Source organism: Roseateles rivi (assembly GCF_043555845.1).
GTDB lineage: Bacteria > Pseudomonadota > Gammaproteobacteria > Burkholderiales > Burkholderiaceae_C > Roseateles > Roseateles rivi.
The window spans coordinates 113,117-168,076 of sequence record NZ_JBIGHZ010000003.1; the positions used below are offsets into that span (position 1 = coordinate 113,117).

Genomic DNA, 54,960 nt, shown 5'->3' on the forward strand with positions numbered 1-54,960 from the left:
AGCCGCGCACCCGCACCGTCTTTTGGCCTCAGTACCCCGAATGGGGGCCTCCGAGCACGCGCCAAATCCCTCTGGACGTTGACAACGCCAATGGCGATATCTTGTACTCCACCATCGCCCTGTACGGGGCCGACAGCGATTCGGTGATGACCACCTTGTCGACTATTGCCAAAAACGAGGGCCTACCCTATCTGACCCTCAATGGGCAGTGGCACAAGGTGGCCAGTGGCCGCTCAGACTCGCACCTGGTCTTCTTTGATTTGGGCCAGTCCACCATGGACACGGCAGTGCGAGTCGCCAAAGACATGGGGCTGAGCCGCGTTTACTCACTCAACGGTGCCAGCGGCCCATGGCAGAGCAATGGCAGTTACGAATTCAATTCGCAGTTTGGCAGCAGTGACAGCGCGGCGGCCACCATCATTGCCGGCGCCAATGCCCAAGGTGTGAGTGTTGGCATGCACACGCTGTCCAACTTTATCGACAACCATGACCCGCTGGTCACCTCCTCACCACCCAGCCCTGACCTGGCCATCGGCCCGCGCGCCAGCCTGACGCGGCCGCTGAATGCCAGCAGCACCACGCTGTACGTCACCGACAACAATTTGCTTGATCCAAATTTCCGCGGCAAGCGCCTGCGCGTCGGCAATGAGTTGCTGGACGTCACCGGCAGCACACTGAAACTGGGCAACGAGATTCAGATCTCAGGCGTCACCCGAGGGGCCTTCGGCTCCACGGCCGCCAGCCATGCGGCGAACACCCAAGTCTCGCGACTGCTGGTGAACGAGTACGGCGGCTTCTCGGGCCAGCTGGCATTGAATGAATCGATCGGGCGGCGCATTGCCAACCTCTACAACCAGGCCAAGGTCGGCTACCACAGCTTTGACGGCCTGGAAGAAGCCGGCGCGACCGGCTATGGCGCGCGGGGCTTTGCCTACCACGTGAACCGTGGCTTTGTGGGCAATCTCGCCAGCAAGGACGGCGTGCTCACCGAGGCCAGCCAGCTCAATACCGGCATTTGGGACGCCATCACCCGCATCAGCTGGGGTGAGGTGGGCAAAACCTCCCCCGAGCAGCGCGTGCGCAACCGGCTCTTCTACACCGCCAACCTCATGCCCAATATGCTGGGTTGGATCTCGTTTGACAGAAACCTGACCCTGCCCACGCTGGAGCAAGTCCAGGCCGAGGCGGCTGGTGCCGATGCCGGCATCGGCTACCAAACCTGGGTGGCCAATGTGGGCGACAGCAGCTGGAGCAACTGGCCGGTATTTTTTGCCGCGGTGAAAGAGTGGGAAGCCGCCCGCCATAGCAATGCCTTCAGCCCCTGGCAAAAGGCCGAGTTCCTGGACCTGAACAAGTTCTGGAAGCTGAGCAAGATCACCTCAGGCAGCCAATGGAAGCTGCGGCAAATTCAAGCCAATGGCACGGCCGCAGGCGCTGAAGTGACGGTCTCTGCCCCCGCCGCCATGGTCAGCAACAGCCCACTGCCCAGCGCCAAGGTGGGTGCGTTTTACCAAACCACCCTGCGGGCCAACACGCCGCTGATCTCCGCATGGGCCGTCAGCGCGGGATCGCTGCCCCCTGGGCTGAGCTTGAACAAAGACACCGGCGGCCTGATGGGCACCCCCAGCACGGCGGGCAGCTACAGCTTCACGGTGACGGCCACCCTGCCCAACGCCACCACACAGCCCACGCGCAACTTGACCCTTGTGGTGCAGTGACAAGCCTCCCCCCCTGCAAGCAGGGGGCCTTTGATGAACTTCAGTGTTGAAACTCGGCGCAATGTCTTTGCCTATTCTTTCTCGAACCGCCGCGCAGTGGCAGGCTGCACAAGGCAAGCACACGGCCCAAGAAATACATCAACAGCCACACTTGTGGCGCGAACTCAGCCTGACGCTAGAGCAAGCCTGGTCAGCCATCGAGCAGTTTTTGACGCCTTGGCTGAGCACCCGCCAGGCCCTGGTGTTGCTCACCGGCGCGGGCAGCTCGGCTTTCATCGGCGAGGTCTTGGCCGATGAGGCAAACCGCAACTGGCCCTGCGAGGTGCGCGCCGTGGCCACCACCAGCTTGCTCACGCACCCGCACGCTCACCTGCAGGCCGATCGACCCACGCTCTTGTTGTCCTTCGCCCGCAGCGGCAACAGCCCGGAGAGCAGCGCGGCCGTGGCCCTGGTGCGCGCGCTGGTGCGCCAAAGCGGCTTTGTCAATATCACCTGCAACCCCGAGGGCGCGCTGTACCGCGAGGGCCTGGGGCGCGACGACACGCTGAACCTGTTGATGCCGAAGGGGAGCTGCGACCAGGGCTTTGCCATGACCAGCAGCTTCAGCTGCATGCTGCTGGCCGCGCAGCTGATCCTGAGTCCGCTGCCGTGGACCGATCAACAACAAGCCTTGGCCATGGCAGCAACGCAAGCGGCGTCGGTGTTGAGTACCACCGCGCAGGCGGTGGCTCATTTGGCCCACTGGGCCCAAAGCAGCTCACCGCGCCTGGTGGTGCTGGGTGACGGGCCGATGCTGGGGCTGGCACGGGAGGCAGCACTCAAGATGTTGGAGCTCACCGCCGGGGGCGTGGTGGCGCTGTGCGACACCACCCTGGGCTTTCGCCACGGCCCCAAAGCGGTGCTCCATGCCAACACCCTGGTGTTGGTTCTCAGCAGTGGGCAGCCCGACGTGCGGCGCTACCAGCAAGACCTGGTCAATGAATTGAGGCGCGATGGCGTCGCCGGCAAGGTGATAGTGGTGGGGCCGCAGCTGGCCGACCACCCGCCCGTGGACATCCCTTTGCCCGGCCTCCCCCACGGCGAGCTCTGGCAGGGTCTGCTGGCCTTGTTGGTGGCCCAAGCCCTGGCGCTGCACAGCGCGGTGGCCCTGGGCTGTACGCCCGACAACCCCTTCCCCGAAGGACGCGTCAACCGCGTGGTGCAGGGCGTGACCATTTACCCCATGGCGCAGGCCTGAGGTGCTGGGCATGACACACCACACCCTCTTGGGCATGGATGTTGGCGGCAGCAAAGTCGAACTGGTGGCCTACGCCTGCCTGCCCGACATCAACGCACCGCGCCAGCCTCGCATGACGGCGCTGTTTCGCAAGCGCATTCCCACACCCCATGCCGACTTGGATGAATTTGTGCAGGCCATGGTGCAGTTGGTGCAAGAGGCCGAGGCCCAACTGGACCAGCAGGGCTGCGCATTGGGGATCGGGCTGCCAGGCGTCAGAGACCCCAACAGCGAGCTGCAGCGCTGCGCCAATTTGCCGGGACTCAATGGCCAGCCCGTCCGCGAAGCGCTGGTGCAGGCCCTGGGGCGCAGCGGCCCCCTGCGCCGCCCCATGGTGTTTGGCAACGACTGCCAGTGTTTTGCGCTGTCCGAAGCCCTAAGCGGCGCGGCCGCCAGCGCGCCCAGCATGGTGGGCATCATCCTGGGCACCGGGGCAGGTGCTGGCATTTGCCATCACGGGCGGCTTCACTCTGGCGCGCATGCCATGGCCGGCGAGTGGGGCCACACCAGCTTGCCCGCCCGCCTGGTGGAGCGCTACCAACTGCCCACCCTGACTTGCGGCTGCGGCCTGAGCGGCTGCATGGAGACCTTGGTGTCTGGGCCTGGCATCCAGCGCTTGCACCGCCACTTGGGCGGCGCGGGTTGGAGCGCCTCAGACATCGCCACGGCCAGCCTCAACGGTGATGCCACGGCGAAGACCACGCTGGACTGCTTCATCGATTTGCTGGCCTATGGCCTGGCCCAGTGGACGCTCATGGTGGCCCCTGACGCCATCGTGCTCGGCGGCGGGCTGTCCAAGCTGAAGCTGCTGTACGAGGCGCTGCCCCAGGCCATGCGCACGCACCTTTTCCCTGAAACCTGCCCGCCGCAGGTGCTGCCCCCGCGCTTTGGCGACGCGGGGGGCACCCGTGGTGCCGCACTGCTGGCCCTGAACCCCTGAGCACAGCTTGGCCTTGAGCACGCCAAATGAACCATGAACACTTCTGAATCCCTTCTCCTTTCGGTACTGGGCCAACACCGGGCAGGCCAACACCTGGGTCTGTTCAGTGTGTGCTGTGCCCACGACGCGGTGCTGCACGCCGCCCTGGCCCATGCCCATGCCCACGGCTATCCCTTGCTGATTGAAGCCACCTCCAACCAGGTGGACCAATTCGGTGGCTACACCGGCATGCAGCCTCGCGACTTCCATGCCCATGTGCACATGCTGGCAGCGCGCCAAGGCCTGAACCCGCGCCAGCTCATCCTGGGCGGGGACCACCTGGGCCCCAACGCCTGGCAGCACCTGGATGCCGCCACCGCCATGGCCCATGCCCGCGTGCTGGTGGCCGCATATGTGCAGGCGGGTTTCGAAAAGATCCACCTCGACTGCAGCATGCGCTGCGCCGACGACCCCGATCGCCTCAGCGATGAGGTGGCCGCACAGCGCGCGGCCGACCTGTGCGCCGCGGCCGAAGCGGCCCGCGCCCAAGCGCCCCGAGGTGCACCCGCGCCGGTGTACGTCATTGGCACCGAGGTGCCGCCCCCCGGCGGCGAGCGCGGCGCCACGGCGGCGCCCCTGCAGGTAACCACGCCTGAGGCAGCGCGGCGTACCGTGGCCCAGCACGAGCTCGCCTTTGCCCGCCTGGGGCTGCAAGGCGTGTGGCCTCGCGTGGTGGCCCTGGTGGTGCAACCCGGTGTGGATTTCGACCCCAGCCATGTGCACCACTACCAAGCCCAGGCCGCGAAGCCCTTGGCGCAACTGGTCGAGCCATCGCTTGCAACGCTCGGTGGTTGGGGCCACTTGCTGTACGAAGCCCATTCGACGGACTACCAAACCGAAGCCGCCCTGCAAGCCCTGGTGCGCGATCACTTTGCGGTACTCAAGGTGGGGCCAGCCCTCACCTTTGCATGGCGCGAAGCACTGTTCGCCTTGGCTGCCATTGAGAACACCTTGCGCGCCGGGCAAAGCACCTCGCGCCTGGTGGAGGTGCTAGAAGCCTGCATGCTGCGCGAACCCCGCCACTGGCAATCGCACTATGGCAGCTGCCCCCAGCAGCAATACATGCTGCGCCACTACGCCTACAGCGACCGCTGCCGCTACTACTGGGGCCAACCCGAGCTGCAGGCCGCACAAGCCACTCTGATGGCCCATCTGGAACACTGCGACCTGCCCCTGCCGCTGCTCAGCCAACATCTGCCCGCACAATATGAAGCGGTGATGCAAGGCCAGCTGGCACCGCGCGCCAACGTCCTGCTCACCCACCACATTCAGCGTGTGTTGGACCGTTATGCCAGGGCCTGTGGGTTGATGACGGCCAGCGGCCTGGATTCCCGCCTTTCGACATTCGATGCGCAAGCTGCCACGTCATGAGCTCCATCCAAGAACGACGAGAGAGCCTGCTGAAGTTTTTGAGTGCTCGCGGGGACAGCAGGGTCTCCGATTTGGTGAAGCGTCTGGGTGTGTCCGCCGTGACGGTTCGCCACGATCTGAACTTCTTCGAAGAACAGGGGCTCGTCACCCGAAAGCATGGCTGGGTCACGCTCAATCCCTTGGATTCGATCGAAGACATTCGCGAGAAGTCTCACCTCAACCCCTCACTGAAGGAGCGCATTGGCGCGCGCGCGGCGCAAATGGTTAAGCCCGGTGACAACATCCTCATTGACTCAGGAACCACCACCCACCGCCTGGCCGGTCACCTCAAAAACGCCCAGAACCTCACGGTGATGAGCAATGGCTTGAACATCGTCAATGAGCTGGCGCAGGCGCCGGGGGTGCAAATCATTTCGACGGGCGGGCTGCTGCGTTCGCCGTCGCTGACGTTTCAAGGTGCGCAGGCCTATGCCAGTCTGGACGCCTATAGCTTTGACACCCTGTTTTTGGGCGTTGACGGCTTTGATCTGGACTTCGGCATCACCACCCATAGCGTGCTGGAGGCAGATATGAATCGCAAAATGGTGGAGCGCTCACGGCGCACGGTGGTCTTGGCCGACTCCAGCAAATTCGGCCGCATGAGCCTGCACCGCGTGGTGGGGCTGGAGAGAGTGCACGTGGTGGTGACCGACGCTGGCGTCCCCGAGGCTTACCGCCTGGGGCTGCTGCACCAGGGCATTACGCTGATCGTGGTGGACTGAAGCGGGCGCGCCGTTCACCACTCCCGCAGTTTCACGCGCAGCCGCGCAATGGCTTGGCTGTGGAGCTGGCAAATGCGCGATTCGGTGACCTTCAGCACGGCCGCAATCTCTTTGAGATTCATGTCGTGCTCGTAGTACATGCTCATCACAAATTGCTCGCGTTCGGGCAGGTTTTTGATGGCGTCCACCAAGGCCTGGCGCATGCGGTGGTCTTGCAGCTGCGCCAGGGGGTTGGCTTGTTCGTCGCTGACGTGACGGTCGAGGTAGTCGTCGCCGCCCTCATCGCCCGAAATGTCCTCCAGGTACACCAGCTGGGTGCCGCGCACTTTGGAGAGCATTTCCTGGTAGTCGCTCAAGCTCAGGCCCATCTCGGCAGCGATTTCCGATTCCTGCGGTGCGCGCCCCAGCTGCTGCTCGAGCTTGTGCACCGCGGCTTCGATGGAGCGCTGCTGGCGGCGGTTGCCACGGCTCATCCAGTCTGAGCCGCGCAGCTCGTCGAGCATGGCGCCGCGAATGCGCTGGGTGGCGAAGGTTTCAAACTGCACGCCCTGCGAGACATCAAAGCGAGACAGCGCGTCGGTCAAGCCGATCAAGCCGACTTGGATCAAGTCATCCAGCTCCACATTGGCAGGCAGTTTGGCAATCATTTGATGGGCCAACCGGCGCACGAGTGGGCTGTATTGGCGGATCAGCGATGACTGGTCGAGTTGTCCCTTGGCGGTATACATCGTCGTCTCCATCAATTTCCCAATGGCTTTAGTGTGAGGAGCGGCCCAGGGCCACGCTGCCCAGCGCTGTGACATTCACGCGCGGCCGCAGGGGCTGAGCGTGAGCGGCCGCTTCCAATCCCACCGCAGGGGCTGTGGCGTGCAAAAGCTCGCGCGCCAGCTGCCTCAGCGGCTCCTCCAGGGGGGCGTTGGTGTTTTGGCGTGGGTCCATGCAGGCCCAGTCGCGCAACACCGCGCCAAGAAATCCGTCGCCGCAGCTGCTGAGCTGCTCGGCAATGCGCTGCGCCAGGCGCAGCTGGGGCGAGCAAGCCAGCAGCAGGCTGTAGACCATCACGCCGGCGCGCTGGCTCAGCCACTTCATGCCTGCATAGGCGTGAGTGACGCTTTGCACATCGGTGTCGGCCAGCAGCACGGGGCGCACCTCGCGCTGCGCCAGCAGCCGTGCCAGCTCTGCAGCGCTGGCGTGCAGCACCAGGACTTGGCACTGTGGCGCCGCGTCGGCCAGCAGCTCCACCAAGCGCGCGGCCGAGCCGTGGGCGTTGATGTAGCGCATGGGCAGGCCGCGTGCAGCCAAGTAGGACACGCGGGGCGACAGCGGCTCGATGCACGAGGCCAGGTCCACCGCGGCCAGCTCGGGCGCTTCGGGCGAGAGCTCACCGGCGTCCACCACCAGGGTGCGCAGACCCAGTTCAGAGAAAGCGGCGCACAAACCTTCCAACAGCGCACCGCTGCCCAGCACATGGGGGTTGCTGACCACAGGGATGACGCGCATCTGGCGCGAGGCAAAGAGCTGGCGCAGCCCGGCGGCCTGGTCGTGCGGGGGGGGCATGGTGGGAGGTCCTTGGCGCATGGGGGGTGTGGGTGTGAACGTGCTCAGTAAGCGCCAAAGGCGGAACTGACGGCCTGCGCCGGGCCGGCGGCGAAGATGAGGTTGACGTCCGAGCTGTCCATGCGCCAGGCGCTGGGGCCGGTGGGACGCAGCGCGCGCTGCACCAGGGCTTGGGCGGAGAGGCGGTGCCAGTCTTCGGGCACGCGCTGGCCATTGGCCACAGCCAGCACGCGCAGGCGGTGGCGGATCATGGTGTCCAGCGCGGGGCCGAGCTTGACGGCTTCGTCGATCTTGGACAGCACCACGCCTTGCGCCTCGTTGGCGCGCCAGGCGGCCACCACGTCCTCGATGGTCTCGCCCTGCTGCGCGGCGTTGACCAGCAAGAGGCGGCGGATGCTGGCGTGGCCCAACATGTCCAGCAGCTCTTGGGTGCGGGTGTCGCGCTGCGCGGTACCGGCGGTGTCGATGAGCACCATCTTCTTGCCCGCCAGCAGCTCCAGCAAATCTTCCAGCGAAGCGCGGTCGTGTGCAGTGTGCACAGGCACGCCCAGGATGCGGCCATAGGCGCGCAGCTGCTCGTGCGCGCCGACCCGGTAGGCGTCCAGCGTGATGAGGCCCAGCTGCGAAGCGCCATGCTTGGTGGCAAAGGCCGCGGCGAGCTTGGCCGTGGTGGTGGTCTTGCCCACGCCCGTGGAGCCGATGAGGGCGAACACGCCCCCTTGGTCTTCCAGCGGCGCTTGGTCTTCGGCGGTGAGCACATTGCGGGACAGCACATTGGCGGCCCAGGCGATCCACTGCGCTTCTTCGGTCAGTTCAGCCGGGCAGGCGTCGGTGAGCTTGCGCACCAGGGCGGGCGAAAAGCCCGCCTCCAGCAAGCGCCAAGTCAAGCGCGCCTGGGTGGGTTGGCGCTGCATTTTCTCGATGAAGGCCAGCGCGCCAAAGCGCTGCTCGATGAGGCCCTTCATGGAGCGCAGCTCCTGCATCATGTCTTCTTGCTCGCCAACACGGCCGCCCAGGCTGGGCTCGTGCAACAGGGGCTCTTGCAGGCGGATTTCGTCGCGCAGCACGGGCGGGTGGCGCGGCGCGGCAGCGGCCACACGGGGCGCGGCAACGGCGGGCTTGGGCTGTGCTTCAGCGCGGGGCTTGGCGGCTGGCGCGGCAGTGGGCTGGGCGCTGCTGCGGGCGCCAAGCACCTGCATGGCGGCATCAGCGCGCTGGCGCCGCAGCTGCTCCAGCGTGGCCACATCCTGTGCGGGGGTGCTGTGCTGAGGCTCGGAGCTGAGCACGGGGTCGGTGCGGCCTTGTTGTTCAGCCTGGCGGCGGCGCAGCATGCGTTCGCGCACATAGTCCTGGAAGGACAGCGTGCTCATGGACAGGGTTTGCACGTCCTGGTTCACGCTCTGGCTGGTGCTGGGGCTGTTGTTGGCGCTGGGCGCGGCAGCGCTGCTGGCCGGAGCCATGCGTGCAGCAATGCGCTCGGTCAGGCGGGACTTGATGCTTTGGCGCTCCTGCGCAGGCTGGGCCGGTGCGGCAGCGGGTGCGACTGGGCGGGCGCTGACGCGCGGCGCACTGGCGGCCACGCGCTCGATTTGCGACATGCTGTCGGGCGCCATGGCCAGCACTTCCACCCCTTCCGGGCAGGGTTTGGTGGAGAGCACGACAGCGTCCTCGCCGAAGGCTTGACGCACCAGCGTGAGGGCCTCGCGGGTGCTTGGGGCGGTAAAGCGCTTGACGTTCATGCTGCCTCCTGGGCTGCGCCTGCAATCGGGGGCTTAGCGCTCATGCCGCGCCTCCGATGATGGAGCCGATGCGAATGGTGTGAGTCTCGGGAATCTCGCTGTGCCCCAGCACCTTCAGGCGCGGCGCGGCACGTTTGAGCAGGCGCGCCAGCGGGGCACGAATCAAATCGGGCACCAGCAAGCAGGCGGGCACGCCACGGTCTTCCTGGGCTTGGGCGGTTTCGGCGGCGCTGCGGGCCAGCGTGTCGGCCACGCCGGGGTCCAGTGCCGCACCATGGGGCGAATTCAAGGCCTGGGTGACCATGCGCTCGAGCTCGGGCTCCAGAGCAATCACGTCCAGCTCCTTCACCGGGCCGTAGATTTGTTGCACGATGGCCGGGGCCAGGTGCACGCGCACACGCCGCGCCAGCTCGCCGGGGTCGTTCACACCGGCAGCGCTGTCGGCCAGGCACTCCACGATGGAGCGCATGTCGCGGATGTGCACGCCCTCCTCCAGCAGGAGCTGCAGTACACGTTGCAAGGCTGCGATGCCGACCATTTTGGGTATGACGTCTTCGATCAACTTGGGGGCCAGCTTGGTGAGGTGATCCACCAACTGCTGGGTTTCAAGGCGACCCAACAAGCGGGCCGCGTGGACTTGCATCAAGTGTGAGAGATGGGTGGCGATGACAGTCGAACAATCAACCACCGTATAGCCGGCCATTTGGGCCATTTCCCGCTGCCGCTCTTCCACCCACACCGCGGGCAGTCCGAAGGCCGGATCGGTGGTGGCTGTGCCCAGCAGTTTTTGCGTGGCATGCCCGGGGTTGATGGCCAGCCACATGCCGGGGAAGGCCTCGGCCTCGCCCACCACGGCGCCGCGCAAGGTCAGGCGGTACTGGCTGGGGCGAAGCTCCAAGTTGTCGCGAATGTGAACCGATGGCGGCAAGAAGCCGACATCTTGCGCAAACTTGCGGCGCACGCCGCGGATGCGCGAGAGCAAATCGCCCTCGCGGTTTTTGTCCACCAGGGTGATCAGGCGGTAGCCCACTTCCAGGCCCAGGGTGTCCACGGGCACAAGATCGTCCCAGCTGGCTTCGGCGTTGGCGTCGGGCGTGCTGGGCTGGGCGGCGGCAGCGGGCTTTTGCGCGGCGGCCACTTCGGCGCGTTCACGCAACATCGACTGGTAGGCCAAACCACCCAGGCCTGCGGCGATGAGAAAAAACACCAGGTGCGGCATGCCCGGAATGAGGGCCAGCGCCCCAATCACCCCGGCGGTGATGCCCAGCGCCTTGGTCGAGCCAAACACCTGGCGGCCAATCATGGAGCCGATGTCTTTGTCCTTGCCCACGCGCGAAACCACCATGGCCGCAGCCACGGAGATGAGCAGGCCCGGGATCTGCGCCACCAGCGCATCGCCCACGGCCAGCAGGATGTAGCTGTCGGCCGCTTGGCCTGCCGAGAGGCCGTGCTGGATGACGCCGATCAGGAAGCCGCCAACGATGTTGATGAAGAGGATCAGGATGCCGGCCACGGCGTCGCCGCGCACAAACTTGCTGGCACCGTCCATGGAGCCGAAGAAGTCGGCCTCGTCGGAGAGCTCCGCGCGGCGGCGCTTGGCTTCTTTCTCGTCAATCAAGCCAGCAGACAAATCGGCGTCGATGGCCATTTGCTTGCCGGGCATGGCGTCCAGGGTGAAGCGTGCGCCAACCTCGGCGATGCGCTCCGCGCCCTTGGTGACCACGATGAAGTTGATCACCACCAGGATGGCGAACACGATCAGGCCCACGGCAAAGTTGCCGCCGATGAGGAAGTGACCGAAGGACTCGATGACCTTGCCCGCCGCGCCCGGGCCGGTGTGCCCTTCCAAGAGCACCACGCGCGTGGAGGCCACGTTGAGCGACAGACGCAGCAAGGTGGTCAGCAGCAGCACCGTGGGGAAGGCGGCAAAGTCCAGCGGCCGCACCATTTGCGCGGCCACCATCATGACCATGATGGCCATGGCGATGTTGAAGGTGAAGAGCAAGTCCAGCACAAAGGCTGGCAGCGGCAACACCATCATGGCCAGCACCAGCACCACCGCCACGGGGGCGCCCAGCGCCTGCACCAGGTGCGCGCGCGGGCCCAGCCAGGCCTGGAGCTTGAGCGTCAGTGCATTCATGCCTCACCTCGCGAGGTCTGGGCCGGGTCGGGCAGGTCCAATTCGTCGGGCACAAAGTCCTCGCGGTTGTGGGGGTCGAGCTCGGGCGGCACGTCGGGGTTGGGCGGCGGCACATCCAGCGTGCTGTGCTGGGCCAAGGCGGCCTTGAGCTGGTAGACGTAGGCCAGCACCTGGGCCACGGCGGCAAACAGCGCGGCAGGCACTTCGTGGTCCACCTTGGTGTGGGCATAGAGCGCACGCGCCAGCACGGGTGCTTGCAGCACGGGCACTTTGCTCTCTCGCGCCAGATCGCGTATGCGCATGGCCAGCGAGTCCACGCCCTTGGCCACCACGCGCGGCGCGCCCATGCGGCCGTCTTCGTACTTCAGCGCCACGGCGTAGTGGGTGGGGTTCATGACCACCAGGTCAGCCTGCGGCACAGCGGCCAACATGCGGGTGCGGGCAATCTCGCGGGCACGGGCACGCTGGCGCTGCTTGAGCTCCATATTGCCCTCGGTCTCCTTCATTTCCTGCTTGGCCTCTTCGCGGCTCATGCGCAGGCGGCGCAGGTAGAGCTGGCGCTGCAGAGGCACGTCCACCGCAGCAAACAAAGCCAGTGCCAGCCCCAACATGGCCAGCCCGTTGAGGATAAGGCTGCCGGCATAGGCCAGCGCGGCGGGCAGCGGCACCGTCATGATGGCGATATAGGTGCTCATCTTGTTCTTCAGCACCAGGGCCCCGATGCCGCCCAGCACCAGGGCCAGCAAACAGGCCTTGAGCGCTTGCGACAGCTGCTGCCACTGAAACAGCCGACCCAAGCCGCTGATGGGGTTGAGGTGCGAGAACTTGGGCGCCAGGGGCTGCAGGGTCCAGTTCCAGCCGCCACTGGCCAAGTGTCCGGCCATAGCGGCGCCCACGATGGCCAGCAGCGCGGGCAGCCCCAGCTGCAGGCCCAGCCACACTTGCTGGGCCAGGCGCTCCGTCATCACACCGGGTTTGCTCAGGGTTTGTGCGTCAAAGCGCAGGGCAGACTGCAGAAGCACTTGCAGTGCGTCCACGGCGTGGGGCAGGCCGGAGGAGAGCAACACAGCGGCGACTGCCAACACGGTGAAGTGCGGCAAGTCGCGGGAACGCGGCAGCTGGCCCTGTTCGCGCGAGCGTTGAATCTTGCGCGCCGAGGCGGGTAAGTTGCGGTCCTGTGCGTCTTGTTCGGCCATGGTGCAGTCATGGGCACACCGGATGCCCTGGCCCCATTGTTCGAGGCATTGCCCTCGGACTTAAGCGGGAAAAGCACAGCTGGAACCCCGTGCTTTCAAAGACCAGCACCACACAGAAACGAGAAACCCGGCCAAGTGACCGGGTTGTCGGGGAGAAAGCCAGCATCAGCGCCGCTGGCGCTTGGGCTGCGGCCCGGCTTAGAAGCCCAGGCTGGCGAGCAAGTCGTCGACTTCGCCCTGGTTGGTCACCACGTCGGTGCGCCCTTCGGCGTTGACCACAGGGCCTTGCAAGATGGTGGGGTCTACCTTGTCACGCTGCTCGGGGGGCACCACCTGCACCAGCAGTTTGACCAGGCTGTCTTCCAGGTCGTTGGCCAGCGTCACCACCTTGGCCACCACCTGCCCGGTGAGGTCGTGGAAGTCCTGGGCCAGCATGATGTCGGTGAGGTGCTGGTCAATTTGCGCAGTCGAGCGCTCAACGTCTTTGACAAAGTTGAACACCGCACCACTGGCCACGGCCTTGACGGGGTCGGCGATGATGGCCTTGGCCATTTCGTTGGTGGCTTTGGAGATGAGGGCGTGCTCAACCTTGGCTTGGTCCACCGAGTTGAGCACTTTGTTGGCGGCCTCAGCGGTCTTGCCAGCGATATAGGTCAGGCGGCTGCGCGCATCGGGCAGGCCGTCGGTGGCGTATTGCAGCTTGGGCATGACACCGAGCTGCTGCATGGTGTCGTGCAACACACGGGTGATGCTCCCGAGCTGCTGAAACACCTCTGGCGACACCGCCAGGGTCTGGTTGGATTGGGCAAGCTGGTCGAAGTGTTCGGTTTGGATCATGTCGGCCTCCGTTTGTCGTCAAGCGGCCGCAGCCAGCTTTTGCATGATCTTTTGAACCTTCTCCTCCAAAGTGGCTTTGGTGAAAGGTTTGACGATATAGCCCGCCGCACCCGTTTGGGCGGCCAGCACGATGTCTTCCTTGCGCGCCTCGGCCGTCACCATCAGCACCGGCAGGTGCTTGAGCGTGGGGTCGTCCTTGATGGCCTTGAGCAGCTGGAAGCCGTTCATATTGGGCATGTTGATGTCGCTCACCACGAAGTCGAACTTCGCGCTCTTGAGCATGTTGAGCGCCTCGGCGCCGTCTTCGGCCTCCTCGGCGTTGTTGTAGCCAATTTCCTTGAGCAGCCCGCGGACGATGCGGCGCATGGTGGAAAAATCGTCAACGATCAAAAACTTCAATTCGGTGCTCATGGGCGTTCCTCTGAGGGGACTGTTTCAGTTATCGACCGCTGGGGCCTGGACTTGAAGCAGCGTCGGAGGGCGCGCTGTCTTCTTCGGTCGAATTTTTCAAAACCGCGTCTTCTGCATCACGGTTCATGACGATGATGCTGATGCGCCGGTTGACGGGGCTGGCCGGCGCGCTGGCATCCAGCAGCTTGCTCGAAGCCAAGCCCTGCACGCGCAGCATGCGCTCTTCGGGCATGCCGCCGGCAAGCATCTCGCGGCGCGAGGCGTTGGCCCGGTCGGCCGAAAGCTCCCAGTTGCTGTAGCCGCGCTCCCCGCCTGGGAAGGGTGTGGCGTCGGTATGGCCTTCGAGCGTGAGCCGGTTGGGCACCTCCGACAACACATGACCCAACTCTTGCAACAGTTCACGCATATAGGGCTTCAAAACGGCGCTGCCACTGTCAAACATGGGCCGATTATTCTCATCGACGATCTGGATGCGCAAGCCTTCGCGGGTCATATCCAGCTTGATCTGGCCACCCAGTGAAGACAAACGTGCGTTCTCACCGATCGTGCGCTCGACCTTGTCCTTGAGCTGCTCCAGCCGTGCGCGCTCGGCCTTGCGCTGCTCCTCTTTGAGCGCCTTGAGATTGATGGTGCGCTGCTTGGCTTCGATCTCACCGCCTTTGACCTGGCCGGTCTGGCGCGTCAAGTCTTGCCCACCGCCTTTGACCACAGAGGACGAGTCGCCCGAGCCGCTGCCGCCCATCATGGCAATCTTCAGCGGCGAAGCGAAATAGTCGGCAATGCCTTTTTTGTCGCCCTCGGTGGTGGAGCCCAGCAACCACATCAACAAGAAGAAAGCCATCATGGCCGTAACAAAGTCGGCATAGGCAATCTTCCAAGCGCCGCCGTGAGCGGCATGGCCGCCCTTCTTGACGCGCTTGATGATGATGGGTTGGAGTTTTTTCGCGTCGCCGGCCATGGTGCGGGGCTGTGTGCGGGTGTGGGGTGTTTACTTCTTCTTCACATGAGCTTCGAGCTCAGAGAAGGTCGGGCGTTCGGTGGAATACAGCACTTTGCGGCCAAACTCGATGGCCACCTGCGGCGCATAGCCCTGCATGGAGGCCAGCAGCGTGGTCTTGATGCACTGCAGCTCTTTGCCGTCTTCATCCACCTTGGATTCAAGCAAGCCCGCCAGCGGCTCGGCAAAAGCGTAGGCCAGCAAAATGCCCAGAAAGGTCCCCACCAGGGCCGAGCCAATCATGCCGCCCAGCACCGCCGGAGGCTGGCCCACCGAGCCCATGGTGTTGACCACGCCCAGCACCGCCGCCACGATGCCGAAGGCGGGCAAGCCACCGGCCAGGCGCTGAATGGCCTGCACGGCCATGTAGGCCTCGTGGTGGTGGGTGTCGATTTCGTTGTCCATCAAGGACTCGATCTCGTGGGCGTTGAGGTTGCCCGAGACCATCATGCGCAGGTAGTCGGTGATGAACTCGGCCACGTGGTGATCGTTGCCCACGGTGGGGTATTTCTGAAACAGCGGCGAGCTGTGCGGGTCTTCGACGTCTTTTTCAATCGACATCAGACCTTCCTTGCGTGCTTTTTGCAGGATGTCAAACAGCAGCGCCAGCAAGTCCATGTAGCGCGCCTTGGTGTACTTGCCGCCTTTGAAGCAAGTGCCCAGGCCCTTCATGGTGGCCTTCATCACCTTGGGCGGGTTGGTGGCAATCATGCCGCCAATGGCTGCGCCAAAAATGGTGGTCATCTCAAACGGCAAGGCGTGCAAGATCACACCCATATTGCCGCCGTGTGCGATGTACACGCCAAAAATACAGGCCAGCGCCACGACCCAACCGATGATGACAAACATGTATGTATAGCCTTGTCACGTATGCGCGCTCACCCCTTGGCGGCGCGTTCTCTTATTCCCTTATCGACGCCCCTGCCCCGGTCTTGAGTGACTGGCGCAGCAAGTCAGCGCGGTACACCCACAAGGCATGGCGTGTCCCTGTGTCCAACTTCGCGTGGTGCGCAACACCGGGCACAGGAAAGTCCAGGCTCACAAACCAGGCGCCATCGGCCAACTCCACCGCCGCCTTGTGCGCCAGCGGTGCCATGGACTCAGGGCGCTGGAAGACGTAGACCATGTCCAGCTCGCTCCAGCTTTGTTCCCACAAGTCGCCGCGGTGGAGCTTGGCACCCGGGCAGCGCAGGCGCGCCAGCAGCCCCAGCAGGTGGCTGGCTTCAATGCCTTGCAGCTGCGCTTGCGGGTAGGCCAGGCGAAGTGCCGCCAAACCGTGCCCTGCCCCGCAGCCTGCGTCCAAGATCTTGGCTGCCGCAGGCAGACGTACCACTGAGGGCAAGGCCTGCAGCGCATGCAGCGGCGTCGGGTACCAGGGCGCATCGCGCCAGCCTTGCAGCGGGTAGAGCACCAACAGCAGCAAGAGCGCCAGCAGCCAAACCCAGGCCGGCCACGCGGCAGAGGCACTGGCGTTGAGCAGCAACATGGCCGGCGCCCCCAGCGCCACCATGAGCTGGCGCCAGCGCTGACGGTGCAATGCCGCCAGCAGCACGCCTCCAACGCAAGCCGCAGCCGCACCGGCTGCGCCGCGATCAAAGCATTGCCACAGGGCCCAACAGGCCACCCAGCTCAGCGCCGCAGCGGCGGGCCAATGCCAAGCGGTGTGGGCGCCCAAACAGGCGCGCAAACGACGCAACACGGGCTGCCCCGTGTTGGCTTGAATTCTTGTGGCGCGATGCCAGCGTGAGGCGATACCCATGACTGCTAACCCGCAAGTGCGCTCAATGCATTTGGATGGAGCCTTGGGCGCGGCCCTTGCCTGCGCGTGCCGGTGGGTTGCACAGGCCGCAGACATAGTGGCGCGCAATTTCATGCGGGTGAGTCACAAAGTGGCCGCCGCACTTGCTGCACTTGGTCATGGTGAGCATGCCGTTGTCGACAAACTTCACCAGACGCCAGGCGCGGGTGATGGACAGCAGCGGCTCCAGGCCCTGAGCCTGGGTTTGCTCCATATAGAGCTGGTAGGCCTTGATGACGGTGTCGATCTCGTCGAGCTCCACGGCCTTGTTCAGGTACTCGTGGACATTCAAGAACAGGCTGGCGTGGATGTTGGGCTGCCAGGTGATGAACCAGTCGGTGGAAAACGGCAGCTGGCCCTTGCTGGGGCTGCGGCCCGAGACTTCTTTATAGAGACGCAGCAGGCGCTCATAGCTCAGGTCGGTTTCCGACTCCAGAACTTGCAACCGTGCACCAAGCTTGATCAGCGTGACGGCGCGTTCAATCTGACGGGCTTCGGTGAGGATGCTCTTCTGGCGCATGATTCAATCTCCTAGGACGGTGTGGTCGGGCTGTGTGCGGTGGTGGACGGTGGCTTAAGCGGCTTCTTGGTGACGCCCGGCCATGAGGATGGAGGCGTGCAGACGCGAGACGCTGTCGTTCACCGCAGGCTTGCCGTGGCTGGTGAGCAGGCCCCAGACCAAGTCGTCGTCCATGCGGAAGCGGCACAGCAGCGTGTTGCCCGAGGCAATCTTCATCAGCTGCGCGGGGCTGAGCGTGTCGAGCAAAGTGGCGGTGTCTTCCGACACACCCAGGCGATACAGCGCTTGTTCGCGGTCAGCGCGAATCAGGCTCTGAGCCAGCATCAGGTAAGAGAGGTTGGCTTCGCGGATTTCGGTGAGGATTTGGTCGGCGTTCATGGTGGGCTCCTGATCGGTGTTCAGTTCGGTGTTGGCGTGGAATGAACTGTAGGGATCGGGGCTTTTTCCGGCCATCAGCGCACTTCCACACCGGTGGACGGATTTGGCGGAAGCACCTTGTAGGAATTTGCCTGACACGACAGCACGCGGCCGTGCGTGCACACCCAGGGCGGCGACCTGTGGCGCCCATGAGCCCATGCCCAGCAAGGCCTCACCTTGGAAGGCTGGAGAGCAGAAGAAGACCAGTACAGCGCAGCGCAACGCAGCGCAAGCCACTGAGCCCATGCTCAGCGCAAGCCGCAGGCCAAGGCTGCAAAAGACTGCGCGCGAGGGCGGTTCGCGCGCGCCCCAAAGAAGCGCGCTATCAGCGCCCTTCGATGCGACGCAGCTCGATTTGCGCCAAGCGCAGCAGCTCGGGGGCTTCGCGCATGAGGCTGTCGTGCGCCAAGCCAGGCTGCATCAGGCGGCTCAAATGCCGCGCAGCGTCTTGCGCCTGACCCAGGCCCGACAAGGCAAAGGCCAGCGCGTAGAGGCTGGGGCCGTGGTCGGGCTGCTGAGTCAGCGCCTTGTTGGCGTATTCCACGGCAGTGTGGAGTTCACCGGCGGACAACAGCAGCGCGGCAATGTCGGCCAACACTTCATGCGACATGGGCTCCAGGTCCAACGCATCGCACAAGAGGTTCAGGCCTTCGCCCAAACGCCCCTGCACGGCCTCGGCCATGGCTTGGCTGCGCGCGTTGGCCAGCAAGGTGCGCGCGTCGGTCGGCACGGCCTGCGCGGTGGGGGCCACGGGCATCGCCGGCTTGGGCGTCGCGGGCTGGGACTTCATAGCTGCAGAGCGGTACATGCTCACCTCCAGTTGCTGCCACTCGCTCTGCCACATGCCGAGCCAAGCAGCCAGCGCCCCAAAACCAAAGCAGCCCTGTGCGGCCCCGGTTCGGCACGTTGTGGTGCAACTTTAGGCAGGCTTGACCAGCGCCAATGCCGCAATAAGGCAGGCTTTATGGGCAGCTTCTCTGCCCCTGTCGGCGCGCACGGCGGCCGAAATCAAGGAGGACTGACTCGCTCCTTCCTCCCGACCTCCAACCCCCTTGATAAAGGACCAGACCACGACGCTCCACCTTGTCTTTGCGGCCGCACGCAGCGCCCCCAAAGACTGATTCAGCGAATAGGCAGTACCCACGCTTGCTTTTCCGGCTTTTACACCTCTTGACAAACAGGGCTCAAGTTACACGCGAGCCTTGCCGATAGCCATTTCAACGAACTTTTCAAATGGGTTCGTGGTCCGGACGGGAGGCCTCAAGCCGTACGCTCACAGCGCTGTGAGCGCACAAGCGAGGGTTGACTGGCTCCGGGCAGACCATGCCGGGACTATTCAAAGCTGAAAGGAGCTCAGTCATGCCCGCAATCATCAACACCAATCTGTTGTCGCTCAACGCCCAACGCAACACCTCCACCTCCCAGCTCTCTCTGGCCACGTCCATGCAGCGCCTCTCCTCGGGCCTGCGTGTGAACTCGGCCAAGGACGACGCCGCAGGGCTGGCCATCGCCGAGCGCATGAGCACCCAGGTGCGAGGCATGAATGTGGCAGTGCGCAATGCCAACGACGGCATCTCGCTGGCACAAACCGCTGAAGGCGCGCTGTCCAAGGTCAGCGACAACCTGCAGCGCATGCGTGAACTGGCCGTGCAGGCCCGCAACGCCACCAACAGTGGCTCGGACCTGGACTCCATCGGCAAGGAATACACGCAGCTCAGTGCGGAAATCGGCCGCGTGCTGGGTGGTACCACCTTCAACGGAAAATCCATCCTCGGTGCTGACGCTGGCACGCAGACCTTCCAGGTCGGCGCCAACACATCGGCCAATGACCAGGTGGATGTGGTCACGACCAATATGACCACCAACACCGATATCACCACGGTGACTAGCGCCACGGTGGACAACGCCTCGACGGCCACGACGCTGGCCACGGTGATTGACAACATCGACAAAGCCATCAACACCGTCTCCAGCGAACGAGCTACTTTCGGTGCGTCTCAAAACCGCTTTGAAGCCGTCATCTCCAACCTGCAAATCTCGGTCGAGAACCAATCCGCTGCGCGCAGCCGCATCATGGACGCGGACTTCGCTGCGGAAACCGCCAACCTCAGCCGCTCGCAAATCCTGCAGCAAGCGGGCAACGCCATGATTGCTCAGGCCAACCAAATGCCCCAGCAGGTGCTGGCACTGCTGCGCTAAGCCAGAGCTGTGGCAAGCACAGCGCCGCCGCCCCTGCCTGGCAGGCGGTGGCGGCGCGTGTTTGAGAGGGTGCGCAACAGACTGTGTCGCAACAGGACTTAAGTCCGCTGCAGTGGCGTCGATAACTCTTGCAACGGGTCCTCAAGGACTACGTGGTCCGGTCAGCCCATGATCTGAAAGCGGTTCGCCACACGGCAACTCGCCCACAGCGCAAGGGTCGCGGACGGGAAGCGGCAGTGCCCTTCATGGCACTGCGGGATCGGCCCGAAGTCCGGGTCATTTTTCGACACCGCGAAGACCGGAAGTCTTTGACACCGAAAGGAACGCACCATGGCACAGATCATCAACACCAACCTGTTGTCGCTCAACGCCCAGCGCAATCTCTCCACATCGCAGCTCTCTCTGGCCTCGTCCATGCAGCGCCTCTCCTCAGGCCTGCGTGTGAACTCGTCCAAGGACGATGCGGCCGGCTTGGCCATTGCCGAGCGCATGCAAGCCCAAGTGCGCGGCATGACGGTGGCCGTGCGCAACGCCAATGACGGCATCTCGCTGGCACAAACCGCTGAAGGCGCACTGTCCAAAGTGGGCGATTCACTGCAACGCATGCGTGAACTGGCCGTGCAGGCGCGCAACGCCACCAACACGGGCACCGACTTGGACGCCATCGGCAAGGAATACGCACAGCTGGGCGCAGAGATCGGCCGCGTGCTGGGCGGCACCACCTTCAACGGCAAGGCCATCCTGGCGGCCGATTCGGGCACCCAAACCTTCCAGATCGGCGCCAACACCACGGCCAACGATGTGGTGGATGTGGTCACCACCAACATGACCACCAACGCCGACATCACGGCGGTGACCGGCGGCACCATTGACAACACCTCTACGGCCACCACGCTGGCCACGGTGATTGACAACATCGACACCGCCATCAAAACCGTCAGCGGTGAGCGTGCCACCTTGGGTGCTTCGCAAAACCGCTTCGAGGCCGTGATCTCCAACCTGCAGGTGTCGGTGGAAAACCAAACCGCCGCGCGCAGCCGCATCATGGACGCGGACTTCGCTGCGGAAACCGCCAACCTCAGCCGCTCGCAGATCCTGCAGCAAGCGGGCAACACCATGGTGGCGCAAGCCAACCAAATGCCGCAACAGGTGCTGAGCCTGCTGCGCGGTTAAGCCCAAAGCTCCAGGTCTTCTGTGAGCAGGAGGATCGCCCTCGGGCGACCCTCCTCACCCTGTTCTTTTTTCCTCCTGTGGCCCATAGACATGGGCACTTAGGCTCTGCACGGACTGCGGCCCTTCACGGGGCCAGCGGTCTGCGCAGAGCTTTTCTTTTGCGCTTTGTTTCCCCATCTATTTGGGCTTTAGCCACGCCTGGCCCTGCGCACAATCGCTGCCATCGGGTTCATCATTTGCTGTGCCCGTAGTCCGGTCCCCTTGACCGGGTGCGGTGCCACACAGCGATGCACCCTGCCCCGTCAATCTGGTGGCCGCCGCCGCAGCCCTAGAACAGCGATCGACCGGAACAGCGCAGGAGAGTCCCATGCCACAGACGATCAACACCAACCTTGCATCGCTCAACGCGCAGCGCAATCTCAACATGTCCCAGTCCTCACTGGGCGTGTCGATGCAGCGTCTGTCTTCGGGCTTGCGAGTGAACTCCGCCAAAGACGATGCCGCAGGCCTGGCCATTGCCGAGCGCATGAACGCCCAAGCCCGGGGCATGAGCGTGGCCGTGCGCAATGCCAACGACGGCATCTCCCTTGCCCAGACCGCCGAAGGCGCGCTGGGCAAGGTGGCTGACGCGCTGCAGCGCATGCGCGAACTTGGCATTCAAGCCCGCAATGCCACCAACGCCCCCGGCGACAAAGACTCCCTGGACAAAGAGTTTGGCGAACTGGCCAAAGAAATCCAGCGCGTGCTCGGCGGTACCACCTTCAACGGCAAGTATGTGCTGGGGGCCGACGCCGCCACGCCGCAGACCTTCCAAGTGGGCCCCAACACCACGGCCAACGACGAGATCGTGGTGACCACACCCAATATGACCACCGAAGGCGTCATCACCGCTGTGGCGGGCACCGACATCGCGGGCACCGGCCGGGGGTTGATCGACCGCACCGCCGACCCCACGGCTATCGCCCAGGTGGTCGCCAACATCGATGCAGCACTGGACAAGGTCAACGAAGAGCGCGCCACCCTGGGCGCCACGCAAAACCGTTTCGAGGCCGTCATCTCCAACCTGCAGGTGGCCTACGAGAACCAGATGGCTGCACGCAGCCGCATCATGGATGCGGACTACGCCCAGGAAACCTCCAACCTCAGCCGCGCGCAAATCCTGCAGCAAGCAGGCAACGCCATGGTGGCGCAGGCCAACCAGCTGCCCCAACAAGTGCTGTCACTGCTGCGCAATGGCTAAGCGCCACGCGCCACACTGAACACGGCTTGAGGCCAACCCGCGATTGACAGCGTGTTGGCCTCAAGTTCTTTCAGCACCTGCCGATATTTGCCCTGATGGAGTCGTCCCGACGTCCATCACGTCTGGGAGACTGTCATGCCTGTCATTACCAACGTCGGAATTGGCTCTGGCCAAAACTACGAGTCCATCATTCAAGGCTTGGTGAATGCGGAGCGCACACCCATCAACCTGCTGGACAAGCGCACCAGCGGCCTGAAAACTCAGCTCTCGGCCTTTGGCAAGCTGCAAAGCAGCTTGAGCTCCATGCGCGATGCCGCAGCCAAGCTGGCCACGCCTGAGCTGTGGAACACGCTGGGTGCCAGCAGCTCGGACGCCACCGCCGTCACCGCCACGGCCACCAGCAGTGGGGCGGCAGGCAGCTACAACGTCACCGTCAACCGCCTGGCTGCGGCACAAAACATCGCCAGCGCTGCCGTGGCCAGTGGCAGCAGCCTAGGCACCGGCACACTCACCATCGAACTGGGCCAGTGGAATGCCGACCAAAGCGGCTTCACCCCCAAGTCCGGCAGCAGTGCGGTGAGCATCAACATCGGCGCTGGGCAGGACAGCCTCAGCAGCGTGCGCGACAAAATCAACGCCGCCGGTGCGGGCGTGCTGGCCTCGGTGGTGAATGACGCCAGTGGCTCACGCCTGGTGCTGCGCTCGGCCACCACTGGTGAGAGCCAGGGCTTTCGCGTCAGCGTGGCCGACGATGACGGCACCAACAACGATGCCTCAGGCCTGTCCGCCTTGGCCTTTGACCCCTCACAGGGCATCAGCCAGGCCACACAGACCCAGCGCGCCACCAACGCCGAGGCCATCATCAACGGCTTGACCATCAGCGCTGAAACCAACCAGCTCAGCAATGCCATTGACGGGCTGAGCTTTACCCTGCTCAAGCCCGCCACAGCCACCATCAGCGTCAAGCAGGACCAGGACACGGTGAAAAAGGCCGTGAGCGATTTCATCGCCGCCTACAACGCCAACATCCAGCTGCTGCGCGACCAGACCAAGTACGACGAAGGCAGCAAAACCGCCGGACCGCTGCAAGGCGACTCCACGGCCATCACGCTGCAAGGCGCGCTGCGTGCCATCACCAGCGGCAACACCACGCTGGCCAGCACCTACAACCGACTCTCCACCATCGGCGTGGACATCAAGGCCGATGGCACCCTGAGCCTCAACGACAGCAAGCTCAACACGGCGTTGGGCAATATGGCCGACGTCAAACAACTCTTCATGGGTGTGGACAGCGCCAACCCCAACAACAGCGGTCTGGCCACCCGTTGGCGCACCTTTGCCGACCAGGCCCTGGGATTTGACGGCGCCTTGGCTTCGCGCCAAAAAGGCCTGCAAGGCCGCATCGACAGCAATGACAAGCAGCGCAGCAATATGGAAGACCGTATTGCCTTGGTCGAAAAGCGCCTGCGCGCCCAGTACAACACCCTGGACAAGAACATGGGCCAGCTCACGGGCCTGCAGAGCTACGTCGCGCAGCAAATGCAGATGCTCTCCAACAAGGGTTGAATGCGTCGCACACAACGCGTCAGGGCGGGCCTGAGAGGGCTAACGCCGCCTGAGCCATAGGTCCGCGCCCAGCGTCAAGCACAAAAAGGCTCGGACGAACAAGCGGTTTGGGCCAGGGTTGTTGACTGCATACAGCGCACAAGCCGCACTAAAGTCCCCCTCGGTGGCGTCGAAAACAAGTGCAGGCCTTCTACCAAATCAATCATGTACGGCAACACCTCCCCCTTCGCCAGCCGCGGTCTGAGCGCCAGCAACACCTACAGCCGCGTGGGCGTCGAGACCGACGTTCTCACCGCCAGCCCGCACAAGCTGGTGAGCCTGCTGTTTGACGGTGCCATGGACGCCATGACCCAGGCCGTGGGCGCCATTCACCAGCGCAACCAGGAGCTCAAAGGCCGCTGTCTCTCGCGCGCCGTGCGCATCCTCGACGAGGGGCTCAAAGCCGCCTTGAACATGGAGGCGGGCAACCTGGCCGAAGACCTTCGCGACCTCTACAGCTACCTGTGCATGCGGCTGACGCATGCCAATCTGCACAGCGATATTGCAGCCATCGAAGAGTGCCAACGGCTGTTGCAACCCATACGAGATGCCTGGCTCAACATTGCGGCTCACACCGACGTAGCCCGCGCCGCCTGACGCCCCAGCCCACCGCACCAGACCTGGACGCCACCATGAATACGCAACTGTTGAGTTACTACGAAGCCATTGAGCAAGCCAGCGCCGACATGCTCGCCGCTGCAAGAAACGGGAACTGGGATGAAGTCGTCAAACTCGAAGGGGCTTGCGTGCTTTTGATCTCCCAGCTCAAGCACGTGGCCCAACAGCAACAGCTGGCGCCTGACGAAAGCAAACTCAAGAGCCGCATCATGCAGCGCATCTTGGTCAACGATGCAGAAATTCGTCACTTGGCCGAACCGTGGTTGGAGGATTTGGACGTGATGCTCAAGGGAAAATCACGCACCATCCACTAATGCAGCAGCCACGCGCGTTATCTTGAATACACCCGACGAATCCACCCCAGACACCGGCGAGTACCGCCTCAGCAGTCGCAGTGAAGTCGTGGCTTGGCTGCGCGAGCTGGCGCAGCGCGGCATTGGCGTGCAACTCAATGCCAGCTCCGCCCAGGCCTGCAACGCTGTGCTCACCCAGGTTGACTCCGAACACAGCGCCATTGGATTGGAGCTCAGCGGCTCAGACGACCAGCTCGGCGCGCTGCTGCGCAGCGACGATGTCACCGCCGTGGCCTACCTGGACCGCATCAAGCTGCAGTTCGATGTGGTGGGCCTGTGCCAAGTCAGCGCCGGCAACAGCGCCATGCTGCGTGCCATGCTGCCCGCCGATATCTACCGCTTCCAGCGCCGCCAGGCCTACCGCGTGTGTGCGCCCACGGGGCAATACCCGCTGCTGGTGGTCCCTCAAGACAAAGAAGTGCGCCTGCGCGTGCTCAATGTCAGCGTGGGCGGTCTGGCCCTGCACTGGCCCCCGGAACTGCTGCAACCGACCTCGGGCGAGGCCATAGGCCCCGCACGCCTGCTGCTGGCCCAAGACAGCCAGCTCACCGTGCACCTGCGCGTGCAGCACATCGTCACCGAACCCGACCGCGACGGCACGCCAAGCGCCGTGGCTGGTTGTGCGTTCGTGAACATCAGCTCACCAGCGCTGCGCGTGTTGCAGATGTATGTGGACCAGGCGCAAAAGCGCGAGCGCCTGATGATGCAGCGCCGCTAGCGCACTGCTGCAGGCTCAGACCTGCATATTCATGATTTCCGAGTAGGCCGAGACCAGGCGGTTGCGCACCTGCAGCGTGGCCTGGAAGCCGATTTGCGCCTTTTGCATGGCCACCATGGTCTGCTCCAAGCTGACCGTGGGGTTGTCCAGCTGCACCTCGCGCTGCAGTCGGCTGGACTCTTGCTGTGCCTGACTCACACCGCGCAGCGCCTGATCCATGGCCTGCGCAAAGCTCGGCGCTGCGGCCGAGCCCGCCTTGGCCAGCGGCTGCCCTTGCGGCGTCAGCCCCGCACGGGCCACGGCCTGCGCGAAGTCAAAGGGTTTGAGCTTGAGGTCCACGGTGCAGAAGCAGCAAGACTGTGTTTGAGAGGCAGCAAGGCAAGGATGTGATGCCTCGCATCCTAGGGCCAGGCAGCCGCTATCCAAGAGCCGAAGTGGGCGCGCTTCATCGGCCTGTTCGCGCCTTTCTTGAGGGGGGTGACTCTCAATAATTCGTGCATGGATAACGCGCTGAGCCCTTCCCCAGGCAGCACCCCGGCCACCGCTGTTGCGGTGGTGGAGTCAAGCACCACGCCTGTACAAAACCCAGGCCTGGCTCAGCGCCTGGCCGCCCTGCCCGCACGCGCCAAGCTCAGCCTGGGTCTGGGTGTGGCGGCCCTGGTGGCGGTGTTGGCCGCGCTGACCATGTGGAGCAGCCAGGGTGAGTTCCGCCCCGTCTTCAGCGGGCTGTCTGACAAAGACGGCGGCGCCATCATTGCCCAGCTCAACCAAATGAATGTGCCCTACCGCCACGAGGCGGGCGGCACCATTCTTGTGCCCGCAGCACAGGTGTACGACTTGCGCATGAAGCTGGCCTCCGCCGGCCTGCCCAAAGGCTCCACCGTGGGCTTTGAGCTGCTGGACAAAACCTCCATCGGCCAGACGCAGTTCAACGAGCGCTTGAACTTTCAGCGCGCCCTCGAAGGCGAGCTCACGCGCACCATCACCGCCATGGCCGATGTGGCTGATGCCCGCGTGCACTTGGCCATGCCGCAGCAAAACGGTTTTTTCCGCGAACAGCAAAAGCCCAGCGCCAGCGTCATGCTCACGCTGCGCGGCGGCCGTACGCTGGACCGCAATCAGATCGCAGGCATCGTGCACCTGGTCTCGGCCTCTGTGCCTGAGCTCAACCCCAAGGCCGTGTCCATCCTGGACCAGACCGGCGCGCTCATCTCCAGCAACCCCGATCAAGCCAGTGGGCTGGACCAGCAACAGCTGGTCTACAAGCAGCAAATCGAGGCCAATCTGAACAAACGCCTGGCCGAGCTGCTCGAACCCATGGTGGGGCGCGAGAACATGCGCACCACTGTGACGGCGGATGTGGACTTCTCGCAAGTGGAATCCACCGCTGAAGAATTCCGCCCCAACCAAGGGCCCAACACCCAGTCGGCGGTGCGCAGCAGCCAGTCCTCGGAATCGGTCAACGCCAACCCGGCCCTGCCCACAGGCGTGCCTGGTGCGGCCACCAACCAGCCGCCCGTGCCGGCCACCGCGCCCATCAACGGCGCCTCGGCCCCGCTGCAAGGCGCTGGCGGCACCGACGGCGGCAGCAACAGCCGGCGCGAAAACGTCACCAACTTCGAACTCGACAAAACCGTGCGCGTGGTGCGCAACGCCACCGGCACGGTGCGCCGCGTCAACGCCGCCGTCGTGGTCAACCACCGCCAGGTCACCGACCCCAAGGGCAAAACCAGCACCGAGCCCTTGCCCCAGGCCGAGTTGGACCGCATCACCGATCTGGTCAAACAAGCCGTGGGCTTTGACGACAAGCGCGGCGACTCGGTCAAAGTGGTCAGCGCGCCGTTTGTACTGGACAAGTCCGAACCCTCTGCCACCCCGCTGTGGCAGCAGCCTTGGGTGTTGGACTTTGCCCGCTCCGCCGTAGTGCCCCTGGCCCTGGTGTTGGTGGCTTTGATTGCTGTCTTTGGCATGGTGCGCCCAGCCCTGCGCGCGGCCTACCCGCCCCCGACGGCTGCCGAGGGCGGTGCCGGTGGCGAAGGTGGCACCACCGCCATCACCCCACTCAACGCCGTGGTGGACGACCCCCAAGCCCTGCCCGGCGGCCTGCCCGCCCTGCCCGGCGCAGGTGGCAGTGGTGGCGGGGGCCTGCCCGCGCTGGAGCCGCCGGCCAACCAGGAAAAGCTCGAGCGCGCCCGCATGCTGGCGCGCGAAAACCCCCTGGCGGTGGCCAACATCGTCAAGGCCTGGGTCAACGGCGAAGAACTCGAAGGCGCGAAAGGATAAGCCGCGATGGACGACAAAGGCGCTGAAGACGCAGCCATCCTGCTCATGTCCTTGGGCGAGGAGGAGGCGTCCGAGATCTTCAAGCACCTCGGCCCCAAAGAGGTGCAAAAACTCGGCGAGACCATCGCCCGGCTCAAAGTCGTGCCACGCCACCGTGTGGACGAGGTGTTGGACAAATTCGAGGCCGTGGCCGAGACGCAAAGCATGCTGGTGCAAGACACCGACGAGTACGTGCGCTCGGTGCTGCGCAAGGCCTTGGGCGACGACAAGGCCAACCTGCTGCTGGACCGCATCTTGCAGGGCTCGGACGTGTCCTCCATCGAGAGCCTCAAGTGGATGGACCCCAGCTCGGTGGCTGAGCTGCTGCGCAATGAGCACCCGCAAATCGTGGCGGCCATCCTCGCGCACCTGGACTTCGACCAAGCCAGCGCGGTGCTGCGCACCTTTGCCGAGCGTGCGCGCAACGAGGTGCTGATCCGCATTGCCACGCTCGACGGCATCCAGCCCATGGCGCTCAAAGACCTCAACGAGGTGATGGGCCAAATCCTGGCCGGGGGCGAGCGCATGAAGAAGAGTTCGCTGGGCGGCGTCAAGAGCGCCGCGGAGATCATCAACATGCTGGGCTCCAGCGTCGAGGCCTCGGTGTTGGACTACATCCGCGAGGCCGATGCCGATCTGGCTCAAAAAATCATGGACAACATGTTCACCTTCGACGACCTGGAGAAGGTCGACGACAAGGGCATCCAGGCCGTGCTCAAGGAAGTGCAGAGCGAATCCCTGGTGCTCGCGCTCAAGGGTGCCAGCGTCGAGCTGCGCGAGAAGGTGTTCCGCAACATGTCCAGCCGCGCCGCAGAAACCCTCAAAGAAGACCTGGAATCGCGCGGCCCGGTGCGCCTGTCCGAAGTGGAAGGCGAGCAAAAGGAAATCCTCAAGATCGTGCGCCGCCTGGTGGACGAAGGAACCATCGTGTTGGCCGGTGGCGGCGACGACCAATTCCTCTGACGCACCGCCCCCAAGCCCATACCACAAAGCCCACCCATCATGGCCGCCCCCCGCACGCCCCGTCAGGTTCCCCCGCCGCTGCGCCCCGATGGCGAAGCGCCGCGCGGCGCTTACAGCCGCTTCATTCCGCGCGAAGAACTGCAGAATTTCGAGGCCTGGCACTTGGGCGATTTGGGCGACCCCGAAGGTCAACCCGCTAACGCCACGCACCCTGCGGGTGCCGATACAGCGGCCCCGCCCGAACCCGAGGCGCCGCCGCCGCCCGATATCGACGCCCTCACCCAGCAAGCGCGCCAGCAGGGCTACCAAGACGGCTACCGCGACGGCCTGGCCGCGCTGGACGCCTTCAAGAGCAGCTTCTCGCAGCAGATCAGCGCGCAGCTGGGCAGCCTGGTGGAGAGCTTTGATGCCGAGTTCCAAGGCCTGGAGCAACTCATGTCGCAAACCCTGGCGCGCTGCGCCACCGAGCTGGCGCGCCAAGTGGTGCGCAGCGAGCTGCAGCAGCGCCCCGAGCTGATTGCCCAGGTGGCCCAAGAAGCCGTGGAGGCGCTGCTCATCAGCGCACGCCACGTGCAGCTGCGCGTGCACCCCGACGACTTGCCCCTGCTGCATACCGGTGCAGGCGAAGCCCTGCGTGCACGTGAAACCCAGGTGGTGCCCGACGCCAGCATCGAGCGCGGCGGCTGCAAGCTCGACGCCGACATCTGCAGCGTCGACGCCACCCTATCCGCACGCTGGCGCCAGGCCATGGCCGCCATCGGCCAGGCCTCGCTGTGGGAGGACCGCCGCGACGACGAGGCCCCTGCCCCCAGGAGCGAGCCATGAGTGTGCGCACCCACCACTGGGAGCAATACCTGGCCGAGCTGGAGTCCTACGCCAGCACAGGCTTTGCCCTGGAGCCCCAAGGCAAGCTGGTGCGCGTCGCCGGTCTGGTGCTGGAAGCCACGGGCGTGAAAGTGCCGCTGGGCTCGGTGTGCGAAATCCAGGTACCCTCCTCTGCCACAGCGCCGCGCCGCGGCCTGCCGCCGGTACACGCCGAGGTGGTGGGCTTTAGCGGCGACCGCGCCTATCTCATGCCCATCAACGATGTGCAGGGCCTCAGCAGCGGCGCCACCGTCAAGCCGCGCGCCATGCCGCTGCACGCACCGCATCTGGGCCACCCCAGCCACCCCTGGCGGCGCGACGAAGACCGCGGCCTGCACCTGCCCATCGGCAACGGCTTGCTGGGCCGCGTGGTGGACTCGCAAGGCCAGCCCATGGACCGCCGCGGCCCACTGCGCATGGTCACCTCTGAACCCATGGTGCGCCGCGCCATCAACGCCATGGACCGCGACCCCGTGCGCCAGCCGCTGGACACGGGTGTGCGCGCCATCAACGCCATGCTCACCGTCGGGCGCGGCCAGCGCCTGGGCCTGTTTGCGGGCACGGGCGTGGGCAAATCGGTGCTGCTGGGCATGATGGCCCGCTACACCCAGGCTGACGTCATCGTGGTGGGCCTCATCGGTGAGCGCGGCCGCGAAGTCAAAGAATTCATCGAAGACATCATTGGCGAAGAGGGCCTGGCGCGCTCCGTCGTGGTGGCCGCCCCGGCTGACGCGCCGCCGCTGCTGCGCATGCAAGGCGCCAACTACGCCACCGCCATTGCTGAACACTTCCGTGACCAAGGCCTGCATGTGCTGCTGCTCATGGACAGCCTCACACGCTACGCCATGGCGCAGCGCGAAATCGCCCTGGCCATTGGCGAGCCACCCGCCACCAAGGGCTACCCCCCGAGCTGCTTTGCCAAGCTGCCCCAACTGGTGGAGCGCAGTGGCAACGGCGTGGCCGGGGGCGGCTCCATCACCGCCTTCTACACCGTGCTGTCTGAAGGCGACGACCAGCAAGACCCGATTGCCGACGCCGCCCGCGGCATCTTGGACGGGCACATCGTGCTGTCGCGCGAACTCGCCGAGGGCGGCCACTACCCGGCCATCGACGTCGAGCGCTCCATCTCCCGCGTCATGACCAGTGTGGCCGCACCGCGCCATGTGGAGCAAGCGCGGCGGCTGCGCCAGCTGCTGTCCAAGTACAACAAAGCGCGCGACCTCATCCAGCTCGGTGCCTATGTGCCCGGGGGCGACCCCGAACTCGACACCGCCGTGCGCCTGCACCCCGACATCCTGCACCTGCTGCAGCAAGACATGCACACGCCGTCCGGCCTTCAGGACTCCATCCAACGCTTGGCACAGACGGTGAATTTCGCCTGAAGTCTGCCGATATAGCACTACGTGAGGTATTCCCATGAGCTTTACGTCTATTCAGTCGCTTCAAACCCTGCTTGAGCATGCTCAGGCACAACGCGACGAGTCCTTGCGTTTGCTTCAGGAAGCCCAGACCCGGGCGCGCCAGGCCCAGGATCAGCAAGACCAGCTGCGCCAGTACCAGCAGGAATACCAGCAGCGCTGGTCCACGCAGTTCCGTCAGCCCGCCACCGTGCAGCTGGTGGGCTGCTACCAAAGCTTTGGGCTGCGCTTGAATCAGGCCATAGACCAGCAGCAGCACATCGCCGGCTATGCCGAGCAGCGGCTCAAAGCCGCACGCCAGCGCGTGCAGGAGCAGGAGATGCGCGTGGCCTCCATCCGCAAGCTGATCGAACACCGCCAGCTCGACATCCAGCGCCGCAACGACCGCGTCGAGCAACGCCTGGCCGACGAACATGCCGCCCGCAGCATGGCCCGCGCCGTGCCCTTTGCTGGCGCTCGGCTCTGAACACCCCTACCTTCCCTCACACCGGGGCACAGCTCATGAACACACTCTTCACGCGCGTCAACGGCGGCTCTACTGCCGGAGCGGGCTTGCCCAGCGGCAATGGCGCGGCAAGCAGCGCGGGCGACAGCGGCTTTTCCCAACTGCTGCAGCAAGCACAGCCACAGTCTCAGCCCCCCAACCGCACCGACCCCCGCGGACGCTGGAGCGGCCCAGAGCCCTTTCCTCCCGAAGGCGTGAAAAGTCACTTCAACCAACCCCTGCCCCCACCCACGCCGCAGGCACAGCCCCATGCACAGACCCAAACTGCACAGGCCACCAAAGACAACGTGGCCACAGCCGAGCAGGAAAAAGTCCTGACTCAGCGTCGATTGCAGCAGCGTCAAAACGCCGCCCCACCGCGCCCGGCCAACCCAGCAGCCCATGGCCAGAACAAAGGCACCCGAAGTGAACAAGCCGAATCGGGCCTCACCACGGGCGCCAATGCCGAGCTGGCTGAGCTGGCCGAAGTCGCCAAGCGCACCTGCCGCAAGCCCCCGGCGGACACCGCCGCTGAGACCGCCGCCAACGCGGCCGCCCAGGCCAACACCAGTGCAACGCCCCAGCAAGTGACGCCCGAGCTCGCTCAAGAACTGCGCCTTCGCAGCGCTGCGCAAGACGGCAGCGAGCCCATGGGCGAAGACACCCGTGAAATCACCTCGGCCCTGGCTGACAGCAGCGAGGCACCCGCCACCAGCACCGCAGCCCGCGGCCGCCATGCTGCCGAGCGCCGAGAAACTGCAAACAGCAACGCTGCTGCGGGCTCAAGCGAGCCCCGCGACACCCCAACCCAAGCGCACACAGCCCCTGGCAACGCACAGCGCAGCGAGGCGCCGACGGCCCTGCCCGAAGCGAGCACCACGGCCAGCACCACGCCCTCGGGCAACAGCAGCGCCAACAGCCCTGCTGCAGGCACGAGCTTTGAGCAATACCTCACGCAGCAATTGCAAAACGCGGCCCCCAGCAACACCAGTAGCAACACCACCACCGCGCCCAGCACGCAATACACCCTGCAACAACCGCTGCACAGCGAACACTTCGGGGGTGAACTGGCCGGGCGGCTCAGCGTGATGGTGCAAAACGGCGTGGAGCAGGCCCAGCTCATGCTCAACCCAGCAGAAATGGGCCCAGTGCAGGTGCACATCGTGGTCGATGGACAGCAAGCGCAAGTGAACTTTGTGGCCGAGCAATTCGCCACGCGTGAGGTGCTGCAAGCCAGTCTGCCCGAGCTGGCCGCGGCCCTCAACGCCCAGGGCCTGACACTCAGCGGCGGCGGCGTGTTCGAGCAAGGCCGTCAAAACCAAAGCCCACCGCAAGCCCCAGCGCAGCCCGCGCGTGCCACCCCTGGCGACAGCCCGGGCGGCGTGCGCAACGAGGCCCCCAGCGCCCCCGCAGCCCCCTGGCGCAGCACGCGTGGCGTGCTGGATCTCTACGTTTGACCCCGCCATGCAAAGTTCCCGCGCTTTCCCGTGCTTTTTCCCGGCATCTGTTCCGGGGGCGGATTCAATAATTCTGCGGACTGCACCGAATAACGAAGACAGCCCCTCCAAGGAGTGGGCACTGACAAGGAGCACGCATGTCCGCGCCAGCCCCCGCTGAAGCCGCCCCCGCCAAAGGCGGAGGCAAGAAGAAGCTGATCATCATCATCGCCGTCGTGTTGTTGGTGGTGATCGGTGGCGGCGTGGGCGCCCTGCTCATGATGAAGAAAAAGGCCCACGCCGATGAAGAAGGCGGTGGCGACGAAGCCCATGCGAAGGCCGATCATGCGCCCGCGCCTGTGGCCAAATTTGAGCCGCCCAAGCCCGGCACGCCCCCCACCTATGTGCCGCTGGAGCCCTTTACCGTGAACCTGGCGGACAAAGATGTGGACCGCTACGCCCAGATTGGTGTCACTCTGGAAGTCCTGGACCCCAAATTTGCCGAGCAGATGAAGGTCTATATGCCCGCCATCCGCAATGCCGTGCTGATGGTGCTGGCGCACAAAGAATCTACCGAGCTGCTCACCCACGAGGGCAAGGACAAGCTGGCCAGCGAAATCCGCCGCGAAGCGCTGCGCCCCATGGGCATTGAGCTCGACGACGAGGAAGAGGACGACGCCGACTCGCCCAAGAAGAAAAAGAAAAGGCGCCGCCCTGTCGAGAGCCCGGTCTCGCAGGTGCTGTTCTCCACCTTCATCGTGCAATAGCAGGAACGAGGGCCAGCGGCGATGAACCAACAAATCCTGTCGCAAGACGAAGTCGATGCCCTGCTGCAGGGCATCACTGGCGAGAGCCAGAAGCTTGAGGCCGAAGAGGTCCAAAGCGGTGGCATTCGCGACTACAACCTGGCCAGCCAGGAGCGCATCGTGCGTGGGCGCATGCCCACCATGGAGATCATCAACGAGCGCTTTGCCCGCAACATCCGCGTCGGCCTGTTCAACTTCATCCGCAAAAGCCCCGAGGTGGCCATTGGTGGCATCAAGGTACAGAAGTACAGCGCCTTTTTGCGCGAAATCGTCGTGCCCACCAACTTCAACATCGTCTCGGTGCGGCCGCTGCGCGGCTCAGGGCTGATCGTCTGCGACCCCACCCTGGTGTTTGCCGTCATCGACGCGCTGTTTGGCGGCGTCGGCAAATTCCACACCCGCATTGAAGGGCGCGATTTTTCGGCCACTGAACAGCGCGTCATCTTGCGTCTGGTCGAAGTCATCACCGCCGAATATGCCAAGGCCTGGAAAGGCATCTACCCGCTGGAGCTGGACTACCAGCGCTCGGAGATGCAGCCCCAGTTCGCCAACATCGCCACACCCAGCGAGATCGTCGTGGCCACCAGCTTCACGCTGGAGATTGGCGACACCAGCGGCACCATTTACTTCTGTGTGCCCTACTCCACGCTCGAGCCCATTCGCGACGTGCTCTACAGCACCACGCAAGGCGACTCTGCCGAGCCCGATCGGCGCTGGGTGAATCTGCTCAAGCACCAGATTCAAGCCGCTGAGGTGGACTTGGTGGCCGAGCTGGGCCATGCGCCTGCCACGGTGGAGCAGCTGCTGGCCTTCAAGCCGGGAGACTTCATCGAGCTGGACTTGGAGCAAGTCATCAAAGCCAAGATCGACGGCGTGCCGGTGTTTGACTGCCATTACGGCACCTCCAACGGCAAGTACGCCCTCAAAATCGAAAACATACTGACCGGCCCCGACACGGGCTGGCTGGGAGCGCGCAATGTCACCTGACGATAGCCCTGGCACCGACGAACAAGACGCCATGGCCGCCGAGTGGGCCGCGGCGCTGGCTGAAGCCAAGCCCAGCGACAGCACCAGCCAAGTGGCCAACGAGGTCCATGCGGCGGCTGAGCAGGTCGCCCCCGCGTCCTTCGCCAACTTCTCGCCCACGCCGGGCAATTTGCCCGGCAATGACATCAACATGATCCTCGACATCCCGGTGCAGCTCACCGTGGAGTTGGGGCGCACGCGCATCCCCATCAAGAACATCCTGCAGCTGGCGCAGGGCTCGGTGGTGGAGCTCGAAGCTCTGGCTGGCGAGCCCATGGATGTGTTGGTCAACGGCTACCTCATCGCCCAGGGCGAGGTGGTGGTGGTCAACGACAAATTCGGCATCCGCCTCACCGACATCGTCACCCCGTCCGAGCGCATGCGCCGCCTCAGCAAGGCCTGATGTCGACTGCGCGTTGGCCGCTATCGGCCAACAGCGCAAAAACTGAAGGGCCAGACGGCAAAGACGGCGCAATTTCCGCCTCATTCCCAGCGACTGCCCGCCAGCGCGGCCTCCCACAATGGCCGCATGAATGCTTCACTGCTGCCCCTGCTGTGGTTTGTCGTCATCATCGCCCTCATCCCCTTGGTGCTGTGGCTGCTCAAACGCGGCCCGTTGGGCCTGGGGCGCCAGAGTGAGGCGCTCAAGCTCGTGGCCCAGCTGCCACTGTCGCCCTCGCAGCGTGTGCTGCTCGTTGAGGTCGGCCAGGGCGACGCACGCCAATGGTTGGTCTTGGGCGCCACTGCCCAGCACATCAACACCCTGCACAGCCTGCCCGCACAAGCCCTGCCCGCTGCAGGCCCGGACACCCCGGCCCACGCACAGAGCTTTGCGCAGCAACTCGCCCAGCGCCTGAGCGGCCACACCCCCAACGACCGCGGAGGCCAGGCATGACGCGCCGCCACCTTGCTCTGGCGCGCGCCACACAAGCCGCCCGCGCCGCACGCCAATCCCGCGCCACCTGGGCGGGGCGCATCGCGCTGGGCGCGGCCACTTTGCTGCTCATGCTGGGCTGCGGTGCGAGCTTGGCGCAAAGCGGTGCGCCGGCACCGGGTGCAGGCCAAGCCGCCACGCTGCCCCTGCTCATCGGCAGCAGCGGCGGTGGCAGCAGCTATTCAGTGCCCATCCAAACCCTGTTGTTCTTCACGGCGCTGGGCTTTTTGCCCGCCGTGGTGCTGATGATGACGGCCTTCACACGCATCGTCATCGTGCTGTCGCTGCTGCGCCAGGCGCTGGGCACGCAGGCCGCGCCGCCCAATCAGGTCATCGTGGGGCTGTCGCTGTTTCTCACCTTCTTTGTCATGAGCCCGACGCTGGACAAGGTCTACGCCGAGGCCTGGCAGCCCTACAGCAGCGGCGCCCTGCCCTTTGAGCAGGCGCTGGCCAAGGCCGAGGCCCCCATGCGCAGCTTCATGATCAAACAAACCCGCCAGTCCGACGTGGCGCTGTTTGCGCGCCTGGCCAAGCTCGACGAAGGCATCAAACCCGAGGCCGTGCCCTTTCGCGTGCTGGTGCCAGCTTTTGTCACCAGCGAGCTCAAGAGCGCGTTTCAGATCGCCTTCATGGTCTTCATCCCCTTTCTGGTGATCGACATGATCGTGGCCAGCGTGCTCATGAGCCTGGGCATGATGATGCTCTCGCCCGTGCTGGTGGCCCTGCCCTTCAAGCTCATGCTTTTTGTACTGGCCGATGGCTGGAACCTGCTGCTGGGTTCGCTGGCGGCCAGCTTCGTCACCTGACTGCAGCACACACACCATGGACGCACAACAAGTCTTCACCATTGGCCAGCAAGGCCTGTACATGCTGCTGCTGGTGGCTGCACCGCTGCTGCTGACCGTGCTGGTGGTGGGCGTGGTGGTGAGCGTGTTTCAGGCCGCCACGCAGATCAACGAATCCACCCTCTCCTTCGTGCCCAAGGTGGTGGCTGCGGTGCTGGTGCTGGCGGTGGCTGGTCCCTGGATGATCACCACGCTGGTGGAATACATCCAGCGCACGCTGCAGGCCATTCCCCAGGCCGTGGGCTGAGAGGCGCACCGAGGTGATTGGCATTACCGAGGCCCAGCTGCTGGCCTGGATCAATCCGCTGCTGTGGCCGCTGCTGCGCATGCTCGCGCTGCTGGCGGCCATGCCGGTGTTCAGCCAGCGCAGCGTGCCCATGCGCGTGCGCATCGGGCTGGCCCTGTTTGTGGCGGTCTCGGCCCAGCCCTCGCTGCCGCCCATTCCCGCCCTGCCCCTGGACGCCCCCTTGCTGCTGCTGGGCCTGGTGGGTCAGCAAATGCTGGTGGGCCTGGCCATGGGCTTTGCAGTGCGCATCGTGTTTGTGTCTATGGAGTTCGCAGGCGAACTCATAGGTCTGCAAATGGGCTTGAACTTTGCCGGCTTTTTCGACCCCGCCAGCGGCGGCCAAGGCACGGCCACGGCGCGCTTTTTCGGCAGCATGGTGGCGTTTTTGTTTGTGGCCATCAACGGCCACCTCATGCTCATTCAAGCGCTGGTGCAGAGCTTTCACGTCTTCCCGGTGGGCGACGCGCCGCTGCGCTTTGTGATGCAGGCTCAGCCCCAGGTCTGGGGGGGCGAAATCTTTCGCACCGGGCTGTGGATTGCCCTGCCGCTGCTGAGCATGCTGCTGTTTGTCAACGCTGTGCTGGGCGTGATCTCGCGCGTGGCACCGCAGCTCAATGTTTTTTCCATCGGCTTTCCGTTGACGGTCAGCATCGGCCTCATCGGCCTGGTGGCCACCTTGCCGCTGATGGAGCAGCCCTTCACCCAGGCGCTGCACCGCATGCTGTCGGCCTTTTCTTGAGGGCCTCAGCCCTCCACCAGGCCGTTGCGTATGGCGTAGACGGTGAGTTCGGAGTTGTTGGTCAGCCCGAGCTTTTCCAGCACGCGCGCGCGGTAGACGCTCACCGTCTTGGGGCTGAGCGTGAGTTCTTCTGCAATGTCCGACAAGCGCTTGCCCGAGGCAATCAACACCAGGGTTTGCAGCTCGCGGTCTGAGAGCTTTTGATGCGCCAGCTCGGGGCTGGGGGTGGTGAGGCTTTCCACCAGCATTTGTGCAATTTCGGGCGTGACGTATTTGCGGCCCTGGGCCACCGTGCGCACGGCCGCCACCAATTGCTGGGTGTCGCCGCCTTTGTTCACATAGCCAAAGGCACCCGCACGCAGAGCGCGGATGGCGTACTGGTCTTCGGGGTACATCGAGACGATGAGCACGCGCGGTGCATGGGGCTCGTCCATGAGCACGCGCAGCACATCCAGCCCGCTGCGCCCGGGCAGGTTGATGTCCAGCACCAGCACATCGCAAGCCCCGCCCTCGGGGAATTTGCGCATGAGCTCGCGCAGCTCGCCGTAATCACCCGCTTCGCCCACCACCGAAATGTCGCCAGCATCGGCCAGCGTGTCGCGTATGCCGCGGCGGATGAGGCCGTGGTCGTCGCACAGAATGACTTTGATCATGCGTCTCCCCAGACCGACGGGTCATGCCTCCACGTCGCGTCCGCTCCCTCGGTTGGAAATGTCATGTTGTGATCCAGCGGCACCGTCAAGATCAAACTGGTGCCTTGGGTGCCAGAGCTTAAATCCACCCAACCGCCCACTGTGGCGGCACGTTCACGCAGGCCGCGAATGCCAAAGCTGCGGGCTTTGTTGAGCGCATCAGGCGTCATGCCTTGCCCGTTGTCGCTGACCTCCAGCGTCAACACCCCGCCGTCCAGACTCAAGTCCAGCACCACACGGCTGGCCTGGGCGTGTTTGGAAATGTTGGTGAGTGCTTCTTGCGCGCAGCGATAGGCCACCAGGGGCACGCCAGGGGGCAAGGTGGCGGGCTCCGGGCTGATGCGCACCGCCGTACTCACGCCGGTGCGGCGCTCAAATCGTGCAGCCAACCATTGCACCGCGGCTTGCAGGCCCTGCTCCAGAATGGCCGGGCGCAGGTTGTGCATGATGCGCTGGCTGGCCTCGATGGCCGCACTCACCGCCTCCAGCGCCGACTGCGCACGGTGGCAGACCTTGTCTTCGCTGCTGTGGCGTGCAATCCAAGCCAGGTCAAACTTGAGCGCTGTCAGCGTACCGCCCACGTCGTCGTGAATTTCGCGCGCAATAGCCGCACGCTCCATCTCGATAGAGGTCTGCAAGTGCCCGGCGAGCTCATGCAGTCGCCGCTTGGACTCCAGCAGCTCACGGTCCGCCGCCAAGCGCGCGCGCTGCGTTTCCACGGCCTCAATGGCGTTGATCAGCGCGGCACTGAGCCGCGTGAGGTTGTTCTTGAGCAGGTAGTCCGACGCACCATTGCGCATGGCAGCGACGGCCGTGTCTTCCCCAATCTCGCCCGACACCAGCACAAAGGGCATGAGCAGCTGACGCTGCTTGATCATGTCCAGCACCGCCAGGCCGCAATAGCCCGGTAGGTTGTAGTCGGAAATCACAGCATCCCAGTGCTGGTCTAACGCCGCCTCGACATCGGCCAAGCGGTCCACGCGATGCAGCTCAAAGCGCAGGCCCGCGCGGCGCAGATGGGCCTGCAACAACTCGTGGTCAAGGTCCGAGTCCTCAATATGAAGCAGGCGCAAATGGCGCTCAGCAAGCGGGGTATTGGGCATGCACAGAGTATGCCAAGTTTGTCTCGCGATTCCTCGCGGCGGTGCCAAAGCGCCCCACCCAAGCTGCATCAATGGGTTTACGCTTCCCCGCGACTGCCGATTTCCTCACCGCAAACCGACAAAAAGGAAGTGAATTGACTGCTTAGTTTGCCCGCCTCCTGATGGCCAGTTTGCGCATGATTGCCCCGAAGTTGCCCACCCACATGTCTGACGCGTACCGCCACTGCTTTATCGATGCGGCCACCGACCTAGTCATGGAGCCCCAATGCAAATGAACGAGTCCAGCCCTGAAGCAGGGGATGGCATCCTGCCACTTCTGGCTGCCGCAGAACTTCAAGACCATCTCATGACGGTCACCAATGACTTGGAACGCCTGCAGCGCCTGCTTGAGGACGCTGGAGAGGCCCTGTCCATGCACTTCTACGGCGCCTCTGGTGTGATTGACGGCCTGCACCAACAGCTCGACGGCGTTGGCCGGGATTCCCTGCAGGCGCTCACACAGCATCTGGCTGGCGCCATCACCGCGCTGCAGTTTCAAGACATGTCAACCCAGCTGATCACGCACACCAGCCAACGGCTGAGGAGTTGCGCCGATCAACTCGCGCGAGACACTTTTGGTGACGATGAGGAAGGTTCGACCATCGTGACCCATGCACCGGCCCGCCCCAATCCTGTGACACAAGACGAGATGGACGCCGGGTCCGTAGAACTGTTCTAAAGATTCACGTTCAAGCATCCGAAAACCGCTAGACATCCGGAGAGAAAAAATATGCACTCGATTCTCGCTGTGGACGACTCGGCCTCAATGCGCCAGATGGTCACATTCACACTCAAGAATGCGGGATTTCAGGTCGTCGAGGCGGTTGATGGCCAAGACGCCTGGGAAAAGTCCAGCTCACGCGACTTTGACCTGATCTTGACCGATCAAAACATGCCGCGCATGGACGGGATCAGCCTGACCAAGAAGCTGCGCGACACGCCCAAATTCAAAACCACCCCCATCTTGATCCTCACCACAGAGTCGAGCGACCAGATGAAGCAAGCCGGACGAGCCGCCGGAGCCACGGGCTGGTTGGTGAAGCCCTTTGACCCGGCCAAGCTGATCGAAGTGATCGGCAAGGTCATTCGCTGAGCCAGGGAGACGGTGCATGGCTGACATGAATACAGACAGCAGCAGTGCTGGCGCAGGCATAGATCTGAGCCAGTTTTACCAGGTCTTCTTCGAGGAAGCCGGTGAGAACCTCGATTCAATGGAACAGCTGTTGCTGAACCTCAATATCGAGACTGCAGACGACGAAGAACTCAACGCCATCTTCCGCTGCGCGCACTCCATCAAGGGTGGTGCTGCAACCTTTGGTTTCTCGGATGTGGCTGAGCTGACCCATGAGATGGAGACGCTGCTGGACAAGCTGCGCCGACACGAACTGGCCCCCACCGCCCCCATGGTGGATGTGCTGCTGCAGTCCGGCGACGCGCTGCGCGCGCAGCTGGCGCGCCACCAGGGCTCGGGCGCCGATGCTATCGACACCTCGGCGCTGCTGGTGCAAATTCGCACCATGGTCGAGGGCGGCGCGCCGCCCATGGCCGACATGCCTGGGCACGCCCCCGCACCGGCCGTCGTTCAGGCTGCCGCAACACCCGCCCCAGCGCCCACCGCCGCAGCCCCGGCTGGCAAACGCCTTTTGGAGCTGATAGTGGGCCCGCTGAGCGACCCCAGCCAAGCCGACAATTTGCTGGATCTCTTCAAAGAGATCACCGATCTCGGGACCATTGAACCCCTGGACGGTGGTGTGGGTGCCGATGGCATGCGCCGCTTCAAGGTCACCACGGGCAGCACAGACAACGAGCTGCTGGACCTCTTTACCTTCCATGTGGCGCGCGAGCAAGTTCAGCTCAACCCCTTCGGGCCGGGCTTTGGCTTTCATGAAGGTGCGCCCGGTGCGCCGCCAGCGGCCGCCCCCGAACCCGCTCCGGCCAAAGACCCCGGCTACGGCTTCTTCGACGACGCCCCGGGTGTGCCTGCTGCCGCCACCGAGGCCAAGGCGGCCGAAGCGCCCAAGCCCAGCACGGCCGTCGTGCCCAAGCCCGCGGCCAAGGTTGAACCCGCAACCAAAGCTGGCGGCGGCGGCATGGATCAATCCACGCTGCGCGTGTCGGTGGAAAAGGTCGACCAACTCATCAACCTGGTCGGTGAACTCGTCATCACCCAGGCCATGCTGGCGCAGAACAGCCGCAACCTCGACCCTGCCACCTTCCAGCAACTCTCCTCCGGCTTGGCCGATCTGGAGCGCAACACCCGCGACCTGCAGGAATCGGTGATGTCCATCCGCATGATTCCCATGTCGGTGGTGTTCAACCGCTTCCCGCGCATGCTGCGCGACTTGGCTGCCAAGCTGGGCAAAAAGGTCGAACTGGTCACTCAGGGTGAAGCCACCGAACTGGACAAAGGGCTGGTGGAAAAAATCACCGACCCCCTCACCCACTTGGTGCGCAACAGCTGCGACCACGGTATTGAATCGCCGGCCGACCGCATTGCCAAAGGCAAGCCCGAGCAAGGGACCATCACCCTGGTGGCCTCGCATCAAGGCGGCTCCATCGTGATCGAGGTGCGCGACGACGGCCGTGGCCTCAACCGCGACAAGCTCCTCAAGAAGGCGCGCGAAAAAGGCATTGACGCCCCGGACAGCCTCTCCGATGCCGAAGTCTGGGGGCTCATCTTCGCCCCGGGCTTCTCCACCGCCGAGCAAGTCACCGACGTCTCCGGGCGCGGTGTGGGCATGGATGTGGTGAAGAAAAACATCACCGCGCTGGGCGGCACGGTGGAAATCGACTCCGCCGAAGGCTACGGCATGAAAGTCTCGGTGCGCCTGCCCCTGACGCTGGCCATCATGGACGGCATGAGCGTGGGTGTAGGCGAAGAGGTCTACATCCTGCCGCTGTCCTCGGTGGTCGAGTCCTTTCAAGTTCAGACCGACACCATCAAGACCATTGGCAGCTCCGGCCGCGTGGTGGAGGTGCGCGACGAATTCATGCCGGTGGTGGAGTTGGAGCGTGTCTTCAACGTGCCGCGTTTTGACTTCGAACACGTCAGCACCATCATGGTGGTGGTGGAGGCCGAAGGCGGGCGCGTGGCGCTGTTGGTGGACGAACTCCTTGGTCAACAACAGGTGGTGGTCAAAAACCTCGAAGCCAATTACCGCAAAGTCCATGACGTCTCGGGCGCCACCATCATGGGCGATGGACGTGTCGCTCTCATTCTCGATGTAGGCAGCCTGGTGCGACGTTCTCGCCATTGAGCGCCGCCCTGCAGTACCTGGACTCACTGTCATGAACCTCAATTCTCTGCTGCGGCGCTTCAGTATCAGGCTGCGGATGATGGGCGCCATTGCCATTGTCCTGACCCTGCTGGTGTTGGTCGGGAGCGTCGGGCTGCACGGCATGCGCGAGGTCAGCGACCAAGCGCGTACCCTGGCCAAAGAGTCTTTGGCCAGCGCGCACACCACCTCCGGCTTGAACCGGGCCATGGGTGACATGCGCCGAGCCGAAAAGGACATGCTCATCAAGTACCGCGAACTCCCCGCTGTTCGTGAAGAGCACAGCGACTGGAAGGCCCACAGCCAGACAGCCCAGGGGCTCACCAAGGCCTTGAGCGAGAGCGCCACTCCATCGGTGCAAGACTTTGGCAAGCGCATCGCACCCTTGCTGCAGAACTACAACCAGCTGGCCGAGCCCGTCTTGGCACAACTGCTGGCGGGCAAAGTTGAAGACCCCGCCCTCAGCAACGAGGCACTGCGCCCCGCCAAAGACAGCTTTAAGGCCGCCGAAAAGCTGCTCGTTGACCTGCAAAAGCAGCTCGACCACGAAGCGGATCTGGCCCTGGACAAGGCCAACGACACCCAACGCGCCGTGCTGACAGTGTTTGTGGCGGTGTTGGTCATCAGTGCGCTGGTGGTCATCCCGCTGACGCTGATGAATATGTATTCGATCTGTACGCCGCTGGCCCAGGCCGAACAACTCGCCAGCGACATTGCGCAAGGCAACCTGCTGCGCACCAAGCAAGATGTGGAAGGTGCGGACGAGGCAGCCAAGCTGCTGCGGGCCCTCATTCACATGCAAGAAAACCTGCGCGGCATGGTGCAGCAGCTGCACGAGGCCGCAGGCTCCATCCGCACCGCCTCGGTCGAGATTGCCAATGGCAACCAGGACCTCTCAGGCCGCACCGAACAGACCGCCTCCAACCTGCAAAACACGGCCTCCTCCATGGTGCAGCTCACCGGCACAGTCAAGCAAACCGCCGACGCCGCACGCACTGCCAACCAACTCGCCACCTCAGCCTCCAGTGCGGCAGCGCGCGGTGGCGACGTGGTTGGCCAGGTGGTCTCGACCATGGATGAGATCAACACCAGCTCCAAGCGCATTGGCGACATCATCGGCGTCATCGACGGCATTGCCTTCCAGACCAACATCCTGGCACTCAACGCTGCGGTGGAAGCCGCACGGGCCGGAGAACAAGGCCGCGGTTTTGCCGTGGTGGCCGGTGAGGTGCGCAGCCTCGCACAGCGCTCCGCCGAAGCCGCGCGTGAAATCAAAACCCTCATCGGCGCCAGCGTCGACCGCGTCGAAACCGGCGCGCGCTTGGTGCAAGACGCGGGCACCAGCATGGCCGACATCGTCTCCAGCGTGCAGCGCGTGAGCGACATCATTGGCGAGATCACCGCTGCGGCCAGCGAGCAAAGCGACGGTATCAGCCAAGTCAACCAAAGCGTGGCGCAATTGGACCAAATGACGCAACAAAACGCTGCGCTGGTGGAGGAGTCGGCCGCTGCCGCGGAAAGCCTCAAAGAGCAGGCCGAGCGTCTCTCTGGCGTGGTCAACCGCTTCCGCACCGATAGCGCCAGCCCTGCCGCCGCAGCCAGCTCAGGCCACGCTCAACACAGCCGCGCCGCCAGCCACGCCGCAGCAGCACACAGCACGCACACAGCGCGCCCAGCCGGCGCCAGCAAAACTGCAAGCCCTGCCCACACAGCGCGAGCCGTCGCTCCGGCGACTGCTCGCACGCCAGCCCCTGTTTCCGTGAACAAAGTCCCCGCACCCAAGCCGGTGCGCCCTGAACCCAGCAAACCCCAGCCTCAAGCCGCACCCGCAATGGCCGAAGGCGATTGGGAAACTTTTTAATCCACCGCAGAGGTCACTATGGAACTCGTACAACAAGCTCCCTCCTCCGTTTCCGGCGGCGCACTGGCCCTGCATCAGGGCGGTGCCATCCACACACCATCCAACGGCGAATATCTGACCTTCCGCCTGGGTGAAGAGGAATACGGCATCGACATCCTGAAGGTCCAGGAAATCCGCTCCTACGAGCAGCCCACGCGCATTGCCAATGCGCCGGATTTCATCAAAGGCGTGGTGAACCTGCGCGGCGTCATCGTCCCCATCGTGGACCTGCGCCTGAAGTTGGGCTGCGCCACGGCCGAGTACAACGGCTTCACCGTGGTGATCGTGTTGAACGTCAAGAACCGCGTGGTTGGCGCCGTGGTGGACTCGGTGTCGGACGTGCTCGAACTCAACCGCGAAGCCATCCGCCCTGCCCCTGAGCTCAACGCCAGCTCGGTAGACACCAGCTTCATCATGGGCATCGGTTCGGTGTCTGAGCGCATGCTCATCCTCATCGACATCGAAGGCCTCATGAGCAGTGCCGAAATGGGCCTGATGGATTCGATCTGAGTCCTCAGCCAAGCACCCTCCCCGCCCAAGGCGCCGCAATCGCGGCGCTTTTTTATTGGCCCAGCACCAATGCCCAAGCGGGCAAACAAAAAGCGCCTGATCTCGAAAGATTCAGGCGCTCATCGCGTATTCGGTGGGGTGGCTGATGGGACTCGAACCCACGACAACCAGAATCACAATCTGGGACTCTACCAACTGAGCTACAGCCACCGAAGAAGAATTAGATTCTAGCCCATTTTTTGAGGGCTCCAAGGAAGTTTGAGCGTTTGGCCCAAATTTCCTGGCCCCGAGGGCGGCACTCGCACGCCGCCCATCGGGGTGACGACCTCAGGGGGCCGAAGCGGCCGAGGCGCTGGCCGCAGCCGTTGCTGCAGCGGCAGGCTTGATCGAGGCCTTGAGCGAAGTCTTGATGGCCGCAAAGTAGGCTTGGGCTTCAGCGTTGGCAGAGGCTGCTGCGTATTGCTCCGCAGCGCGCTTGTCGTCTACCACGGCCGCGTCGCGCGGCAGCAGCTTGTTCACACGGGCCAGCACGTAGGCGCCATCGACTTCCACGCCGGTGTAGGCCGGCAACTTGGCAGCGTCAGCACGCAGCAGGTGCTCCAGCACTTTGGGCGGCACAGTGCCGGGCTTGGCGCGCGAGAGCACTTGGGGCTCGCTCAGGCCTGCGGGCTCGCTGCCCTTTTGGGCTTGAGCCAGCGCCTGCTCGCCGGCCTTCTTGGCCAACTCGCTAGCGCGCTGGGCAATCCAGCCCTGGCGCACGGCGTCCTTCACGCCAGCCAGCGCAGGCACAACGGCGGGGTGATGTGTCACCACACGAGCGGCCACCAACTGGCTGGGCGCGGTTTCCACAGCCTCGGTGTTGCGCTTGGACTTGAGGCTCTCGGCGCCGAACACGGCGTCAAGCAGCTTGGGCGAGGCCAAGGGGCCTTGCGCACCAGCGGCGGGCTGGCGCTGCACAGAGGCTTTTTGCAGGGTGAGCTTGAACTTGTCAGCAGCGGGTTGCAGGCTGTCGCTTTGTTCGTAAACGATGTTGCTGAACTGCTCGGCCAGCTCGGCGTAGCGCTTTTGCGCGAGTTGGCGGCGCTGCTCTTCTTCGATCTCGCCACGCACGGCTTCGAAGGGGCGCTTTTCACCGCCGCGCACGCCGGTGAGCTGGATGATGTGGAAGCCGAAGTCCGACTCCACCAGCTCGCTGATTTCACCCGTCTTGAGCGCATAGGCTGCGTCTTCAAAGGGCTTGACCATGGCGCCACGGGCGAAGAAATCCAGATCGCCGCCGCGCGCCGCAGAGCCTTCGTCCTGCGAGTTCTTGCGTGCCACTTCGGCAAAGCTGGCGGGGTTTTTGCGTACCTGCGCCAACAACTCCTGAGCACGCTCGCGGGCCTTGGCCTTTTCCTGCGCGTTGGTGCCGCCATTGATCAGGATGTGGCTGGCACGGCGCTCTTCGGCCATGGTGTAGCGCGAGACGTTTTCGTCGTAGAACTTGCGCACATCGTCGGCCGAAACCTGCACACCGCTCTTGAGGGCATCGAGTTCCAACACCAGGTATTCGATGTCTGCGCTCTCGGCAGTTTTGAAACGGGCCGAGACTTTGGCGTCTTTGTAGTAGGTCTCGAGCTCAGCGTCCGTGGGAGCCAGCTGAGCCGCGAAGGCTGCGGGCTCAAAGCGCTTGATTTGCACCTCGCGCTGCTGCAGCAGTGCATCGAACACCAGCTTGGCCGAGGCTTGCTGTGCCGTACCGCTTTGGCCCACCGGGCCCAGCACTTGGTTGAGCAACATGTCTTGGCGCATGCGCTGCACCAGCATGTCGGCCGTCATGCCTTGGGCGGCCAGCACGGCCTTGTTGAGCTTGCCATCGGGCCCGCGCAGCACGGCCAGCTGCGGGTCGGTCTTGATGGCCTGCTCCAGCACAGCGTCGGTCACCGCGAGGTGTTGCTGTTGCGCGGCCGCGAAGAGCACGCGCTCGCGCAGCAGGTTGTTCAGCGCCTCGAGCTTGAGCTCGGGCGAGTCCAGCAGCTTGGCGTCGATCTGCGGCATTTGCTGGCGCATGCGCTCCACTTGGCTGCGGTGTGCGGCGTCCCATTCGGCCTGGGTGATCTTGCGACCGTCCACCGTGCCCACGGCGGTGTTGCTGCCGTCAATGAAGCGGCTGTAACCCTCCACCCCCAAAAGCACGAAGGACGGCAGGATCAGGATCAGCAGCGCGAACTGGAACAGTCGCGTGTGTTTGCGTACGAAATCAAACATCAGGAACCTCTGGTGGGCGCTGAAGCAGCCGGAACGCGTCCGGCAGCGGGACGATGAACTCTGAGCACTGCCCCGAGGGACAAATGCTCCAGATACGACAAAGGCGAACCGGAGTTCGCCTTTGTGGATGCCGAAACAACGACGGGCATTCTAACGACGACCCCGGGTGCGGCCCCTACGGGCCACTTGGTGGGTGCTAACGGGCTCGAACCGCTGACCTACGCCTTGTAAGGGCGCCGCTCTACCAACTGAGCTAAGCACCCCGGGGAAATTCGAATTCAGTTCACAGCGTCCTTGAACGCTTTGTCAGTTCAAAACCCAGAAGCGGGCCTCAATCCAACAGGAGCGAGATCCTACCATCAGATGCAGAAGCTCTTTGGCATGCCGCATGGGGTTTGCACCGAATGGCGCCTGCGCAGCGCGCGCAATGCGCCCAGGCCAAGACTCAGCGCGCCTTGGCGCGGATCTCGGGCAAGGCCTTTTGCAGGTAATACACCATGGACCAAATCGTCAGCACCACGGCCGCCCAAATCAGCCACTGGCCCCACACGCGGGTGTTCACCAGGCCGAACAAGGTGCCGTCGTAGAGCAAGAAGGGAATGGCCACCATTTGCGCGGTGGTCTTGAGCTTGCCCACCATGTGCACCGCCACCGAGCGCGAAGCGCCGATTTGCGCCATCCACTCGCGCAGCGCGGAAATGGCAATTTCGCGTCCCACGATCACCAGCGCCACCATGGCATTGACGCGCCCGAGCTCCAGCAACACCAGCAGCGCAGCGCAGACCAGGAACTTGTCGGCCACTGGGTCCAGAAAAGCCCCGAACGAGGAGGTTTGATTGAGCTTGCGCGCCAGGTAGCCGTCCAGCCAATCGGTCAGTGCCACCAGCACAAACAGCACAGTGGCCAGCAGGTTCTTCTGGGCGTCTGGAAGGCTCAGATGGAACACACCCACGATGAGTGGAATGGCCACGATACGGGCCCAGGTCAGCAAGGTGGGTAATGTCAGAAACATGGCGGCATTGTGCCCAAAGACGCTGCCCTCGCGCGCCAGTTGTGCGGCCCGCCTACACGGGGCGCACGAGCCCACGGCATGGGCAGCATCAGTCGTCCAGCGTGCGGGGCTTGAAGCGGCGCTCGTTGTTGAAGAGAAAGACTTCGGTAAACACCCAAGGTTTGGGCAGGGCCGAGAGGTCGCCATAGGGCGCGGCGCGCAACACCGCAGCCTTGGCCAAGTCCACGGTATCCAACGCCTGTCCGGGGTAGCGGCGCACCGCGATGTGCTTGACGCTGCCGTCGCGATTGAGCTCCACATCCAGCACCGGAATGGCCAGCAGCACATCCGGCACCTCGCCCATATAGCTGCCTTGCGGGTTGGCAGCCACCAAGCGCTTGGCGGCTTGCAAGCGCAATGCCTCGTGCGTGCGGGGTGCCACCGGGGGCGCCAAACGCACAGGCGCGCTGGCTTGCGGCTGGGGTTGCACGTTGTTGGGGCCACGCGCTGCGGCATTGGCATCCGCGCCGGGCTTGGGCGCTGACTGAGGCGCTTGCACCGGCGGGCTTGGCGAGGTGCTGCGGCAGCCTCCCAGCACCAAGAGCTGAGCCAGCACCAGTGCCAGCACGAAGCCCGTCAACGGGCCAGAGTGTTGTTGCCGAGGTTCAGCGTAGTGCACGGTAAATCTCCTGAGCCAATTCGCGGGAAATGCCTTTGACCCCGCAGAGTTCTTCGACGCTGGCAGCGGCCACGCCGCGCACTCCACCAAAGCGCTGCAGCAGTTGCGCGCGCTTCTTGGGACCCACGCCGGGAATGTCTTCCAGGCGCGAGCCCCCTGTGCGCACGGTGGCGCGCCGCGCCCGCATGCCGGTAATGGCAAAGCGGTGGGCTTCGTCGCGGATTTGCGCCACCAGCATCAGCGCGGCCGAGTCGTGGCCGAGGTAGACCTTCTCGCGCCCGTCAGCAAACACCAGTTCTTCCAGGCCGACTTTGCGCTTCTCGCCTTTTTCAACGCCGACGATCACACCCAGGTCCAGGCCCAAAGACTCGAAGACCTCGCGCGCCATGCTCACCTGGCCCTTGCCTCCGTCGATAAGCACCACATCGGGCAGACGCAAAGAGCTGTCTGGCGCTGCCGCAGCCAGCTTGGCGTAGCGCCGTGTCAGCACCTGGCGCATGGCGGCGTAGTCGTCCCCGCCCGTGATGCCCTCGATGTTGTAGCGCCGGTACTGGGCGCTTTGCATCTGGTGGCCCTCGAACACCACGCAGGACGCCACGGTGGACTCGCCCGCCGTGTGGCTGATGTCAAAGCACTCCACGCGAAAACGGTCCAGGTCCTCGACCTGCAGGTCCAGCGCGTCCACCAGCGCGCGGGTGCGCGAGCGCTGCGAGCCCTCTTCCGACAGCAACCGTGCCAGCGCCAACTCCGCACCCTTGATGCACATCTCCTGCCAGATGCGGCGCTGGCCGCGCGGCTGCGCCTGCAGCGTGACCTTGGCCCCCAGCTGCTCACTGAGCGCCTCGCCCAGGGCTTCATCCACGGGCTGGGACAACACCAGCAAGGGCGGCACGGGCGCGTCCAGATAGTGCTGGGCAATAAAGGCTTCCAGCACCTGGCGCGCAGCGGCAGTGGCAGCATCCTCAGCCTCGCTGGCCCCCCCCTCGGCGCCATCGGCCAGGGCCACGGCCGTGGCGTCGTCAACCTGCTTGGGAAAGTAGGCGCGGTCCCCCAAATGGCGGCCACCGCGCACCATGGCCAGGTTCAGACAGGCCCGCCCACCCTGCAGACGCACGGCAAGGATGTCGACATCGCGGTCGCGCCCGGTGGCACTGTTCTCGTCCACCGCCTGCTGTTGCAGCACGGTCGAGAGCGCCGAGATTTGGTCGCGCACGGCTGCTGCCTGCTCGTACTCCATGCGCTGGGCATGCGCCATCATGGTGCTTTGCAAGCCGTCGAGCACCTCCTGCGTGTCGCCCAGCAAGAAGCGCTCGGCGTGGCGCACATTGGTGCGGTAGCCCTCGTTTTGCCCCTCAGCCACGCAAGGCGCCAGGCAGCGGTGGATTTGATGCAGCAAACAGGGCCGGCTGCGGTTGTTGAACACCGAGTCCTCACAGGTGCGCAGCTGAAACACTTTTTGTAGCAGCTGTATGGACTCTTTGACCGCCCAGCCGTTGGGGAATGGGCCGAAGTAGCGGTGGCGTTTGTCGACCGCGCCGCGGTAGTAGCTGATGCGCGGCCAGGCATGGCCGGACAAGCGCAGATAGGGGTAGCTCTTGTCGTCGCGAAACAGAATATTGAACCGCGGGTTGAGCGCCTTGATGAGGTTGTTTTCCAGCAGCAGGGCTTCGGCCTCGGTGCGCACCACGGTGGTTTCCATGCGCGCGATGCGCGCCACCATCATGCCCACGCGCGTGCCGCTGTGGTCGCGCTGGAAGTAGCTGGAGACACGGCGGCGCAGGTTCTTCGCCTTGCCCACGTACAGCACCTGATCTTGCGCGTCGAAGTAGCGGTAGACGCCGGGCAGCTGCGGCAGCTGGGCCACTTCGCGTTCCAGCGCCGCGCGGCATTCGCGCGCAGCCTGCTCCACCACGGCCACACGCTGAGCTTCTGCGGCCTCTTCCTGCGCACGCTCCTGAGCCCAGGCTTCGAGCTGCTGCTGGCCCAGCGCGGCATTGGGGTCGGGCGTGGCGTTGCTTGAGGTGCCGCCCTCGCTGGCCGGCGGCTGAACTGCGGCGGCGTCTGGTGTGTGGGCGGGTGCAGATGGCTTAGCTTGCATGGCCGTGCATTGTGCCGCCGGATAATTCCGCCCATGCCCACACCGCTGCCTGAATCCGCCCCTTGCCCACTGGGCGCTGGCCCTTTGCAAGGCCAGCGCTGGGATTTGTTTTGCCGCGTCATCGACAACCACGGCGACCTGGGCGTGAACCTGCGCCTGGCGCGCGCCTTGGTGGCTGCGGGGGCTGGCGTGCGCCTGTGGTGCGACGACGACCGCGCCCTGTCCTGGATGCAACCCCGCTGCCCCGCTGCGCTGAGCTGCCTGCCCTGGGCTCAGGCTGAGCAGGCCGCCCCACCGCAGCAAGCTGCCGATGTGGTGCTGGAGACTTTCGGCTGCGAGCTGCCTCTGGCCTATGTGCAGGCCATGCAAGCGCGGCGCCTGCGCGGCGAGCCTCCCGTGTGGATCAACCTGGAATACCTCAGCGCCGAGGACTACGTGGAGCGCAGCCACGGCCTGGCCTCGCCGCAGTGGAGCGGCGCGGCCGCTGGGCTGCAGAAGTGGTTTTTCTACCCCGGCTTCACGCCACGCACCGGCGGGCTGCTGCGCGAAGCTGGCATGGTCGAGAACGCGCGCGCCCTGCGCCAGCAAAGCGGCCACCCCTGGCTGGCACAGCGGGGCTGGGCGCCGCAAGCGGGCGAGCGCGTACTCAGCCTCTTTGCCTACCAGCCCCAGGCCCTGGCCGAACTGCTGCAGGCCCTGCCCGGCCCCTGGCTGCTGCTGCTGTGCCCGGGTGTGGCGCAGCAGCAAGCCCCGGCGCTGCTGGGCCCGCAGCAGCGGGCCATGGCCCTGCCCTATTTGAGCCATACCGATTACGACCAGCTGCTGGCCAGCTGCGACTTCAATCTGGTGCGCGGTGAAGACTCCTTCGTGCGTGCCCACTGGGCCGACGCCCCGCTGCTATGGCACATCTACCCGCAACATGACCAGGCCCACGCCGCCAAGCTGCAAGCCTATTGGCAGCGGGCCCTCGCGGGCGCTGATGCGCAGCAGCAAGCGCGCTGGTGGGCCTTGAGCCAGGCCTGGAATGGACTCGCGCCCTGGACGGATGAAGCCAGTGCCGCGCTGGCCCATTTGGATGCCGCCGCGCAGCAAGCCAGACACTGGCGCCAGCAGCTGTGCGCACAGGCCGACTTGCTGCAACAGCTGCTGAACTTTGTGCAGCAACACCGCTGCGCCAGCGCCACTTGAAGCTGTGTTTTGCAAACCGGCTAGAATCGATGGCTTTTTCGCGCGTCTTGGCTGGCAAGATGCGCAGCCAACAGCTAGACGTCAAAGGGCCGCTGCGCCCTCGCACACATCATGAAGATCGCTCAAGAAATCCGCGCCGGTAACGTGATCATGCAGGGCAAAGACCCCATGGTCGTGCTCAAGACCGAATACAGCCGTGGTGGCCGTGGTGCGGCCACCGTGCGCATCAAGATGAAGAGTCTGCTCAGCGGTTTCGGCGCCGAAACCGTGTTCAAGGCCGACGACAAGATGGAACAAATCATCTTGGACAAGAAGGAATGCACCTACACCTACTTCGCTGACCCGATGTACGTGTTCATGGACTCCGAGTACAACCAGTTCGAGGTGGAAGCCGAGAACATGGGCGACTCCGTGAACTACCTGCAAGACAACATGGCAGTCGAAGTGGTGTTCTATGACGGCAAGGCCATCTCGGTCGAACTGCCCACCACCATCGTGCGCGAAATCGAAACCGAACCCGCCGTCAAGGGCGACACCTCGGGCAAGGTCATGAAGCCTGCTCGCGTGGTCGGCACTGGCTTTGAAATCTCTGTGCCGCTGTTTGTGGAGTCGGGCGACAAGATCGAAATCGACACCCGCACGCACGAATACAAAAAGCGCGTCTAAGTTCGCTGCCCATCGTCAGGCCGCGGTCGCGGCCCGGTGCATGCACGACAAAAAGCCAGGTTCCAAGAACCTGGCTTTTTTATTGCTTGCGTCTTGGGCCTCAGCCCTGGCGGCCAGGTTTGGGCGCGAGCCAAATGTCGTTGTGTGCTGCGCCCGCGGGCATCATGGGGTAACAGTTCTCCTCTGCACGCACCACCACATCCAAAAAGAAGGGCTCGGTGCTACGCAGGCACACCGCCAGGGCCTCGTCCAGGTCTTCGCGCGCCTCCACGCGCCAGGCCTGCCAGCCAAAGGCCCGCGCCAAGGCCACAAAGTCGGGCAAGGCTTCGGTGTAGCTGTGGCTGTAGCGGCCGCCGTGAATCAACTCCTGCCACTGGCGCACCATGCCCATATAGCCGTTGTTGGAGAGCACCAGCTTGACGGGCGCGCGGTGCTGGCGCGCGGTGGACAGCTCCTGGATGTTCATGAGCACCGAGGCGTCACCGCTGACGCACACCACCATGCGCTCGGGGTGCGCAATCTGCGCGCCTATGGCCGCGGGCAGGCCATAGCCCATGGTGCCGGCTCCGCCTGAACTCAACCAGCGCCCGGGCAGCTCCTGCGCGATGTACTGCGCCGCCCACATCTGGTGCTGGCCCACATCGGTGGCCACAACGGCGTCACGCCCGTGCAGCGCGCGCGCAAGCTGGCGCATCAGCGCCTGAGGGGCAATGTCGCCGTGGCTGTGATCTTCAAAATCCAGGCAACGCTGGCTGCGCCACTGCTCGATGCGCTGCCACCAGGGTGCGAGCGAAGGCCGCGGTCTACCGTGAGGCCAAGCCTGCAGCACAGCGCGCAGGGTGTCTTCACAGTCGCCCACCAGGGCCACTTCGGGTTGCACGACTTTGCCGATTTCGCGCGGGTCGATGTCCAAATGGATGAAGCGTGCCTGCGGGCAAAAGCCCGACAGCTGGCCCGTCACGCGGTCGTCAAACCGCGCACCCACGGCCAGCACCACATCGGCCTCGTGCATGGCCAGATTGGCCTCCAGCGTGCCGTGCATGCCCAGCATGCCCAGGCATTGCGGATCAGTGGCCGGGTAGGCGCCCAGCCCCATGAGGGTGAGCGTGCAAGGCGCACCGCTGAGGCGCACCAGCTCCGCCAAGGCCGCACAAGCCCCTGCCCCGGCGTTGATGAGGCCACCGCCGCCGTACACCACGGGCCGGCGTGCCTGCGCCAGCAAGTGCGCGGCACGCTGCACCGAATCGCGGTCCAACAACGGCGCAGCCGGTGCGCGGGGCCATTGACGCGGCGCGCCACCCGCCAGCGCGCTCATCTCTTGCAGCGCCGGACGCAGCGCCTCCGCGGGCTGTTGGGCCAACTGCAAGTCTTTGGGAAAGTCCAGCAGCACAGGCCCAGGGCGCCCGCTGCGGGCGGTCTCGAATGCTTGGCGCAAGAGCGGCAACACCTGCTGCGCTTCGCGAATCTGCGCGTTCCACTTGGTCACCGGTGCAGAAATGCCCAAGGCATCAGCCTCCTGAAAGGCCTGAGTGCCGATGGCCGTGCTGGCCACCTGCCCGCTGATGCACAGCACAGGGATGGAGTCGCTCAGCGCGTCCAAGAGGCCCGTGGTGGTGTTGGTCATGCCCGGGCCGGAGGTGACGAAGACCACGCCGACGCGGCCCGTGCTGCGCGCATAGCCCTGGGCAGCGTGCACGGCGGCCTGCTCGTGGCGCACCAGCACGTGGCGCAGCCGGGGCTCGCCGTGCAGCGCGTCGTAGAGCGGCAGCACGGCACCGCCGGGGTAGCCAAACACCGTGTCCACACCCAGGGCCAGCAGCCCGGCA

At 64.4% G+C, this 54,960-nt stretch carries 53 protein-coding genes and 2 tRNA genes (2 of these 55 only partly in view); 32 read left to right on the forward strand and 23 right to left on the reverse strand.

The window, feature by feature from the left end:
• The 5 genes from ACG0Z6_RS07840 to agaR form a co-directional block, all read left to right on the forward strand.
• A protein-coding gene (locus ACG0Z6_RS07840; protein WP_394460167.1) for a carbohydrate binding domain-containing protein crosses the window boundary here: on the forward strand, positions 1-1,718 show its 3' portion. Its footprint begins 1,564 nt before the window's first position; 1,718 of the gene's 3,282 nt are visible here — the last part of the coding sequence; its start codon lies off the left edge, out of view; the stop codon is at positions 1,716-1,718.
• Between the two features lie 151 nt (positions 1,719-1,869).
• Positions 1,870-2,955, forward strand: coding sequence for an AgaS family sugar isomerase (locus tag ACG0Z6_RS07845; RefSeq protein ID WP_394460168.1), 1,086 nt, complete (start codon positions 1,870-1,872; stop codon positions 2,953-2,955).
• Positions 2,956-2,965: 10 nt separating this feature from the next.
• Positions 2,966-3,934, forward strand: coding sequence for an ROK family protein (locus tag ACG0Z6_RS07850; protein WP_394460169.1), 969 nt, complete (start codon positions 2,966-2,968; stop codon positions 3,932-3,934).
• Between the two features lie 33 nt (positions 3,935-3,967).
• Entirely contained in the window at positions 3,968-5,344 is a 1,377-nt protein-coding gene (locus ACG0Z6_RS07855; protein ID WP_394460171.1) for a D-tagatose-bisphosphate aldolase, class II, non-catalytic subunit, read from the forward strand.
• Positions 5,341-6,105 (forward strand): transcriptional repressor AgaR, encoded by a 765-nt coding sequence (gene agaR, locus ACG0Z6_RS07860; protein ID WP_394460173.1) that lies wholly within the window; start codon positions 5,341-5,343, stop codon positions 6,103-6,105. Before ACG0Z6_RS07855 ends, agaR begins: the two co-directional genes overlap by 4 nt.
• A 14-nt stretch (positions 6,106-6,119) precedes the next feature.
• On the opposite strand, the gene ACG0Z6_RS07865 is transcribed toward agaR, so the two are convergent.
• The 13 genes from ACG0Z6_RS07865 to ACG0Z6_RS07925 form a co-directional block, all read right to left on the reverse strand.
• Complete coding sequence (locus ACG0Z6_RS07865; RefSeq protein ID WP_394460175.1) at positions 6,120-6,833, reverse strand: RNA polymerase sigma factor FliA; 714 nt, start codon at positions 6,831-6,833, stop codon at positions 6,120-6,122.
• A gap of 28 nt (positions 6,834-6,861) precedes the next feature.
• The gene (locus ACG0Z6_RS07870) at positions 6,862-7,662 is read right to left on the reverse strand and encodes a MinD/ParA family ATP-binding protein (protein WP_394460177.1); all 801 of its coding nucleotides are present in this window, start codon (positions 7,660-7,662) and stop codon (positions 6,862-6,864) included.
• Positions 7,663-7,706: 44 nt separating this feature from the next.
• On the reverse strand, positions 7,707-9,401 hold the full coding sequence (flhF, locus tag ACG0Z6_RS07875) for a flagellar biosynthesis GTPase FlhF (RefSeq protein ID WP_394460179.1): 1,695 nt from the start codon (positions 9,399-9,401) through the stop codon (positions 7,707-7,709).
• Between the two features lie 40 nt (positions 9,402-9,441).
• The gene (flhA, locus tag ACG0Z6_RS07880) at positions 9,442-11,541 is read right to left on the reverse strand and encodes a flagellar biosynthesis protein FlhA (RefSeq protein WP_394460180.1); all 2,100 of its coding nucleotides are present in this window, start codon (positions 11,539-11,541) and stop codon (positions 9,442-9,444) included.
• The gene (locus ACG0Z6_RS07885) at positions 11,538-12,737 is read right to left on the reverse strand and encodes an EscU/YscU/HrcU family type III secretion system export apparatus switch protein (RefSeq protein WP_394460182.1); all 1,200 of its coding nucleotides are present in this window, start codon (positions 12,735-12,737) and stop codon (positions 11,538-11,540) included. The genes flhA and ACG0Z6_RS07885 overlap by 4 nt, the downstream gene beginning before the upstream one ends.
• Positions 12,738-12,935: 198 nt before the next feature.
• Entirely contained in the window at positions 12,936-13,574 is a 639-nt protein-coding gene (locus tag ACG0Z6_RS07890) for a protein phosphatase CheZ (protein WP_394460183.1), read from the reverse strand.
• Between the two features lie 18 nt (positions 13,575-13,592).
• A complete protein-coding gene (cheY, locus tag ACG0Z6_RS07895; RefSeq protein ID WP_394460184.1) occupies positions 13,593-13,985 on the reverse strand; it encodes a chemotaxis response regulator CheY in 393 nt (130 codons plus the stop codon).
• 28 nt (positions 13,986-14,013) lie between these two features.
• A complete protein-coding gene (motB, locus tag ACG0Z6_RS07900) occupies positions 14,014-14,943 on the reverse strand; it encodes a flagellar motor protein MotB (RefSeq protein WP_394460186.1) in 930 nt (309 codons plus the stop codon).
• A 30-nt stretch (positions 14,944-14,973) separates the two neighbouring features.
• A complete protein-coding gene (motA, locus tag ACG0Z6_RS07905) occupies positions 14,974-15,831 on the reverse strand; it encodes a flagellar motor stator protein MotA (protein ID WP_394460188.1) in 858 nt (285 codons plus the stop codon).
• Between the two features lie 52 nt (positions 15,832-15,883).
• Positions 15,884-16,741: a class I SAM-dependent methyltransferase gene (locus tag ACG0Z6_RS07910; protein WP_394460190.1), complete on the reverse strand. Its 858-nt coding sequence runs from the start codon at positions 16,739-16,741 to the stop codon at positions 15,884-15,886.
• A 22-nt stretch (positions 16,742-16,763) separates the two neighbouring features.
• Entirely contained in the window at positions 16,764-17,300 is a 537-nt protein-coding gene (gene flhC, locus ACG0Z6_RS07915; RefSeq protein ID WP_394460191.1) for a flagellar transcriptional regulator FlhC, read from the reverse strand.
• A 54-nt stretch (positions 17,301-17,354) separates the two neighbouring features.
• Complete coding sequence (gene flhD, locus ACG0Z6_RS07920; RefSeq protein WP_394460193.1) at positions 17,355-17,678, reverse strand: flagellar transcriptional regulator FlhD; 324 nt, start codon at positions 17,676-17,678, stop codon at positions 17,355-17,357.
• Between the two features lie 364 nt (positions 17,679-18,042).
• Positions 18,043-18,525 (reverse strand): tetratricopeptide repeat protein, encoded by a 483-nt coding sequence (locus ACG0Z6_RS07925; protein ID WP_394460195.1) that lies wholly within the window; start codon positions 18,523-18,525, stop codon positions 18,043-18,045.
• 551 nt (positions 18,526-19,076) lie between these two features.
• Between ACG0Z6_RS07925 and ACG0Z6_RS07930 the strand changes: the two genes are divergently transcribed.
• The 7 genes from ACG0Z6_RS07930 (at position 19,077) to ACG0Z6_RS07960 (ending at position 25,623) form a co-directional block, all read left to right on the forward strand.
• Entirely contained in the window at positions 19,077-19,916 is an 840-nt protein-coding gene (locus ACG0Z6_RS07930; RefSeq protein WP_394460197.1) for a flagellin N-terminal helical domain-containing protein, read from the forward strand.
• Positions 19,917-20,246: 330 nt separating this feature from the next.
• Positions 20,247-21,089 (forward strand): flagellin N-terminal helical domain-containing protein, encoded by an 843-nt coding sequence (locus tag ACG0Z6_RS07935; protein ID WP_394460198.1) that lies wholly within the window; start codon positions 20,247-20,249, stop codon positions 21,087-21,089.
• Between the two features lie 367 nt (positions 21,090-21,456).
• A complete protein-coding gene (locus tag ACG0Z6_RS07940; RefSeq protein ID WP_394460199.1) occupies positions 21,457-22,329 on the forward strand; it encodes a flagellin N-terminal helical domain-containing protein in 873 nt (290 codons plus the stop codon).
• A gap of 135 nt (positions 22,330-22,464) precedes the next feature.
• Complete coding sequence (gene fliD / locus ACG0Z6_RS07945; protein WP_394460201.1) at positions 22,465-23,895, forward strand: flagellar filament capping protein FliD; 1,431 nt, start codon at positions 22,465-22,467, stop codon at positions 23,893-23,895.
• A gap of 204 nt (positions 23,896-24,099) precedes the next feature.
• Positions 24,100-24,531: a flagellar export chaperone FliS gene (gene fliS, locus ACG0Z6_RS07950; protein ID WP_394460203.1), complete on the forward strand. Its 432-nt coding sequence runs from the start codon at positions 24,100-24,102 to the stop codon at positions 24,529-24,531.
• A gap of 35 nt (positions 24,532-24,566) precedes the next feature.
• Positions 24,567-24,866: a flagellar protein FliT gene (locus tag ACG0Z6_RS07955; protein ID WP_394460204.1), complete on the forward strand. Its 300-nt coding sequence runs from the start codon at positions 24,567-24,569 to the stop codon at positions 24,864-24,866.
• 22 nt (positions 24,867-24,888) lie between these two features.
• On the forward strand, positions 24,889-25,623 hold the full coding sequence (locus ACG0Z6_RS07960) for a flagellar brake protein (RefSeq protein WP_394460206.1): 735 nt from the start codon (positions 24,889-24,891) through the stop codon (positions 25,621-25,623).
• 15 nt (positions 25,624-25,638) lie between these two features.
• Here ACG0Z6_RS07960 and fliE read toward each other — a convergent pair whose 3' ends face one another.
• On the reverse strand, positions 25,639-25,962 hold the full coding sequence (fliE, locus tag ACG0Z6_RS07965; RefSeq protein ID WP_394460207.1) for a flagellar hook-basal body complex protein FliE: 324 nt from the start codon (positions 25,960-25,962) through the stop codon (positions 25,639-25,641).
• 159 nt (positions 25,963-26,121) lie between these two features.
• On the opposite strand from fliE, the gene fliF reads away from it, so the two are divergent.
• From fliF to fliR, 13 genes are all read left to right on the forward strand, one after another.
• Entirely contained in the window at positions 26,122-27,906 is a 1,785-nt protein-coding gene (fliF, locus tag ACG0Z6_RS07970) for a flagellar basal-body MS-ring/collar protein FliF (RefSeq protein WP_394460209.1), read from the forward strand.
• Positions 27,907-27,912: 6 nt separating this feature from the next.
• The gene (gene fliG, locus ACG0Z6_RS07975) at positions 27,913-28,908 is read left to right on the forward strand and encodes a flagellar motor switch protein FliG (protein WP_394460211.1); all 996 of its coding nucleotides are present in this window, start codon (positions 27,913-27,915) and stop codon (positions 28,906-28,908) included.
• 39 nt (positions 28,909-28,947) lie between these two features.
• On the forward strand, positions 28,948-29,733 hold the full coding sequence (locus ACG0Z6_RS07980; RefSeq protein ID WP_394460212.1) for a FliH/SctL family protein: 786 nt from the start codon (positions 28,948-28,950) through the stop codon (positions 29,731-29,733).
• Entirely contained in the window at positions 29,730-31,154 is a 1,425-nt protein-coding gene (gene fliI / locus ACG0Z6_RS07985; protein WP_394460214.1) for a flagellar protein export ATPase FliI, read from the forward strand. The genes ACG0Z6_RS07980 and fliI overlap by 4 nt, the downstream gene beginning before the upstream one ends.
• A 34-nt stretch (positions 31,155-31,188) precedes the next feature.
• A complete protein-coding gene (gene fliJ / locus ACG0Z6_RS07990; protein ID WP_394460216.1) occupies positions 31,189-31,656 on the forward strand; it encodes a flagellar export protein FliJ in 468 nt (155 codons plus the stop codon).
• A gap of 35 nt (positions 31,657-31,691) precedes the next feature.
• Entirely contained in the window at positions 31,692-33,131 is a 1,440-nt protein-coding gene (locus tag ACG0Z6_RS07995; RefSeq protein ID WP_394460218.1) for a flagellar hook-length control protein FliK, read from the forward strand.
• A gap of 137 nt (positions 33,132-33,268) precedes the next feature.
• A complete protein-coding gene (locus ACG0Z6_RS08000) occupies positions 33,269-33,877 on the forward strand; it encodes a flagellar basal body-associated FliL family protein (protein WP_394460221.1) in 609 nt (202 codons plus the stop codon).
• 21 nt (positions 33,878-33,898) lie between these two features.
• Positions 33,899-34,903 carry a flagellar motor switch protein FliM gene (fliM, locus tag ACG0Z6_RS08005; RefSeq protein WP_394460223.1) on the forward strand — a complete coding sequence of 335 codons (1,005 nt, stop codon included), beginning with the start codon at positions 33,899-33,901 and terminating at the stop codon, positions 34,901-34,903.
• Positions 34,893-35,345, forward strand: a complete 453-nt coding sequence (fliN, locus tag ACG0Z6_RS08010; RefSeq protein WP_394460225.1) for a flagellar motor switch protein FliN — start codon at positions 34,893-34,895, stop codon at positions 35,343-35,345. The genes fliM and fliN overlap by 11 nt, the downstream gene beginning before the upstream one ends.
• A gap of 126 nt (positions 35,346-35,471) precedes the next feature.
• A complete protein-coding gene (fliO, locus tag ACG0Z6_RS08015) occupies positions 35,472-35,837 on the forward strand; it encodes a flagellar biosynthetic protein FliO (protein WP_394460227.1) in 366 nt (121 codons plus the stop codon).
• Between the two features lie 110 nt (positions 35,838-35,947).
• Complete coding sequence (gene fliP / locus ACG0Z6_RS08020) at positions 35,948-36,682, forward strand: flagellar type III secretion system pore protein FliP (RefSeq protein ID WP_394460986.1); 735 nt, start codon at positions 35,948-35,950, stop codon at positions 36,680-36,682.
• Positions 36,683-36,698: 16 nt separating this feature from the next.
• Positions 36,699-36,968, forward strand: a complete 270-nt coding sequence (fliQ, locus tag ACG0Z6_RS08025) for a flagellar biosynthesis protein FliQ (protein WP_394460229.1) — start codon at positions 36,699-36,701, stop codon at positions 36,966-36,968.
• Positions 36,969-36,981: 13 nt separating this feature from the next.
• Complete coding sequence (fliR, locus tag ACG0Z6_RS08030; protein WP_394460232.1) at positions 36,982-37,746, forward strand: flagellar biosynthetic protein FliR; 765 nt, start codon at positions 36,982-36,984, stop codon at positions 37,744-37,746.
• Between the two features lie 5 nt (positions 37,747-37,751).
• On the opposite strand, the gene ACG0Z6_RS08035 is transcribed toward fliR, so the two are convergent.
• Both ACG0Z6_RS08035 and ACG0Z6_RS08040 read right to left on the reverse strand, forming a co-directional pair.
• Complete coding sequence (locus ACG0Z6_RS08035) at positions 37,752-38,399, reverse strand: response regulator (RefSeq protein WP_394460235.1); 648 nt, start codon at positions 38,397-38,399, stop codon at positions 37,752-37,754.
• Complete coding sequence (locus tag ACG0Z6_RS08040) at positions 38,396-39,541, reverse strand: hybrid sensor histidine kinase/response regulator (protein WP_394460237.1); 1,146 nt, start codon at positions 39,539-39,541, stop codon at positions 38,396-38,398. Before ACG0Z6_RS08040 ends, ACG0Z6_RS08035 begins: the two co-directional genes overlap by 4 nt.
• 265 nt (positions 39,542-39,806) lie before the next feature.
• Between ACG0Z6_RS08040 and ACG0Z6_RS08045 the strand changes: the two genes are divergently transcribed.
• Genes ACG0Z6_RS08045 through ACG0Z6_RS08065 form a run of 5 tightly spaced genes read left to right on the forward strand, consistent with a single transcriptional unit; the run spans position 39,807 to position 45,265 of the window.
• On the forward strand, positions 39,807-40,259 hold the full coding sequence (locus tag ACG0Z6_RS08045; RefSeq protein ID WP_394460239.1) for a hypothetical protein: 453 nt from the start codon (positions 39,807-39,809) through the stop codon (positions 40,257-40,259).
• A gap of 51 nt (positions 40,260-40,310) precedes the next feature.
• The gene (locus ACG0Z6_RS08050; protein WP_394460241.1) at positions 40,311-40,673 is read left to right on the forward strand and encodes a response regulator; all 363 of its coding nucleotides are present in this window, start codon (positions 40,311-40,313) and stop codon (positions 40,671-40,673) included.
• 16 nt (positions 40,674-40,689) lie between these two features.
• Entirely contained in the window at positions 40,690-42,837 is a 2,148-nt protein-coding gene (locus ACG0Z6_RS08055) for a chemotaxis protein CheA (protein ID WP_394460242.1), read from the forward strand.
• A gap of 31 nt (positions 42,838-42,868) precedes the next feature.
• Entirely contained in the window at positions 42,869-44,716 is a 1,848-nt protein-coding gene (locus ACG0Z6_RS08060) for a methyl-accepting chemotaxis protein (RefSeq protein ID WP_394460244.1), read from the forward strand.
• 18 nt (positions 44,717-44,734) lie between these two features.
• Positions 44,735-45,265, forward strand: a complete 531-nt coding sequence (locus tag ACG0Z6_RS08065) for a chemotaxis protein CheW (protein WP_394460246.1) — start codon at positions 44,735-44,737, stop codon at positions 45,263-45,265.
• Positions 45,266-45,399: 134 nt separating this feature from the next.
• On the opposite strand, the gene ACG0Z6_RS08070 is transcribed toward ACG0Z6_RS08065, so the two are convergent.
• The 6 genes from ACG0Z6_RS08070 to uvrC all read right to left on the reverse strand — a co-directional run bounded on the left by ACG0Z6_RS08070 (position 45,400) and on the right by uvrC (position 51,280).
• A tRNA-His gene (locus tag ACG0Z6_RS08070) sits at positions 45,400-45,475 on the reverse strand.
• 117 nt (positions 45,476-45,592) lie between these two features.
• Positions 45,593-47,512: a SurA N-terminal domain-containing protein gene (locus ACG0Z6_RS08075; RefSeq protein ID WP_394460248.1), complete on the reverse strand. Its 1,920-nt coding sequence runs from the start codon at positions 47,510-47,512 to the stop codon at positions 45,593-45,595.
• A 187-nt stretch (positions 47,513-47,699) separates the two neighbouring features.
• A tRNA-Val gene (locus ACG0Z6_RS08080) sits at positions 47,700-47,775 on the reverse strand.
• Between the two features lie 182 nt (positions 47,776-47,957).
• Positions 47,958-48,524, reverse strand: coding sequence for a CDP-diacylglycerol--glycerol-3-phosphate 3-phosphatidyltransferase (gene pgsA, locus ACG0Z6_RS08085; protein ID WP_394460250.1), 567 nt, complete (start codon positions 48,522-48,524; stop codon positions 47,958-47,960).
• 88 nt (positions 48,525-48,612) lie between these two features.
• The gene (locus tag ACG0Z6_RS08090) at positions 48,613-49,182 is read right to left on the reverse strand and encodes a hypothetical protein (RefSeq protein ID WP_394460251.1); all 570 of its coding nucleotides are present in this window, start codon (positions 49,180-49,182) and stop codon (positions 48,613-48,615) included.
• Positions 49,169-51,280 carry an excinuclease ABC subunit UvrC gene (uvrC, locus tag ACG0Z6_RS08095; protein ID WP_394460252.1) on the reverse strand — a complete coding sequence of 704 codons (2,112 nt, stop codon included), beginning with the start codon at positions 51,278-51,280 and terminating at the stop codon, positions 49,169-49,171. The genes ACG0Z6_RS08090 and uvrC overlap by 14 nt, the downstream gene beginning before the upstream one ends.
• Positions 51,281-51,313: 33 nt before the next feature.
• On the opposite strand from uvrC, the gene earP reads away from it, so the two are divergent.
• The gene (gene earP / locus ACG0Z6_RS08100) at positions 51,314-52,468 is read left to right on the forward strand and encodes an elongation factor P maturation arginine rhamnosyltransferase EarP (RefSeq protein WP_394460254.1); all 1,155 of its coding nucleotides are present in this window, start codon (positions 51,314-51,316) and stop codon (positions 52,466-52,468) included.
• A 111-nt stretch (positions 52,469-52,579) separates the two neighbouring features.
• On the forward strand, positions 52,580-53,134 hold the full coding sequence (efp, locus tag ACG0Z6_RS08105; protein ID WP_394460255.1) for an elongation factor P: 555 nt from the start codon (positions 52,580-52,582) through the stop codon (positions 53,132-53,134).
• 100 nt (positions 53,135-53,234) lie between these two features.
• On the opposite strand, the gene ilvB is transcribed toward efp, so the two are convergent.
• Positions 53,235-54,960, reverse strand: the 3' portion of a protein-coding gene (gene ilvB, locus ACG0Z6_RS08110; protein WP_394460257.1) for a biosynthetic-type acetolactate synthase large subunit. 104 nt of this gene lie beyond the right edge of the window; the window shows 1,726 of its 1,830 coding nt (coding positions 105-1,830); the start codon falls outside the window, past its right edge; it ends in the stop codon at positions 53,235-53,237.

What these genes read in the sequence shown, in the direction of transcription:
- ACG0Z6_RS07850 (WP_394460169.1), top strand. Translation starts at nt 2,966, where the DNA reads ATGACACACCACACCCTCTTGGGCATGGATGTTGGCGGCAGCAAAGTC.
- ACG0Z6_RS07855 (WP_394460171.1), top strand. Translation starts at nt 3,968, where the DNA reads ATGAACACTTCTGAATCCCTTCTCCTTTCGGTACTGGGCCAACACCGG.
- agaR (WP_394460173.1), top strand. Translation starts at nt 5,341, where the DNA reads ATGAGCTCCATCCAAGAACGACGAGAGAGCCTGCTGAAGTTTTTGAGT.
- ACG0Z6_RS07865 (WP_394460175.1), bottom strand. Translation starts at nt 6,833, where the DNA reads ATGTATACCGCCAAGGGACAACTCGACCAGTCATCGCTGATCCGCCAA.
- ACG0Z6_RS07870 (WP_394460177.1), bottom strand. Translation starts at nt 7,662, where the DNA reads ATGCCCCCCCCGCACGACCAGGCCGCCGGGCTGCGCCAGCTCTTTGCC.
- flhF (WP_394460179.1), bottom strand. Translation starts at nt 9,401, where the DNA reads ATGAACGTCAAGCGCTTTACCGCCCCAAGCACCCGCGAGGCCCTCACG.
- flhA (WP_394460180.1), bottom strand. Translation starts at nt 11,541, where the DNA reads ATGAATGCACTGACGCTCAAGCTCCAGGCCTGGCTGGGCCCGCGCGCG.
- ACG0Z6_RS07885 (WP_394460182.1), bottom strand. Translation starts at nt 12,737, where the DNA reads ATGGCCGAACAAGACGCACAGGACCGCAACTTACCCGCCTCGGCGCGC.
- ACG0Z6_RS07890 (WP_394460183.1), bottom strand. Translation starts at nt 13,574, where the DNA reads ATGATCCAAACCGAACACTTCGACCAGCTTGCCCAATCCAACCAGACC.
- cheY (WP_394460184.1), bottom strand. Translation starts at nt 13,985, where the DNA reads ATGAGCACCGAATTGAAGTTTTTGATCGTTGACGATTTTTCCACCATG.
- motB (WP_394460186.1), bottom strand. Translation starts at nt 14,943, where the DNA reads ATGGCCGGCGACGCGAAAAAACTCCAACCCATCATCATCAAGCGCGTC.
- motA (WP_394460188.1), bottom strand. Translation starts at nt 15,831, where the DNA reads ATGTTTGTCATCATCGGTTGGGTCGTGGCGCTGGCCTGTATTTTTGGC.
- ACG0Z6_RS07910 (WP_394460190.1), bottom strand. Translation starts at nt 16,741, where the DNA reads ATGGGTATCGCCTCACGCTGGCATCGCGCCACAAGAATTCAAGCCAAC.
- flhC (WP_394460191.1), bottom strand. Translation starts at nt 17,300, where the DNA reads ATGCGCCAGAAGAGCATCCTCACCGAAGCCCGTCAGATTGAACGCGCC.
- flhD (WP_394460193.1), bottom strand. Translation starts at nt 17,678, where the DNA reads ATGAACGCCGACCAAATCCTCACCGAAATCCGCGAAGCCAACCTCTCT.
- ACG0Z6_RS07925 (WP_394460195.1), bottom strand. Translation starts at nt 18,525, where the DNA reads ATGTACCGCTCTGCAGCTATGAAGTCCCAGCCCGCGACGCCCAAGCCG.
- ACG0Z6_RS07930 (WP_394460197.1), top strand. Translation starts at nt 19,077, where the DNA reads ATGCCCGCAATCATCAACACCAATCTGTTGTCGCTCAACGCCCAACGC.
- ACG0Z6_RS07935 (WP_394460198.1), top strand. Translation starts at nt 20,247, where the DNA reads ATGGCACAGATCATCAACACCAACCTGTTGTCGCTCAACGCCCAGCGC.
- ACG0Z6_RS07940 (WP_394460199.1), top strand. Translation starts at nt 21,457, where the DNA reads ATGCCACAGACGATCAACACCAACCTTGCATCGCTCAACGCGCAGCGC.
- fliD (WP_394460201.1), top strand. Translation starts at nt 22,465, where the DNA reads ATGCCTGTCATTACCAACGTCGGAATTGGCTCTGGCCAAAACTACGAG.
- fliS (WP_394460203.1), top strand. Translation starts at nt 24,100, where the DNA reads ATGTACGGCAACACCTCCCCCTTCGCCAGCCGCGGTCTGAGCGCCAGC.
- ACG0Z6_RS07955 (WP_394460204.1), top strand. Translation starts at nt 24,567, where the DNA reads ATGAATACGCAACTGTTGAGTTACTACGAAGCCATTGAGCAAGCCAGC.
- fliF (WP_394460209.1), top strand. Translation starts at nt 26,122, where the DNA reads ATGGATAACGCGCTGAGCCCTTCCCCAGGCAGCACCCCGGCCACCGCT.
- fliG (WP_394460211.1), top strand. Translation starts at nt 27,913, where the DNA reads ATGGACGACAAAGGCGCTGAAGACGCAGCCATCCTGCTCATGTCCTTG.
- ACG0Z6_RS07980 (WP_394460212.1), top strand. Translation starts at nt 28,948, where the DNA reads ATGGCCGCCCCCCGCACGCCCCGTCAGGTTCCCCCGCCGCTGCGCCCC.
- fliI (WP_394460214.1), top strand. Translation starts at nt 29,730, where the DNA reads ATGAGTGTGCGCACCCACCACTGGGAGCAATACCTGGCCGAGCTGGAG.
- fliJ (WP_394460216.1), top strand. Translation starts at nt 31,189, where the DNA reads ATGAGCTTTACGTCTATTCAGTCGCTTCAAACCCTGCTTGAGCATGCT.
- ACG0Z6_RS07995 (WP_394460218.1), top strand. Translation starts at nt 31,692, where the DNA reads ATGAACACACTCTTCACGCGCGTCAACGGCGGCTCTACTGCCGGAGCG.
- ACG0Z6_RS08000 (WP_394460221.1), top strand. Translation starts at nt 33,269, where the DNA reads ATGTCCGCGCCAGCCCCCGCTGAAGCCGCCCCCGCCAAAGGCGGAGGC.
- fliM (WP_394460223.1), top strand. Translation starts at nt 33,899, where the DNA reads ATGAACCAACAAATCCTGTCGCAAGACGAAGTCGATGCCCTGCTGCAG.
- fliN (WP_394460225.1), top strand. Translation starts at nt 34,893, where the DNA reads ATGTCACCTGACGATAGCCCTGGCACCGACGAACAAGACGCCATGGCC.
- fliO (WP_394460227.1), top strand. Translation starts at nt 35,472, where the DNA reads ATGAATGCTTCACTGCTGCCCCTGCTGTGGTTTGTCGTCATCATCGCC.
- fliP (WP_394460986.1), top strand. Translation starts at nt 35,948, where the DNA reads ATGCTGGGCTGCGGTGCGAGCTTGGCGCAAAGCGGTGCGCCGGCACCG.
- fliQ (WP_394460229.1), top strand. Translation starts at nt 36,699, where the DNA reads ATGGACGCACAACAAGTCTTCACCATTGGCCAGCAAGGCCTGTACATG.
- ACG0Z6_RS08035 (WP_394460235.1), bottom strand. Translation starts at nt 38,399, where the DNA reads ATGATCAAAGTCATTCTGTGCGACGACCACGGCCTCATCCGCCGCGGC.
- ACG0Z6_RS08040 (WP_394460237.1), bottom strand. Translation starts at nt 39,541, where the DNA reads ATGCCCAATACCCCGCTTGCTGAGCGCCATTTGCGCCTGCTTCATATT.
- ACG0Z6_RS08045 (WP_394460239.1), top strand. Translation starts at nt 39,807, where the DNA reads ATGCAAATGAACGAGTCCAGCCCTGAAGCAGGGGATGGCATCCTGCCA.
- ACG0Z6_RS08050 (WP_394460241.1), top strand. Translation starts at nt 40,311, where the DNA reads ATGCACTCGATTCTCGCTGTGGACGACTCGGCCTCAATGCGCCAGATG.
- ACG0Z6_RS08055 (WP_394460242.1), top strand. Translation starts at nt 40,690, where the DNA reads ATGGCTGACATGAATACAGACAGCAGCAGTGCTGGCGCAGGCATAGAT.
- ACG0Z6_RS08060 (WP_394460244.1), top strand. Translation starts at nt 42,869, where the DNA reads ATGAACCTCAATTCTCTGCTGCGGCGCTTCAGTATCAGGCTGCGGATG.
- ACG0Z6_RS08065 (WP_394460246.1), top strand. Translation starts at nt 44,735, where the DNA reads ATGGAACTCGTACAACAAGCTCCCTCCTCCGTTTCCGGCGGCGCACTG.
- ACG0Z6_RS08075 (WP_394460248.1), bottom strand. Translation starts at nt 47,512, where the DNA reads ATGTTTGATTTCGTACGCAAACACACGCGACTGTTCCAGTTCGCGCTG.
- pgsA (WP_394460250.1), bottom strand. Translation starts at nt 48,524, where the DNA reads ATGTTTCTGACATTACCCACCTTGCTGACCTGGGCCCGTATCGTGGCC.
- uvrC (WP_394460252.1), bottom strand. Translation starts at nt 51,280, where the DNA reads ATGCAAGCTAAGCCATCTGCACCCGCCCACACACCAGACGCCGCCGCA.
- earP (WP_394460254.1), top strand. Translation starts at nt 51,314, where the DNA reads ATGCCCACACCGCTGCCTGAATCCGCCCCTTGCCCACTGGGCGCTGGC.
- efp (WP_394460255.1), top strand. Translation starts at nt 52,580, where the DNA reads ATGAAGATCGCTCAAGAAATCCGCGCCGGTAACGTGATCATGCAGGGC.